Source organism: Streptomyces sp. NPDC091272, assembly GCF_044757485.1.
Classification (GTDB): Bacteria; Actinomycetota; Actinomycetes; order Streptomycetales; family Streptomycetaceae; genus Streptomyces.
In genome coordinates this window covers 1-57,671 of record NZ_JBIVVC010000001.1, presented here as the reverse complement: position 1 = coordinate 57,671, position 57,671 = coordinate 1, and the positions used below count along the sequence as shown (strand labels likewise).

Annotated in this window: 42 protein-coding genes, 1 tRNA gene, 2 rRNA genes and 1 pseudogene; 16 read left to right on the top strand and 30 right to left on the bottom strand. The window is 70.8% G+C overall.

Annotation, left to right across the window (positions count from 1 at the left end):
• Nucleotides 1-12: 12 nt before the first annotated feature.
• The 6 genes from hflX to miaA all read right to left on the bottom strand — a co-directional run bounded on the left by hflX (nucleotide 13) and on the right by miaA (nucleotide 8,346).
• On the bottom strand, nucleotides 13-1,491 hold the full coding sequence (gene hflX, locus ACIQM4_RS00230) for a GTPase HflX (protein ID WP_401583809.1): 1,479 nt from the start codon (nucleotides 1,489-1,491) through the stop codon (nucleotides 13-15).
• A 256-nt stretch (nucleotides 1,492-1,747) separates the two neighbouring features.
• On the bottom strand, nucleotides 1,748-3,226 hold the full coding sequence (locus tag ACIQM4_RS00225) for a M1 family metallopeptidase (RefSeq protein WP_401583806.1): 1,479 nt from the start codon (nucleotides 3,224-3,226) through the stop codon (nucleotides 1,748-1,750).
• Between the two features lie 152 nt (nucleotides 3,227-3,378).
• A complete protein-coding gene (locus ACIQM4_RS00220) occupies nucleotides 3,379-5,580 on the bottom strand; it encodes a RelA/SpoT family protein (RefSeq protein ID WP_401583803.1) in 2,202 nt (733 codons plus the stop codon).
• Nucleotides 5,581-5,744: 164 nt separating this feature from the next.
• The gene (gene dapF / locus ACIQM4_RS00215; protein WP_401583800.1) at nucleotides 5,745-6,641 is read right to left on the bottom strand and encodes a diaminopimelate epimerase; all 897 of its coding nucleotides are present in this window, start codon (nucleotides 6,639-6,641) and stop codon (nucleotides 5,745-5,747) included.
• Between the two features lie 179 nt (nucleotides 6,642-6,820).
• Entirely contained in the window at nucleotides 6,821-7,300 is a 480-nt protein-coding gene (locus ACIQM4_RS00210; RefSeq protein ID WP_401585971.1) for a hypothetical protein, read from the bottom strand.
• A gap of 107 nt (nucleotides 7,301-7,407) precedes the next feature.
• On the bottom strand, nucleotides 7,408-8,346 hold the full coding sequence (miaA, locus tag ACIQM4_RS00205) for a tRNA (adenosine(37)-N6)-dimethylallyltransferase MiaA (RefSeq protein ID WP_401583798.1): 939 nt from the start codon (nucleotides 8,344-8,346) through the stop codon (nucleotides 7,408-7,410).
• A gap of 230 nt (nucleotides 8,347-8,576) precedes the next feature.
• On the opposite strand from miaA, the gene ACIQM4_RS00200 reads away from it, so the two are divergent.
• Together ACIQM4_RS00200 and ACIQM4_RS00195 are read left to right on the top strand one after the other, a co-directional pair.
• Nucleotides 8,577-8,900 carry a hypothetical protein gene (locus ACIQM4_RS00200; protein ID WP_401583796.1) on the top strand — a complete coding sequence of 108 codons (324 nt, stop codon included), beginning with the start codon at nucleotides 8,577-8,579 and terminating at the stop codon, nucleotides 8,898-8,900.
• A 53-nt stretch (nucleotides 8,901-8,953) separates the two neighbouring features.
• Nucleotides 8,954-9,286 carry an Rv0909 family putative TA system antitoxin gene (locus ACIQM4_RS00195; RefSeq protein ID WP_401583793.1) on the top strand — a complete coding sequence of 111 codons (333 nt, stop codon included), beginning with the start codon at nucleotides 8,954-8,956 and terminating at the stop codon, nucleotides 9,284-9,286.
• Between the two features lie 182 nt (nucleotides 9,287-9,468).
• Here the strand turns inward: ACIQM4_RS00195 and ACIQM4_RS00190 are convergent, their stop codons facing one another.
• Together ACIQM4_RS00190 and miaB are read right to left on the bottom strand one after the other, a co-directional pair.
• On the bottom strand, nucleotides 9,469-10,206 hold the full coding sequence (locus ACIQM4_RS00190) for a class III extradiol dioxygenase subunit B-like domain-containing protein (RefSeq protein WP_401583789.1): 738 nt from the start codon (nucleotides 10,204-10,206) through the stop codon (nucleotides 9,469-9,471).
• A gap of 215 nt (nucleotides 10,207-10,421) precedes the next feature.
• Nucleotides 10,422-11,906: a tRNA (N6-isopentenyl adenosine(37)-C2)-methylthiotransferase MiaB gene (miaB, locus tag ACIQM4_RS00185; RefSeq protein ID WP_401583786.1), complete on the bottom strand. Its 1,485-nt coding sequence runs from the start codon at nucleotides 11,904-11,906 to the stop codon at nucleotides 10,422-10,424.
• A 104-nt stretch (nucleotides 11,907-12,010) separates the two neighbouring features.
• Between miaB and ACIQM4_RS00180 the strand changes: the two genes are divergently transcribed.
• A complete protein-coding gene (locus ACIQM4_RS00180; RefSeq protein ID WP_401583783.1) occupies nucleotides 12,011-13,009 on the top strand; it encodes a TAXI family TRAP transporter solute-binding subunit in 999 nt (332 codons plus the stop codon).
• A gap of 204 nt (nucleotides 13,010-13,213) precedes the next feature.
• Here the strand turns inward: ACIQM4_RS00180 and ACIQM4_RS00175 are convergent, their stop codons facing one another.
• Both ACIQM4_RS00175 and ACIQM4_RS00170 read right to left on the bottom strand, forming a co-directional pair.
• Nucleotides 13,214-14,605, bottom strand: a complete 1,392-nt coding sequence (locus tag ACIQM4_RS00175) for an ATP-binding protein (protein ID WP_401583780.1) — start codon at nucleotides 14,603-14,605, stop codon at nucleotides 13,214-13,216.
• Between the two features lie 183 nt (nucleotides 14,606-14,788).
• Nucleotides 14,789-15,487 (bottom strand): annotated as a pseudogene (locus ACIQM4_RS00170) (response regulator transcription factor); the annotation flags it as partial.
• Between the two features lie 300 nt (nucleotides 15,488-15,787).
• Between ACIQM4_RS00170 and ACIQM4_RS00165 the strand changes: the two are divergent.
• The 8 genes from ACIQM4_RS00165 (at nucleotide 15,788) to ACIQM4_RS00130 (ending at nucleotide 22,410) form a co-directional block, all read left to right on the top strand.
• The gene (locus ACIQM4_RS00165) at nucleotides 15,788-16,573 is read left to right on the top strand and encodes an amino acid ABC transporter ATP-binding protein (protein WP_401583777.1); all 786 of its coding nucleotides are present in this window, start codon (nucleotides 15,788-15,790) and stop codon (nucleotides 16,571-16,573) included.
• A gap of 79 nt (nucleotides 16,574-16,652) precedes the next feature.
• Nucleotides 16,653-17,576, top strand: coding sequence for a glutamate ABC transporter substrate-binding protein (locus tag ACIQM4_RS00160; protein WP_401583774.1), 924 nt, complete (start codon nucleotides 16,653-16,655; stop codon nucleotides 17,574-17,576).
• Between the two features lie 164 nt (nucleotides 17,577-17,740).
• On the top strand, nucleotides 17,741-18,388 hold the full coding sequence (locus ACIQM4_RS00155; protein WP_401583771.1) for an amino acid ABC transporter permease: 648 nt from the start codon (nucleotides 17,741-17,743) through the stop codon (nucleotides 18,386-18,388).
• Nucleotides 18,385-19,236 carry an amino acid ABC transporter permease gene (locus ACIQM4_RS00150; protein WP_401583768.1) on the top strand — a complete coding sequence of 284 codons (852 nt, stop codon included), beginning with the start codon at nucleotides 18,385-18,387 and terminating at the stop codon, nucleotides 19,234-19,236. Before ACIQM4_RS00155 ends, ACIQM4_RS00150 begins: the two co-directional genes overlap by 4 nt.
• 269 nt (nucleotides 19,237-19,505) lie before the next feature.
• Entirely contained in the window at nucleotides 19,506-21,140 is a 1,635-nt protein-coding gene (locus ACIQM4_RS00145) for an FAD-dependent monooxygenase (RefSeq protein WP_401583765.1), read from the top strand.
• 71 nt (nucleotides 21,141-21,211) lie between these two features.
• The gene (locus tag ACIQM4_RS00140) at nucleotides 21,212-21,259 is read left to right on the top strand and encodes a hypothetical protein (RefSeq protein WP_309506048.1); all 48 of its coding nucleotides are present in this window, start codon (nucleotides 21,212-21,214) and stop codon (nucleotides 21,257-21,259) included.
• Between the two features lie 165 nt (nucleotides 21,260-21,424).
• Nucleotides 21,425-21,985 carry a cysteine dioxygenase gene (locus ACIQM4_RS00135; RefSeq protein ID WP_401583762.1) on the top strand — a complete coding sequence of 187 codons (561 nt, stop codon included), beginning with the start codon at nucleotides 21,425-21,427 and terminating at the stop codon, nucleotides 21,983-21,985.
• Nucleotides 21,986-21,999: 14 nt separating this feature from the next.
• A complete protein-coding gene (locus ACIQM4_RS00130; protein WP_401583759.1) occupies nucleotides 22,000-22,410 on the top strand; it encodes a rhodanese-like domain-containing protein in 411 nt (136 codons plus the stop codon).
• 656 nt (nucleotides 22,411-23,066) lie between these two features.
• Here the strand turns inward: ACIQM4_RS00130 and recX are convergent.
• The 4 genes from recX to ACIQM4_RS00110 form a co-directional block, all read right to left on the bottom strand.
• Nucleotides 23,067-23,903, bottom strand: coding sequence for a recombination regulator RecX (gene recX / locus ACIQM4_RS00125; protein WP_401583756.1), 837 nt, complete (start codon nucleotides 23,901-23,903; stop codon nucleotides 23,067-23,069).
• 3 nt (nucleotides 23,904-23,906) lie between these two features.
• Nucleotides 23,907-25,037, bottom strand: a complete 1,131-nt coding sequence (gene recA, locus ACIQM4_RS00120; RefSeq protein WP_401583753.1) for a recombinase RecA — start codon at nucleotides 25,035-25,037, stop codon at nucleotides 23,907-23,909.
• A gap of 164 nt (nucleotides 25,038-25,201) precedes the next feature.
• Nucleotides 25,202-26,374, bottom strand: a complete 1,173-nt coding sequence (locus tag ACIQM4_RS00115) for an AI-2E family transporter (protein ID WP_401585968.1) — start codon at nucleotides 26,372-26,374, stop codon at nucleotides 25,202-25,204.
• Between the two features lie 275 nt (nucleotides 26,375-26,649).
• Nucleotides 26,650-26,844 carry a DUF3046 domain-containing protein gene (locus tag ACIQM4_RS00110; protein ID WP_401583750.1) on the bottom strand — a complete coding sequence of 65 codons (195 nt, stop codon included), beginning with the start codon at nucleotides 26,842-26,844 and terminating at the stop codon, nucleotides 26,650-26,652.
• Between the two features lie 79 nt (nucleotides 26,845-26,923).
• On the opposite strand from ACIQM4_RS00110, the gene ACIQM4_RS00105 reads away from it, so the two are divergent.
• Nucleotides 26,924-27,871, top strand: a complete 948-nt coding sequence (locus tag ACIQM4_RS00105; protein WP_401583747.1) for a hypothetical protein — start codon at nucleotides 26,924-26,926, stop codon at nucleotides 27,869-27,871.
• Nucleotides 27,872-27,889: 18 nt separating this feature from the next.
• Here ACIQM4_RS00105 and ACIQM4_RS00100 read toward each other — a convergent pair whose 3' ends face one another.
• The 3 genes from ACIQM4_RS00100 to ACIQM4_RS00090 are packed head-to-tail and all read right to left on the bottom strand — an operon-like array spanning nucleotide 27,890 to nucleotide 29,860.
• Nucleotides 27,890-28,198, bottom strand: a complete 309-nt coding sequence (locus tag ACIQM4_RS00100; protein WP_401583744.1) for an AzlD domain-containing protein — start codon at nucleotides 28,196-28,198, stop codon at nucleotides 27,890-27,892.
• Entirely contained in the window at nucleotides 28,195-28,974 is a 780-nt protein-coding gene (locus ACIQM4_RS00095; protein WP_401583741.1) for an AzlC family ABC transporter permease, read from the bottom strand. Before ACIQM4_RS00095 ends, ACIQM4_RS00100 begins: the two co-directional genes overlap by 4 nt.
• Nucleotides 28,975-28,984: 10 nt before the next feature.
• The gene (locus ACIQM4_RS00090; protein WP_401583738.1) at nucleotides 28,985-29,860 is read right to left on the bottom strand and encodes a helix-turn-helix domain-containing protein; all 876 of its coding nucleotides are present in this window, start codon (nucleotides 29,858-29,860) and stop codon (nucleotides 28,985-28,987) included.
• Nucleotides 29,861-29,951: 91 nt separating this feature from the next.
• Between ACIQM4_RS00090 and ACIQM4_RS00085 the strand changes: the two genes are divergently transcribed.
• The 3 genes from ACIQM4_RS00085 (at nucleotide 29,952) to ACIQM4_RS00075 (ending at nucleotide 36,956) form a co-directional block, all read left to right on the top strand.
• Nucleotides 29,952-34,685 carry a DEAD/DEAH box helicase gene (locus tag ACIQM4_RS00085; RefSeq protein WP_401583735.1) on the top strand — a complete coding sequence of 1,578 codons (4,734 nt, stop codon included), beginning with the start codon at nucleotides 29,952-29,954 and terminating at the stop codon, nucleotides 34,683-34,685.
• A gap of 436 nt (nucleotides 34,686-35,121) precedes the next feature.
• On the top strand, nucleotides 35,122-35,967 hold the full coding sequence (locus ACIQM4_RS00080) for an Fpg/Nei family DNA glycosylase (RefSeq protein WP_401583733.1): 846 nt from the start codon (nucleotides 35,122-35,124) through the stop codon (nucleotides 35,965-35,967).
• 32 nt (nucleotides 35,968-35,999) lie between these two features.
• Nucleotides 36,000-36,956 carry an SDR family NAD(P)-dependent oxidoreductase gene (locus ACIQM4_RS00075; RefSeq protein WP_401583730.1) on the top strand — a complete coding sequence of 319 codons (957 nt, stop codon included), beginning with the start codon at nucleotides 36,000-36,002 and terminating at the stop codon, nucleotides 36,954-36,956.
• On the opposite strand, the gene ACIQM4_RS00070 is transcribed toward ACIQM4_RS00075, so the two are convergent.
• The 10 genes from ACIQM4_RS00070 to ACIQM4_RS00025 form a co-directional block, all read right to left on the bottom strand.
• Complete coding sequence (locus ACIQM4_RS00070) at nucleotides 36,904-37,284, bottom strand: hypothetical protein (protein WP_401583727.1); 381 nt, start codon at nucleotides 37,282-37,284, stop codon at nucleotides 36,904-36,906. The two genes, ACIQM4_RS00075 and ACIQM4_RS00070, sit on opposite strands and share 53 nt — an antisense overlap.
• A gap of 145 nt (nucleotides 37,285-37,429) precedes the next feature.
• On the bottom strand, nucleotides 37,430-37,903 hold the full coding sequence (locus ACIQM4_RS00065) for a Dps family protein (RefSeq protein WP_401583725.1): 474 nt from the start codon (nucleotides 37,901-37,903) through the stop codon (nucleotides 37,430-37,432).
• Nucleotides 37,904-38,094: 191 nt separating this feature from the next.
• A complete protein-coding gene (locus tag ACIQM4_RS00060; RefSeq protein WP_401583722.1) occupies nucleotides 38,095-38,490 on the bottom strand; it encodes a helix-turn-helix domain-containing protein in 396 nt (131 codons plus the stop codon).
• Nucleotides 38,491-38,599: 109 nt separating this feature from the next.
• Entirely contained in the window at nucleotides 38,600-39,136 is a 537-nt protein-coding gene (locus tag ACIQM4_RS00055; protein ID WP_401585966.1) for a CinA family protein, read from the bottom strand.
• Between the two features lie 92 nt (nucleotides 39,137-39,228).
• Nucleotides 39,229-39,888 (bottom strand): CDP-diacylglycerol--glycerol-3-phosphate 3-phosphatidyltransferase, encoded by a 660-nt coding sequence (gene pgsA / locus ACIQM4_RS00050; RefSeq protein ID WP_401583719.1) that lies wholly within the window; start codon nucleotides 39,886-39,888, stop codon nucleotides 39,229-39,231.
• Complete coding sequence (gene rimO / locus ACIQM4_RS00045; RefSeq protein WP_401583716.1) at nucleotides 39,885-41,399, bottom strand: 30S ribosomal protein S12 methylthiotransferase RimO; 1,515 nt, start codon at nucleotides 41,397-41,399, stop codon at nucleotides 39,885-39,887. The genes pgsA and rimO overlap by 4 nt, the downstream gene beginning before the upstream one ends.
• Before the next feature lie 208 nt (nucleotides 41,400-41,607).
• Nucleotides 41,608-42,444 carry a helix-turn-helix domain-containing protein gene (locus tag ACIQM4_RS00040; RefSeq protein ID WP_401583714.1) on the bottom strand — a complete coding sequence of 279 codons (837 nt, stop codon included), beginning with the start codon at nucleotides 42,442-42,444 and terminating at the stop codon, nucleotides 41,608-41,610.
• Nucleotides 42,445-42,776: 332 nt separating this feature from the next.
• Nucleotides 42,777-45,650: a DNA translocase FtsK gene (locus ACIQM4_RS00035; RefSeq protein WP_401583711.1), complete on the bottom strand. Its 2,874-nt coding sequence runs from the start codon at nucleotides 45,648-45,650 to the stop codon at nucleotides 42,777-42,779.
• 163 nt (nucleotides 45,651-45,813) lie between these two features.
• Nucleotides 45,814-46,497: a two-component system response regulator gene (locus ACIQM4_RS00030; protein ID WP_401583708.1), complete on the bottom strand. Its 684-nt coding sequence runs from the start codon at nucleotides 46,495-46,497 to the stop codon at nucleotides 45,814-45,816.
• Between the two features lie 286 nt (nucleotides 46,498-46,783).
• Nucleotides 46,784-52,183: a HAMP domain-containing protein gene (locus ACIQM4_RS00025; RefSeq protein ID WP_401583705.1), complete on the bottom strand. Its 5,400-nt coding sequence runs from the start codon at nucleotides 52,181-52,183 to the stop codon at nucleotides 46,784-46,786.
• A gap of 397 nt (nucleotides 52,184-52,580) precedes the next feature.
• On the opposite strand from ACIQM4_RS00025, the gene ACIQM4_RS00020 reads away from it, so the two are divergent.
• Nucleotides 52,581-55,220 carry a SpoIIE family protein phosphatase gene (locus ACIQM4_RS00020; RefSeq protein WP_401583703.1) on the top strand — a complete coding sequence of 880 codons (2,640 nt, stop codon included), beginning with the start codon at nucleotides 52,581-52,583 and terminating at the stop codon, nucleotides 55,218-55,220.
• Between the two features lie 88 nt (nucleotides 55,221-55,308).
• Here the strand turns inward: ACIQM4_RS00020 and ACIQM4_RS00015 are convergent.
• The 3 genes from ACIQM4_RS00015 to ACIQM4_RS00005 form a co-directional block, all read right to left on the bottom strand.
• A tRNA-Thr gene (locus ACIQM4_RS00015) sits at nucleotides 55,309-55,381 on the bottom strand.
• 267 nt (nucleotides 55,382-55,648) lie between these two features.
• Nucleotides 55,649-55,765, bottom strand: a 5S ribosomal RNA gene (gene rrf, locus ACIQM4_RS00010).
• 79 nt (nucleotides 55,766-55,844) lie between these two features.
• Nucleotides 55,845-57,671, bottom strand: a 23S ribosomal RNA gene (locus ACIQM4_RS00005); the annotation flags it as partial.

Genomic DNA, 57,671 nt, shown 5'->3' with positions numbered 1-57,671 from the left:
GTACGGACCGGCTCAGTGCGCGGTCGGGACGAACGAGGCGAACTCCGCCGCCAGTTCCCCGTGCACCCGGGCCTTGAGCAGCGTGCCCTCCTCGGTGTGCTCCTCGGAGATCACCTCGCCCTCGGCGTGGGCACGCGACACCAGCGCACCCTGGATGTAGGGCACCAGGACCTCGATCTCGACCGAGGGGCGCGGCAGTTCACGGTCGATGAGCTCCAGGAGCTCCGCGATTCCCTGGCCCGAACGCGCCGAGACCGCGATGGCGTGCTTCTCGATGCGCAACAGCCGCTGCAGGACGACCGGATCGGCCGCGTCCGCCTTGTTGATCACGACGATCTCCGGCACGTCGAGCGCGCCGACGTCACGGATCACCTCGCGCACGGCGGCCAGCTGCTCCTCCGGCGCCGGGTGCGAGCCGTCCACCACGTGCAGGATCAGGTCGGAGTCACCGACCTCCTCCATGGTGGAGCGGAACGCCTCGACGATGTGGTGCGGCAGGTGCCGGACGAATCCGACGGTGTCCGCCAGCGTGTAGAGCCGCCCGCTGGGCGTCTCGGCCCGGCGCACGGTCGGGTCGAGGGTGGCGAAGAGCGAGTTCTCCACCAGCACGCCCGCGCCCGTGAGGCGGTTCAGCAGCGAGGACTTGCCCGCGTTGGTGTACCCGGCGATGGCGACCGAGGGCACCTTGTTGCGCCTGCGTTCCTGCCGCTTGAGCTCGCGGCCGGTCTTCATCTCCGTGATCTCCCGGCGCATCTTCGCCATCTTCTCGCGGATCCGACGGCGGTCCGTCTCGATCTTGGTCTCACCGGGTCCGCGGGTGGCCATGCCGCCACCGCCGCCGCCACCCATCTGCCGGGACAGCGACTGACCCCAGCCGCGCAGCCGCGGCAGCATGTACTGCATCTGCGCGAGCGCGACCTGCGCCTTGCCCTCACGGGACTTGGCGTGCTGGGCGAAGATGTCGAGGATCAGCGCGGTCCGGTCGACCACCTTAACCTTGACGACGTCTTCGAGGTGGATGAGCTGGCCGGGGCTGAGCTCACCGTCACAGACCACGGTGTCGGCGCCGGTCTCCAGGACGATGTCCCGCAGTTCCAGGGCCTTGCCCGAGCCGATGTACGTGGCCGGGTCCGGCTTGTCGCGCCGCTGCACCACGCCGTCGAGCACCAGGGCTCCGGCCGTCTCGGCGAGCGCCGCCAGCTCCGCGAGGGAGTTGTCCGCGTCCTGCGCGGTCCCCGACGTCCAGACACCCACCAGCACCACGCGCTCCAGGCGCAGCTGCCGGTACTCGACCTCGGTGACGTCCTCAAGCTCGGTGGAGAGGCCGGCCACACGTCGCAGCGCGGCCCGCTCGGAGCGGTCGAACTGGTCGCCGTCCCGGTCTCCGTCGATCTCGTGACTCCAGGCGACGTCCTCTTCCATCAGGGCATCGGCCCGCAGGCTGTCTGTGATGTTGTCGTTCGTGGAAGGGGAAGAAGTGGAGGGGGTCATTGGATCCTTAGGTCGCGTGTGGGTGGACTGGGGTGTCCCTGCCGGAAGCCGGAAAGCTCCCGTCGACAGTCACAACGTGTGACGTTCCCGGATGATTCCCGGGGGCTCCCGAGAAGTTTCCGGGAAAACGCCTGATTTCCGTGAAATCGCGACGTTTCCGCGAAGATCGCGCCGTCTCGCCGTGCCGCCGACCCATAGATGGTCGCACGGCACGGCCCGGTCTTCCCAGTGGTTTACGTACCTGTGGAGCCGCTGCTCAACGAGGGTTCCCCGAGCCCCGGGGTGCCGCGCTGCGCCAGTCCGGGTGCCCCGGCATCGGCGGGGTCCGCTGTCCGTACAGCCACTCCTGGAAGAAGCCGGAGAGGTCACGTCCGGCGACGTCCGAGGCGAGTTCCACGAAGTCCGCGGTGGTCGCCACCGAGTCCCGGTGGGTCTGCACCCAGCGACGCTCGATCCTGTCGAACGCGCTCTCACCGATCTCCTGGCGCAGCGCGTAGAGGACCAGGGCACTGCCGTCGTAGACGACCGGCCGGAAGATGCTGATCTTCTGTCCTGGCTCGGACGGCTTCGGGGCGGCCGGGGCGCCGCCCTCCTGCCGCCACGCGTCGGAGCTGCTGTAGGCGGCCTTCATACGCGCCTCAAGGGGCCGCTGCTTCGCCGCGTACAGGGCTTCGTACCAGGTGGCGTGTCCCTCGTTCAGCCACAGGTCGGACCAGGAGCGCGGTGAGACGCTGTTGCCGAACCAGTGGTGCGCCAGTTCGTGGACCATGATCGAGTCCACGTACCACTCCGGGTAGCCCCCGGCCGTGAACAGCGACCGCTCGAACAGGGACAGTGTCTGCGTCTCCAGCTCGAAGCCCGTGTTCGCATCGGCGACGAGCACCCCGTACGTCTCGAAGGGGTAGCGCCCGACCCGGTCCTCCATCCACTTCAGGTGCGCGGGGGTCTTCCGCAGCCAGGGCTCCAGCCGCTGCGCGTCGGCGGCCGGCACCACGTCCCTGACGGGCAGGCCGTGCGGGCCGGTCCTGCGCGGGACCGCGGACCTGCCGATCGACACCTGCGCGAGCTCGGTCGCCATGGGGTGTCCGCTGCGGTACGTCCAGGACACGGTGTCCTGGGCTCCCTTGCGGCCCTTGATCTGCCGCGGCGCGGCGGACGGCAGCCCGTTGGCGACGACCGTGCGGTCCTTGGGCGCGGTCACCCGGAAGGTGAAGAGCGCTTTGTCGGAGGGGTGGTCGTTGCACGGGAAGACCCGGTGGGCGGCGTCCGCCTGTGCGGCCAGGGCGAGCCCGTCCGTGGTGCGCACCCAGCCGCCGTCGGAGGTGTCGCCGACCGGGTTGCTGGTGTGCCGGACGGTGATGACCGTACGCGCGCCCTCGCGGACGCTACTTTCGGGCGTGACGACCAGGTCCTCTCCGGTACGGGCGAACTCGGCGCGCGCGCCGTCCATGTCGACGGATTTCACGGTGCCGTGCGCGAAGTCGAGGTTGAGGTGCTCCAGCGGCGCCGTGGCCCGCGCCTCGATCGTGGTGACGGCGTCCAGCGGCTTGGTGTTGTCGCCGCTGTAGGTGAACCCGATGTCGTACGAGAGGACGTCGTACCCGGGGTTGCCCAGATGGGGGAAGAGCGGGTCCCCGATGCCGAGGGGCACGGGGGCGGGCAGGACCGCCCCGACGAGGGAGACGGAGGCGGCGGCCAGTACTACGGCTCGCAGGCGCGGGGAGGTGGGCAGCATGAGCTACCGCTATCAGCGGCCGGGGCCGACCTGGGGGACGGCACGCACCGCACCACCCGAACGAGGGGCGGTCGGGCGGTGCGCCTGGCGCGCTGGCTGTCTTGTTACGTGCGGGACGGTCGGCGGACGCGGCCCGGGTGCTCTGCCGGTGGTCAGGTGGATGCCGGGTGCTGGGCCCGGCTGACGTCGTACACGCCTGGCACCTCCCGCATCGAGCGCATCAGTGCGGGCAGCTCCGCGGCGTCCGGCAGCTGGAGGGTGTAGGTGTGTCTGACGCGCTGTTCGGTCGGCGGCTCGACGGTGGCGGAGACGACCTCCACCCCGGCGGTCGCGATGGCTTCCGTCAGGTCGGCCAGCAGGTGCGGGCGGCCGAAGGACTCGGCGACCAGGGTGACCCGGCAGTCCGCGGTGTCCTGCCAGCGCACGGCGACCGGTTCCCTGCCGAGAGACCGCATCCGGGTGACGGCGGAGCAGCCCTCGCGGTGCACCGTGACGACACCGCCGCGTACCGCGAAGCCCAACACCCGGTCGGGCGGCACGGGAGTGCAGCAGCCGGCCAGGCGCACGCTCACGTCGGGCAGATCGGTCACGGCGTTCTCCACAAGGGGGCGCGGAGCCTCCTGGGCGGCCTCAGGAGCCGCGACGGGCGCAGGGGTGGACTCCTCCTGCCGGCCCGACGCCTCCGCGCCTTCCGGCCCGGCGTCCTTCTGGGGGCCCGCGTCGTGCGCCGTGTCCGGGTCCGGGTCCGCGAGCCAGCCCGCGATGGCGATCCGGGCGGCGGGGGTACGGGCGTGGTCGAGCCAGTCGGGCGAGGGCCCGGAGGCCGCGTCGTGGGCGAGCAGCAGCTGCACGCTGTCGCCGTCGCGCAGCACCGTGCTGAGGGTGGCCAGGCGCCCGTTCACACGGGCGCCGATACACGCGTGGGCGGCCTCGCCGTACTGCGCGTAGGCGGCGTCCACACAGCTCGCGCCCGCGGGCAGGCCGAGCGTGCCGCCGTCGGAGCGGAACACCGTGATCTCCCGGTCCTGCGCGAGGTCGGCCCGCAGCGAGGACCAGAAGGCGTCCGGGTCGGGCGTGGACTCCTGCCACTCCAGGAGCCTGGACAGCCACCCAGGCCTGGTCGGGTCGACCCGTTCGCCCTCGGTCACCGACTCGGCCGCGTCGGGCTGGGCGTAGGGGTTGCCGAGCGCGACGACGCCCGCCTCGGCCACCTTGTGCATCTGGTGCGTACGGATGAGCACCTCGGCGACGGCGCCGTCGCCGCCCGCGACGGCGGTGTGCAGGGACTGGTAGAGGTTGAACTTGGGCGAGGCGATGAAGTCCTTGAACTCGGAGATCACCGGGGTGAAGCAGGTGTGCAGTTCGCCGAGGACGGCGTAGCAGTCGGCGTCCTCGGCCACCAGCACCAGGAGCCGCCCGAAGTCCGTGCCCCGCAGGTCGTCGCGCTTGCGGGAGATGCGGTGCACGGAGACCGAGTGCCGCGGCCTGATGACGACCTCCGCGGTGATCCCCGCGTCCTTCAGGACACCGCGGACGCTGTCGGCGATCGGCGCGAGGGGGTCCCCCTGGGCCCCGTTGTCGTCGATCAGCGCTCGGGTACGGGCGTAGTCGTCGGGCTGGAGGATCGCGAAGACGAGGTCCTCCAGCTCGGTCTTGAGCGCCTGCACACCGAGCCGTTCGGCGAGCGGGATGAGGACGTCGTGGGTGACCTTGGCGATGCGGACCTGTTTCTCGGGACGCATCACACCCAGGGTGCGCATGTTGTGCAGCCGGTCGGCCAGCTTGATCGACATCACGCGTACGTCGTTGCCGGTGGCGACCAGCATCTTGCGGAAGGTCTCGGGCTCGGCCGCCGCCCCGTAGTCGACCTTCTCCAGCTTGGTGACGCCGTCGACGAGGAAGCACACCTCGTCGCCGAACTGCTCGCGCACCTGGTCGAGGGTGACGTCGGTGTCCTCCACGGTGTCGTGCAGGAGCGAGGCGGTCAGGGTGGTGGTCTCGGCGCCGAGTTCGGCGAGGATCAGCGTGACGGCCAGCGGGTGGGTGATGTACGGCTCGCCGCTCTTGCGCATCTGTCCGCGGTGGGAGGACTCGGCGAGGACGTAGGCCCGGCTGAGGATCGTGAGGTCGGCCTCCGGATGGTGCGCGCGGTGGGCCTCCGCCACGTGGGCGATCGCGTCGGGGGTGCGGCCACGCGTGGTGGACCCGAGCAGGGCCGCCTTGCCGAGCCGGCGCAGGTCGATCCTGGGCCGACCGCGTCTGCGGACCTGCGCGTTGCGCTGGAGCGCCGCCGGCTGGACCGGCTGGCGAAGCTCTGGCGACACACCGTTGGGATTGGTGGCCTCTGCACTCATGGGCACCTCCGGCAGCCTCGACCGGCGGTGGGCGGGTGGCGACTCCCCCCTGCCTTCGTACGGGAGTGTCCCGTCGGGGCCGGTGCTTGATGCTACCGAGCCCACCACGCGGTGTTGACCGGGTCCCGCCCAGCGTGAACCGGATCACTCGTTCGAGGGAACGTTCAGGCAGCGGGATTTTCGATCTCGGCGAGCCAGGACGGCTCGATGTGCCCCTCCGCGACGATCACGGCGGGGCCGGTCATCTCGACCGTCCCGTCCGGTCGCTCGGTGATCATGAGACGTCCGCCGAGCACGTCCACGGTGTACGTCACGGGGACGCCGGTGACGGTGGGGTCCGCGCCGTCGCGGCGGGCCGCGGCCACGGCGACGGCGCACGCGCCGGTACCGCAGGAGCGTGTCTCGGCCGCGCCGCGTTCGTGGACGCGCATCGCGACGTGCCGCGGACCGCGGTCGACGACGAATTCGACGTTCACACCCTGCGGGTAGGCGGTCGCCGGGCTGAACGGCGGCGGGGTGAAAAGGCTCCCCGCGTGCGTCAGGTCCTTGACGAAGGCGACGGCGTGCGGGTTGCCCATGTTGACGTTACGGGCGGGCCAGCTGCGGTCTCCGACGGAGACGGTGACGTCGCCCTCGGGGAGCACCGCCCGGCCCATCGAGACGGTGACGTCGCCGTTCTTGTCGAGGTGGACGCGCTTCACGCCGCCGCGGGTGGCGATGTCGAGCTCGCCCTCGCTCACGAGCCCGGCGTGCTGGAGGTAGCGGGCGAAGACGCGTACGCCGTTGCCGCACATCTCGGCGACGGAACCGTCGGCGTTGCGGTAGTCCATGAACCACTCGGCCGCACCGGCCATGGTCCGCGCGTCCGGGTGCGCGGCGGAGCGCACCACGTGCAGCAGCCCGTCGCCACCGATGCCGGCCCGCCGGTCGCACAGCCGGGCGACGACGGGGGCGGGCAGGTCGAGGGCGTTGTCCGGGTCCGGAACGATCACGAAGTCGTTCTCGGTGCCGTGGCCCTTGAGGAAGGCGGTCGGCGCGGGGGCGGCGGATGCGGTGGTCACGGAACCCATCGTAAAGGGAGGGCCCGACAACGGATCTTCGGGCGTGCACGCCCGAGGGCGGCCGCAGGCGCGTGGGCCGTTCCGTGCCTCTCAACGGACGCGTGGGCCGTTCCTCGGGGGGCGGGCTCAGCGAAGTCTTGCGACGCGCCAGACGGCCGTTCCGCGGGGGGGGGGCGGGCTCAGCGAAGTCTGGCGACCCGCCAGACGGCGAGGGCGACCAGCACCACGCACACCACCGCGTAGAGGGTGGCGATCCGCCAGTCCGCACGGTCGCCGGAACCCCGGGCGGGGAGACCGGGCCAGGTGTGGCCGACCCGGCGGGCGGCCATCATGCCCCAGCCGGCGGCGCAACCGCTGATCAGCAGGCCCAGCATGGCGACCACCGCTCCCCCGTCGCCGATCTCGAAGGCGAGCGGGAAGGCGAACATCAGCGAACCGAGGGCGGCGAGCACCACGATCGGGGCGAGCTGCCAGATCCGCAGGCGCCGTTGCGGTCGCAGCTCCACCTCGACCTCGGCCTCGGGGTCGGGCAGGCCGGGGAGCTCGGGGTCCTCCGGCACTCCGGCGAGGCCCTCGGGCGTCCCGGACCGCTCGTCGGGCCCGTCCGGGCTCAACCGCTCGGGTTCTTCCTGCGCTCTGTCACGAGGGCCGGCCTCCATCGCCACGCGCCCTCCCCACTCGGACTCCAACGGTCGATCGAAGCTCGATGATGGCACGCGTGCGGGCGCCGGAATGACGGGCGGGGCGTCCCGATGCCATCACGTGATCAGGCTGTGACCGCCCGTTCGAGCAACGCCAGCGCCCGGTGCGGGAGTTCCGCACGGTGCTCGGCCGCGCCGCTCAGCCAGTGCACCCGGGGGTCACGGCGGAACCACGAGTCCTGACGACGGGCGAACCGCTTGGTGGTGCGGACGGTCTCGGCGCGCGCCTCGGCGTCCGTGCAGTCCCCCGCGAGAGCGGAAAGCACCTGCTGGTAGCCCAGGGCCCGGGAGGCGGTGAGGCCGTCCCGCAACCCCCGCTCCTCCAGCCTGCGCACCTCTTCCACCAGGCCGGCCTCCCACATGCGGTCCACGCGCGTGGTGATGCGCTCGTCGAGCTCCGGGCGGGCGACGTCGACACCGATCTGCACCGTGTCGTACACGGACTCGTGGCCCGGCAGATTGGCGGTGAAGGGGCGGCCGGTGATCTCGATCACTTCGAGTGCGCGGACGATACGGCGGCCGTTGCCGGGGAGGATCGCGGCGGCCGCGGCGGGGTCGGCGGCCGCGAGGCGCAGATGGAGAGCGCCGGGGCCCTGCTCGGCGAGTTCGGCCTCCAGCCGGGCGCGCACCTCGGGGTCGGTGCCGGGGAACTCCATGACGTCGATGGCGCCCTTGACGTACAGCCCCGAGCCTCCGACGAGGACGGGGGTGCGGCCTTCGGAGAGAAGCCGGTCGATCTCCTTGCGGGCGAGCCGCTGGTACTCGGCGACGTTCGCCGTGACGGTGACCTCCCAGATGTCCAGCAGGTGGTGCGGGACGCCCCCGCGCTCCTGCGGCGTCAGCTTGGCGGTACCGATGTCCATCCCCCGGTAGAGCTGCATGGAGTCGGCGTTGACGACCTCGCCCCCGAAATGCTGGGCCAGGGCCACGCCAAGATCGGACTTTCCGGCCGCGGTCGGTCCGACGACGGCGATGACCCGCGGTGCGGGAGCTGCACTTCTCACCGCCACAGTCTCGCAAACCTCGCGACCGTTCCCCGAACGAGCGACGTGACGGCACGCGCACAGGGTCGTTTCCTGTTGCGAGGTTCCGCACGCCGGTTTGCGCACCGGCCTCCCGGGGTGGCGCCATGAGACGCACCGGAAGCCGCGGGATTTCGCCCACACACGTATGGTATGGAGTAAACATGGGCGTTTTTGCACTGTTTCGTCGGAAGTCCAAGGACGCTGTCGAGGTGTCAACCGAGGAGGCCCGGGAGGCCACCCCGACGGCCGAGAGCGCCACGGAGAGCGTGACTGCCGAGGAGGCAGTGGTCCCGGCGGACCCGGCCGCCCAAGCTGCCTCCGACGACGCGGTCTCCGACAGCACCACCTCTGACGAAACCACCTCATCCTCCTCCGACGGGGCCTCCGCCGAGGCCGCCGCGGCGGAAGTCACGGCTCGCCGAGTCGCGGCCGAGGATGCCGAAGCTTCCGCCACGGACAATGTGGAGATCCCCAAGCAGCAGTCCGCGGAGGAAGCAGCGGACAATGAGGTCGGCGAAAGCGTCCGGAAGTAGATCCTCCGGGTTCGGCGAAATTGGAACACGTCCCCACGAAGGAAAGTGACCCCATGGGCTTCCTGGACAATTTGAAGGCCAAGCTGGCCCCGGCCAAGGACAAGGCCGCGGACCTCGCACAACAGCACGGGGGCAAGATCGAGCAGGGCCTCGACAAGGCGGCCCAGGCGGTCGACTCCAAGACCAAGGGCAAGTACAGCAGTCAGATCCAGTCGGGGACGGGCAAGGCGAAGGGTGCCTTGGACCGTCTCTCGACGAAGGACGACGGCACCACGCCTCCGCCGGCGGGCGGCGGCACCACGCCGCCTCCCCCCGCGGGCGGTGGTACGACCCCGCCTCCGCCGGCGGGTGGCGGTACGACTCCGCCCGCGCCGCCGGCTTCCTGAAGCCCCGGCACGGCATGGGAACGGCCGCGGAACCATTTCGGTTCCGCGGCCGTTCCCATGACACCAACGCACCTTGGCAACTCAACAAGGCAGCAGTTCCGGCCCTTCAGCGACCGGTGATTCCGGCCTCCCGCAGGGCCGTTCGCGCCGTGACGCGGACGGACATCCCCTCCCCGGAACCTTCAGGACCAGGCAGCGACGAAGTACCCCACGCCGTACGGGGCGTCCTCGTACAGCAGTTGCCCGCTCAGACCCGCCCCCTCGCCCGCACCGGCGAGCACCTGCCAGGGGGCGCGGCCGGCGGCCTTCAACGCGTACGCCAGGTCCTCGTTCATCGCGAGCAGGGCCGCAGTGTCGGCGGTGCCCAGTGCGCGGGCGGCGGCAGCGTCGAAGCCCTCCGCGCGGGCGTCGAGATAACCGGGGGCCTTGAGCGTGCGGCAGGCGCTGCCGTCACCCATCACCAGCAGAGCCACCCGGTCCGCCCGCGCGGCCACTTCCCGGCCCGCTTCCGCACAGCGGGCCGCGGCCAGGGGCTCTCCCACGCCGAGACCCTCGACGGGGGCGGCGGCCCAGTTCGCGCGGTCCAGGAGCCAGGCAGCCACGGAGAGGGACGGCGGAAGCGGGCGCTCCGGGGCCGGGTCCCTGGTTCCGGGGGCTGAGCCGCCCGCACCGGCTCCGAGTCGCACTTCCAGGTCGACGCCGAACGCCGCGAAGCTGCCCCTGGTGCCCTGCTGGTACGGCCGCCTGGCCTGCGGCCCTGCGGGGCCGAGCACGACCAGCAGGTCGGGCCGTGACGCGGCGAGCACACCCAGCGCGTCGGCGCAGGCGTCCCGTGCGGCGTCGAGTTCGGCCGCGGCACCCGCGGCGACCTCGGGGACGAGCAACGGCGGACAGGGGCATACAGCGGCGGCTACGAGCATGACCGGCAGCCTAACGCGGGGCGCCCGCCGGGCCCTGAGGTGAGGTGCCGGGCTCCCCCGGGCCCTGAGGTGAGGTGCCGGGCTCCCCCGGGCCCTGAGGTGAGGTGCCGAGCTCCCGGCCTACCGGGTGTCCGTCCGCCGGCAGCTGGGCGCTGAACAACTCCCGGCCGGCGGGCGCTCGTCCGTCCACAGCTGGGGCGCTGCGCTAGCGGCGGTCAGCCGACGCCGCAGCCGCCCGTGGCCACCGGCAGCGGTTCCGGAACGCCGATCTTCGGCAGGCCCAACATGACGCCGGGGCCCTGCTGCGGCTCGGCGTTGCGCTTCTCCCACGCGTCACCGGCGCGGGTTCGGCGTACGGCCTGCGTATCGCCCTCGGCGAGGAGGTGGTGGGGCGCGGCATAGGTGATCTCGACGGTCACCACGTCACCGGGGCGTACGTCCTGGTCCGGCTTGGTGAAGTGGACGAGGCGGTTGTCCGCGGCGCGGCCGGACAGCCGGAGCGTCGCTCCGTCCTTACGGCCCTCACCCTCGGCGACCATGACGTCCAGGGTGCGGCCGACCTGCTTCTTGTTCTCCTCCCACGAGATCTCCTCCTGGAGGGCGACCAGCCGCATGTAGCGCTCCTGGACGACTTCCTTGGGGATCTGGTTCTCCATGGTGGCCGCGGGGGTGCCGGGCCGGATGGAGTACTGGAAGGTGAAGGCATTGGCGAAGCGGGCCTCGCGGACCGTGTGCATCGTCTGCTCGAAGTCCTCCTCGGTCTCGCCGGGGAAGCCCACGATGATGTCGGTGGAGATGGCGGCGTCCGGCATCGCGGCGCGCACCTTCTCGATGATCCCGAGGAAGCGCTCCTGCCGGTAGGAGCGGCGCATGGCCTTCAGGATCGTGTCGGAGCCGGACTGCAGGGGCATGTGCAGCTGCGGCATCACGTTCGGGGTCTCGGCCATCGCGGCGATCACGTCGTCGGTGAAGTCGCGGGGATGCGGCGAGGTGAAGCGGACCCGCTCCAGGCCTTCGATCTTCCCGCAGGCGCGCAGCAGCTTGCTGAAGGCCTCGCGGTCGCCGATGTCGGAGCCGTAGGCGTTGACGTTCTGCCCGAGCAGGGTGATCTCGGAGACGCCCTCGTCGACCAGGGCCTCGATCTCGGCGAGGATGTCGCCGGTCCTGCGGTCCTTCTCCTTGCCGCGCAGCGCGGGCACGATACAGAAGGTGCAGGTGTTGTTGCAGCCCACCGAGATGGAGACCCAGGCGGCGTAGGCACTCTCGCGGCGGGTGGGCAGCGTCGAGGGGAACGCCTCCAGCGACTCGGCGATCTCGACCTGTGCCTCTTCCTGGACACGGGCACGCTCCAGCAGCACCGGCAGCTTGCCGATGTTGTGGGTGCCGAAGACCACGTCGACCCAGGGGGCCCGCTTGGTGATGGTGTCGCGGTCCTTCTGCGCCAGGCAGCCACCGACGGCGATCTGCATGCCGGGCCGCTTCGTCTTCATCGGCGCGAGCCGTCCGAGATTGCCGTACAGCTTGTTGTCGGCGTTCTCCCGGACCGCGCACGTGTTGAAGACGACGACGTCGGCGTCACCGTCGGCCCCTTCGGGCGCACGGACGTATCCCGCGCCCTCCAGGAGGCCGGACAGGCGCTCGGAGTCGTGGACGTTCATCTGGCACCCGTAAGTGCGCACCTCGTAGGTCTTCTCGCTCATCTCGCCCACCAGGGTACGGGGCCCCGGGCGTCCGGGGCGTCGCGCGGGGGCCGCTGCGGGATTCCTCTGGTCCGCGGGGCGGGTGAGCTGGCAGGATCGCGGGCATGCCCACCCTCATCGCCCGCATCGGACGCCGTCGTGCCCTCCAGGGGGCGGTCGCCGCCCTGGCGGTGTGCGGGCTGCTGCTGTGGTGGCTGCTGCCGTCCGGGGCGCCGTCCCCGTCCGGGCAGGTGACGTTCAGCACGGGGGTGCGGACCGGGGTGTACCAGCGGTACGGAGTGCTGCTCGAAGAGGCGCTGCGCCGGGACATGCCGCAGGTCGGCGTCACGCTCCGTACCAGCGAGGGCTCGCAGCAGAACCTGGCGCGGGTCGCCACCGGGGAGGCCGACTTCACCATCGCGACCGCCGACGCCGTCGCGAAGTACCAGCGGGACCGCCGGGAGGGCGCGGACCGGCTGCGCGGCTGCGCGCGGCTGTACGACGACTACGTGCAGCTGGTGGTGCCGGACGACTCGAAGATCCGTACCGTCGCCGATCTGCGCGGCAAGGAGGTCGCCGTCGGCCAGGAGGGGTCCGGGGTACGCCTGGTGTCGAACCGCCTGCTGGCGGCGGCCGGTCTCGATCCCGAGCGGGACGTGCGGCCGGTGTCGATAGGGATCGACACGATGCCGGAGCAGCTGGAGTCCCGGAGCGTCGACGCGTTCTTCTGGTCGGGCGGGCTGCCGACCAGCGCGGTGCGCGACCTGTCGGAGCGGATGGCGGTACGGCTGGTGCCGCTCGGCCCCGAGCTGGTGGAAGCGTTGCAGAAGCCCGGCGACATCACGCGCTACTACCGGTCGGCCGTGATGCCCGCCGACGCCTACGGGAAAGTACGCAACCAGGCGGCCGTCCCGACGGTGGCGGTGGCCAACCTGCTGGTGACCACGGACCGTACGGACCCGGAGCTGACGGACCGGTTCACCCGGACGGTGATCGCCAGCCGGGACGGCATCGGCCGGCAGGTGCACGCCGCGCAGCTGGTGGACCTGCGGACCGCGATCTACACGGACCCACTGCCGCTGCACGAAGGCGCGGCGCGCTACTACCGGTCGGCGAAGCCGTGACGGGCGCGGCGGCCACCGCGTGGCCAGGCCGTGCGGTCACTGGGCACCGGTCGCCGGACCGCGCAGCGGCAACGGTCACCGGTCGGCCAGGCCGGGTGGTCCCCGGCCGCCGGTCGCCAGTCCGTGCAGGGGCGGCGGCCATCGGTCGGTCAGGCATGTGGGGACGACGGCCACCGCTCAGCCGGGCCGTGGCGCCGGTGGTGCTCATGGCTCGGTGCGCGGAACGGTGACCGTCACGCGCAGCCCGTGGGGTTCGTTCGCCTCGTAGGCGATCGTGCCGCGGCCCGCGAGGAGCAGCGCGCGGGAGATGGACAGGCCGAGACCGGAGCCCTTGACGTTCTGGTGACGGTTGCTGCGCCAGAACCGGTCGCCGACGCGCGCCAGTTCGTCCTCGGCGAGGCCGGGTCCGCCGTCCGCCACCACGACCGTGCAGGTGTCCCCCTGGGACTCGACCGTGACCGTGACCTGCTCGTCGGCGGGCGTGAACTTCAGCGCGTTGTCGACCACCGCGTCGAGCGCGCTGGACAGGGCCACCGGATCGGCCCAGGCGGTGACGGCCGCCGGCCCGCTGCGCAGCAGACGTACACCCTTGCTGCTCGCGAGCGGGGACCAGGCGGCCACCCGTTCCGTCGCCATCTCTCCGAGGTCGATCAGCCGGAGGTCCGCGGGGGCGTGTTCGGCCTGCGCCAGGTCGAGAAGGTCGTCCAGCACCCTGGCCAGGCGCTTGCCCTCGGTGCGTACCGAGGCGATCTCCTCGTTGCCTTCGGGCAGCTCCAGGGCGAGCAGTTCGATGCGCAGGAGCAGTGCGGAGAGCGGGTTGCGCAGTTGGTGCGAGGCGTCGGCGACGAAGGCGCGCTGCTGCTCCAGTACGTCCTCGACGTTGTCCGCCATCTCGTTGAACGAGCGCGCGAGGCGTCGGAGTTCGGGCGGTCCGCCGGAGGGGGCGACCCGTGAGTTCATCCGGCCCGTCGCGATGTCGTGCGTGGCGGCGTCCAGCACCCGCACCGGCCGGAGCACCCACCCGGTGAGCCGGAACGCGGCGCCGATCGCCACGAACAGGGCCGCAAACTCCCCCGCGGCGATCAGCAGCCAGTCGTGCAGGATGCGGGAACGGAGCTGTCCGGTCGGCGAGTCGGTGACCACCACGGCGACCACGTCACCGTCCCGTACGACGGGCGATGCCACCACAAGGGTGTGGTCCTGCCAGGGCCACACCTGGGGCGGGTCGTGGCTGCGCCGTCCGGCGAGGGCCTCCTGGAAGGCCTCCTTGCCCAGGTCACCTGCTGCCTGCACGGTCCAGTCGGCCGGGGCGGCCGCCATCGCGTCACCGTCGCGGTAGAAGACTCCGACCCGGATGCTGTAGACCGCCTGGTAGCGGTCGAGTTCGGCCTCCAGGGTGTTCCTGCGCTCGTCCTCGGCCGCGGTGCGCACGGTGACGTACTGGGCGAGGGCGGCGAAGCGCGCGGTGTCGTCGATCCTGTCGACCACGACCTGCTGCTGCTGGGCGGCTGCCATGCGGACGGCGAGCGGGAAGCCGAAGGCGATCAGCATGCCGGCGAGCAGGATGATGAGGAGCGGGAGGAGGCGGGTACGCACGAGGGGTTACGTACCGAGGGCCCCGCCGGCAGCCCCGGCGTCACCGGGCCCGTCGGGGGCGTCAGAGGCACCGGGCGCACCGGCCACGTCGGGGGTGTCAGGGGTGGCAGGGTCGCCGGAAACACCAGAAACGCCAGAAACGTCGGAAGCACCCGAAGCACCCGAAGCACCCGGTGAAGGTTCTGGGGCGACCAGTCGGTAGCCGACGCCCCGGACCGTTTCGATCAGGGCCGGCATTCCCAGCTTCGAGCGCAGGGACGCCACGTGGACCTCCAGCGTTCGCCCCGTCCCCTCCCAACTCGTGCGCCACACCTCGCTGATGATCTGCTCCCGGCGGAAGACCACGCCCGGACGCTGGGCGAGGAGCGCGAGCAGGTCGAACTCCTTGCGGGTCAGCTGGACGGCGGCGCTGTCGACGCTGACCCTGCGGGTGGGGAGTTCGATACGCACCGGGCCGAGCAGCACGGCGGTGTCGCCGGACGCCGAGGGCGCCTCCCCGGTGACCGTGCGTCTGCTCACCGCGTGGATACGGGCCAGGAGTTCGCCCGTGTCGTACGGCTTGGTGACGTAGTCGTCGGCGCCGAGGTTCAGTCCGTGGATGCGGGAGCGGACGTCCGCCCGCGCCGTCACCATGATCACCGGTGTGCTGGTGCGCTTGCGGATCTTGCCGCAGACCTCGTACCCGTCCTGGTCGGGCAGGCCGAGGTCGAGCAGCACGACACCGAAGGGCTCCTGCTCCTGGGGGGCGCGGTCGTCAGGGAGGAACGCCTGGAGCGCCTCCTCCCCGTTGCGTGCGTGGACGACCTGGAAGCCGTGCCGGGCGAGGACAGCGGACAGAGCGGCGGCGACGTGGTTGTCGTCCTCGACGAGCAGCAGTCTCATGGTCCTCCTCCTTCCGTGCGCGGCTTTCGTGCGGTCGGATACGGGTGCGCGGGTGGTCGGGCCGGGACGGGTGGTGTGGGGCCCCCAAGGCATCCACGCCGATCCGGACACTCTGCGTCAAGACCCTTCTCATCACGGGCTTGTTCCGTTATGGAGCCGGTATCCCCCTCCCGTGCCCCGTTCACGCAGAGTGTCCGGTTGCGGCCGGATCGTTATGCTCAATTTCCGCTCAGATGTAATGACGCTGGTCGCACTGGGTGACTAGGGTCCTCCCAACCGAGGAGGACGGAGCAAAAGCCGATGAGCGGAGTTTCAGTGACCAAGGGCGCCGAGGACGCAGTACCCGCGTCGGGCGAACTGGTCGTGCTGAGCAACGTCAACAAGCACTTCGGCGCGCTGCATGTGCTCCAGGACATCGACCTGACCATCGCCCGTGGCGAGGTCGTCGTCGTCATCGGACCCTCCGGGTCCGGGAAGTCCACGCTGTGCCGCACGATCAACCGCCTGGAGACGATCGACTCGGGCGCCATTCGCATCGACGGGAAGCCCCTGCCCCAGGAGGGCAAGGAGCTGGCGCGGCTGCGCTCCGACGTCGGCATGGTGTTCCAGTCGTTCAACCTCTTCGCCCACAAGACGATCCTGGAGAACGTCACGCTGGGCCAGATCAAGGTCCGCAGAACGGACAAGAAGACCGCGGAGGAGAAGGCCCGCACCCTGCTGGACCGGGTGGGTGTCGGCGCCCAGGCGGACAAGTACCCGGCGCAGCTCTCCGGCGGTCAGCAGCAACGCGTCGCCATCGCACGGGCGTTGGCCATGGAACCGAAGGTCATGCTCTTCGACGAGCCCACGTCGGCGCTCGACCCGGAGATGATCAACGAGGTCCTGGAGGTCATGCAGCAGCTGGCCCGCGACGGCATGACCATGGTGGTCGTCACCCACGAGATGGGGTTCGCGCGTTCGGCCGCGAACCGGGTCGTCTTCATGGCGGACGGAAAGATCGTCGAAGAGGCCACGCCGGACCAGTTCTTCAGCAACCCTCGTAGCGACCGGGCCAAGGACTTCCTGTCGAAGATCCTTCACCACTGACGGTTCGTCGGCCGCTCGCCGATTCCCCGTCCGCCGGCGAATCCCGGCCAACGACACACCGACGTAGAGGATGTTCACCATGAAGCTCCGCAAGACAGCCGCAGTGGCAGCCATGGCCGCCGCGCTCGCCCTGACCGCGACCGCGTGTGGCGGCAAGGAGGGCTCGGCCGGTGACGGTGCGAAGGCCCCCGGCGGCGCCGACGCCCCCAAGGCCCCGAAGTACGCGGTCGCCAAGGACGTGAAGCTCGACGGCTCCCCCGCCTTCAAGGCTGCCAAGACGCGCGGCAAGCTGGTCATCGGCGCCAAGGCCGACCAGCCCTACCTCGGCTTCGAGGACCAGTCGACCAAGGTCCGCTCCGGCTTCGACATCGAGATCGCCACGATGGTCGCCGCCGACCTGGGCTTCTCCGCCGACCAGATCGAGTGGAAGACGGTCAACTCCGACCTCCGCGAGACGACCATCGCGCAGGGTCAGGTCGACTACTACGTCGGTACGTACTCGATCAACGACAAGCGCAAGAAGCAGGTCGGCTTCGCGGGCCCCTACTACAAGGCCGGCGCCGACCTGCTGATCCGCAAGGACGAGACGGGGATCAAGGACAAGACCACCGTCAAGGGCAAGAAGGTCTGCTCCATCAAGGGCTCGACCCCGCTCCAGGAGATCAAGAAGCCCGAGTACGGCGCCTCGGTCGTCGAGCTCGGCAAGTACTCGGACTGCGTGCAGCAGCTGTTGACCAAGCAGGTCGACGCGGTCACCACGGACGACGCCATCCTCAAGGGTTACGCCGCGCAGAACCCGACCAAGCTCAAGGTCACCGGCCAGCCCTTCACCACCGAGCTGTACGGCATCGGCCTGAACAAGGACGACAAGGCGCTGCGCGACGCGATCAACGAGTCGATCACCAAGCACGTCCAGGACGGCACGTACAAGAAGATCTACGACGCCACGCTGGGCCTGTCCGGCTCGACGTTCGCCGAGCCGCCGGCCGTCGAGAAGTACTGATCTTGGTTGTCGTCCGCCGCTGACGCCGGTTCCGGCCGCCGCTGACCCGGTCAGCCCGGCCTCGGCCCCAGCCGGTCGACCGACGTGCCCCGTACGGCCACTGGTTCCGTACGGGGCACCGCTCCCCCTGCCCTCCAGCCGCTGACCGCCGACGCGGAGACCTCATGAACGTACTGACCGACCATCTGCCTTTGTTCTGGGAAGGCTTCATAGGCACCGTCTTCATCACCGCGGTCAGCAGCGTGATCGCCCTGGTCCTGGGGCTGATCATCGCGGGCTTCCGGGTCTCGCCCGTGCCCCCCTTGAGGTTCTTCGGAACCGCCTGGGTCACGATCTTGCGCAACACCCCGTTGACCCTGCTGTTCCTGGTCTCCACGTTCGTCGTGCCGGAGATCTTCTTCCCCGGGATGAGCCCGTTCCTCCTCGGGGCGCTCGCACTCGGCTTCTACACCTCCTCGTTCATCTGCGAGGCGGTCCGTTCCGGCATCAACACGGTGCCGGTCGGCCAGGCCGAAGCTGCTCGCTCGCTTGGCATGACCTTCGGCCAGACCCTGCGGATGATCATCCTGCCGCAGGCCACCCGGACCGTCCTGCCCCCGCTGAGCAGCATTTTCATCGCCCTCACCAAGAACTCGGCGATCGCGGGAGCGTTCGCCGTCGTCGACCTGTTCGGCGTTCAGAAGACGCTGAGCGAGGACGGCTACGCGATTCTGCCGATCTTCGTCTTCGTCGCCCTCGGGTACCTGATCATCACCTTCGCCATCAGCGGCCTCTTCCGCTTCTTTGAGCACCGCATGGAGGTCGCACGATGAGTGCCAGCGTTCTCTACGACGCTCCCGGCCCCAAGGCCGTCGTACGCAACCGGATCTACACGGTCGTCGGTTCGGTGGCCGTCCTGGCCCTGGTCGTCGTCGCCGTCGTCCGGCTCGCGGACAAGGGGCACCTCGCCCCGGAGATGTGGGACATCTTCAACTACGCGGGCATCCGGCAGAACATCGCGGAGAGCCTGCTCGCCACCCTCAAGGCCTTCGGGCTCGCGGCGGTCGGCTCCCTGGTCCTCGGCGTGCTCCTGGCCGTCGCCCGGCTCTCCGACCACAAGCCGGTCAGCTGGCTGGCCACCGGCTTCATCGAGCTCTTCCGCTCGATCCCGCTGCTGATCACCATCTACGCGGTGTGGGCCGGATTCCTCTCCGACGTACCGCTGTGGGCGCTGGCCATCGGGCTGTCGATCTACAACGGCTGTGTGCAGGCCGAGGTGCTGCGCGCGGGCATCAACTCGGTGCCCCGCGGCCAGGCCGAGGCCGCGTACGCGCTCGGCATGAGCAAGACGCAGGTCATGGTCAGCGTGCTGATGCCGCAGGCGGTGCGGGCGATGCTCCCGACGATCATCAGCCAGCTGGTGGTGACCCTCAAGGACACCTCACTCGGCTTCATGATCCTCTACCCGGAGCTGCTGAACACCGCGCGTCTGATCGCGAGCAACACGATGGTGAACGGCATGTACCCGTACGTCTCGACGATCGTCGTGATCGGTCTGCTCTACATCGTGCTGTGTCTGCTGCTGTCCGCGCTCGCCACCTGGATCGAGAAGCGGGGACGGCGTGCGAAGACGGGGATCACGCCGACCAAGGAGGAACCGGTCCCCGCGTCGATCGGTTGAGGCGCGAGCCTCCAGCAGGAACCGCGGCCCTGGTGCCGGAGAGTCCGCGAAAGCAGCACCGCACGCCGGAGAGCCTGCGAAAACCGCACCGCACAGGGCAAACTGACGATTAATGAGGCAGCGGCCCCGCGCCGCTGCCTCCGTCACTTGACGCAAGCACCCGCAGTGGGTTGCATACGTTCTGTGATCGAGCACCGTGTTCCCACTGCCGCCCAGGTGGCTTCTCGTACACCGTTCCGCCTGTCCGTACGGGGCGGAGGCGTGCCGTCGTGGACCCGGTGATCGTCGTGGGTGCGGGTCCGGTCGGGCTCGCGCTCGCTCTGTCCCTCGCCGCGCAGCAAGTACCGTCCGTCGTCCTGGACGAGGGCGACGGCACGCAGGAGCCGCGCACGGCCAGGACCGTGGTGCTGCGGCCGGACACCGCGGCCCTGGTCGAGCGGCTGGGCTGCGCCACCTCCGGGGACGAGGGGGCGCTCTGGTCCGGCTGGCGGTCGATGCAGCGCAAGCAGCTGGTACGAGAGCTAACGCTCGGTAACGACAGCGAGTTCCCCGCTCCCCTGCACCTTCCGCAACACGCCCTCGTCCAGGGGCTGTACACGGCCGCCGCCGCACACCCCTTGATCGAGCTGGCGACGCTCGCGCGCGTGGACACGATCGAGCAGGACGCCAAGGGCGTCACCGTGCACACCCGTGAGCCCGGTTACCTGTACTGGCGAGGCAGTTTCCTGGTCGGCTGCGACGGCGCCCGCTCCACGGTCCGCAAACTGCTCGGCATCCGTTTCGCCGGCCGTACCGCCGTCGAACGGCACGCGGTCGCCGCGCTGCGCGCCGAACTCCCCTGGCCCGACACCGCTTTGCTGCACCGCAGGCCGCCGTGGCGGGTCGGTGGGCCCGAGGTGACGGCCCGCCCTCTCCCCGACGGCGTATGGCGTCTCGACTGGCTGCTGCCGCCGCGCGGCGACCTGGTCACGCCCGACGCGCTGGTGTCGCGGATCCGCGAAACCCTGGCCGGCTGGTGCGGCGGGACCCCGCCCTACGAACTCATCGACACCGGCGTGTACACCCTGCACCACCGGCTCGCCCAACGCTGGCGCGAGGGGCGGTCGTTCCTCGCGGGGGACGCCGCGCACCTGCTCGGGGCGCTCGGCACCCAGGGCGTCGACGAGGGGCTGCGGGACGTCGAGAACCTGGCGTGGAAACTGGCGCACGCCTTCCACCACGACGCCTCCCAGGTGCTCCTGGACAGCTACGAGGACGAGCGGCGCACCGCGGTCGCCGCCCGGCTGCGCGCCGCGGACCAGGTACTGCCGGTCCTGCGGGGCGGCGGCGGCCTGCGCGCCGTCCTGCCGGGTTCCGCACGCAGCCACGACACCCTGCTCACCCACGGGCACCTGGGCGGCGGCGCGCTGGGCGCGCCGCCCGTGTACACGCACTCGCCGCTCGCTTCCCCGCGGGACGAGGACACCGGCGCCGACGTCGGTACCGCGTGCGGCGCGCCCGTCGAGGACGTACGGGTGACGGCTCCCGACGGCACCGCCGTGCGGCTGTGGGACCGGCTGGGGCAGGGCCATCTACTGGTGGTCCTCGTCGCACCCGGGACCGGTGTGTGGGACCGGCGGCACTGGATGTCGGCCGGTGTGATGCCCCGGCTGGCCGCCGCGGTGACCGCCCTGCCCGTACCGGCGGAACTCCTCGTGGCCGAGGGGTACCCGGGCGCGACCGCGCACACCGTGCTGCTCGTGCGCCCGGACGGGCACCTCGTCGCGGCCTTCGACGGAGTGCATCCGGCGGAGCTGCACGCGGCGGCGGACGCGGCACGCGGGGGCGCCCCGGAGGCCGAGGAGTCGCCCGAGGGCGCGTCCGGTGCTCCGGCGCACACCGATCGGACCGTGGACATCAATTGACCGGCGCAGGTGCGCATGGTGTACTCCGGAACGTGAGCGACACCGATGTGTGCCTGTGGCGGAGGGTCCATATGGACCTGGTCCGCTACGCGGGCTGCGTCTGTCGCCCGTCCTGCTGATTCGCCCCCTTTCCTTTCGCGCGCGGCCTGCTGCCGCCTCGGCCTCTGCCAGACGCCCTTCGGGTGCCTGTCCCAGAGGTCCTGGGCTTCCTGTTCGAGGGTCCTGGTTCCCCGGGCCCGGGGCATGACCGCGCGTACCCGCGAACCTCTCAGGACGGTCTCCCCGTGTCTCTTCCCACGCCCGTACGCACCCCTGCCCCCACCTCCACCCATGCCCCCGCGCCTCCTCGGGCGGCCCCCACAGCCGCCGAACTCCTCGACTTCGTACGGCGCACCGCCGCCGACGCCGCTCTGGTGGCGTCCCTCCCGCTCGATCCGCAGGGGCGTACGTGGGTACGCCTGGAAGGGCCGGGCGGCAGCGAGGCGTGGCTGATCGGCTGGCCGCCCGGGACCGGCACCGGTTGGCACGACCACGGCGGCTCGCACGGCGCGTTCGCGACGGCGGCGGGCGGGCTGACGGAACAGTCCCTGGCCGCCCGGCTGCCCACCGAGGGCTGGAAGACCCTGGAGCTGGCCGAAGGAGTGGACAGGCAACGCAAGTTGACTACCGGTCAGGGCCGTGCCTTCGGGGAACACCATGTGCACCAGGTGCTCAACGAGTCGGACGAGACCCACGCGATCTCGGTGCACGCGTACTATCCGCCGCTGCCCCTGATGCGGCGGTACAGCCGGACGGGCGCGGTGCTGCGTCTGGAGCAGGTGGAGCGTCCCGAGGAGTGGCAGTGAGCGAGCCTGATCAGGTGAATGAAAGTCAGGCCCCGGTGGGCATCGACGAGTTGCTCGCCCGGGTACGGAAGGGGCTCGACCGGGTCGGCCCGCGCGAGGCGTACGAGGCCGCCGAATCGGGCGCGCTGCTGGTCGACATCCGGTACGCGGCGCTGCGCGAGCGGGACGGGCTGATTCCGGGCGCGCTGGTGGTGGAGCGCAACGAGCTGGAGTGGCGGCTCGACCCCCAGGGCAGCCACCGGGCAGCAGAGGCCACCGGACACGATCTGCGTGTCGTGGTGATCTGCAACGAGGGCTACGCGTCGAGCCTCGCGGCAGTCTCGCTGCAACAACTGGGCCTGCACCGCGCGACCGACCTGGACGGCGGCTTCCAGGCATGGCGCACGGCGGGCCTGCCTGTACTGCCGGCACGGGGCGGGCGGTAGCGGTACCGGGGGCGGGAGCATGCGCCACCCGTTCCCGTACGGGGACGGGTGGCGGACCGGGCCGGGGGCGGTACGGGGGGCGGGCGGACCCACGTCGGCACGGGGGCCGGGCGGGGCATGCGGGGGCCGGGTCCGTAACGGGGCGGGGAGCGAGCCGGACCAGCGGCGCACGGGGCGCGCAACGGGGCCGGCCGGACCCGCGTCGGGACGGAGGCTAGGCGGTACCGGACAGGGCATGCGGCGGCGGGTCCGCCCGGGACGACGGGCGGACCGGACCGGCGCCGGCACGGGGGGCGCCACGGGGGCGGGCCGGGCCCACGTCGGCACGGCGCGCAGTCGCGAGACAGGGACCGATGCGCTCCGTGCGGGCCGGCCCCCGCGTCGGCCGCCCCCCCCCGGTGCCAGGTTCCCGGCTGACGACAGCCAGGTGTTGGCGGTCGTCGGGCGGACAGCCAGGTGGCCGCGGTCGTCGGGCGACAGCCAGGTGATCGCGGTCGTCGGACGACAGCCAGGTGATCGCGGTCGGCGGACGACAGCCAAGTGGCCGCGGCCGGCGGACGACAGCCAAGTGGCCGCGGCCGGCGGACGACAGCCAAGTGGCCGCGGCCGGCGGACGACAGCCAAGTGGCCGCGGCCGGCGGGCGAGGCCTCGGTGGTCAGAACGTCTCGTGGTCCAAGCCGTCCGTGTCCTCGCCCTCTTCCTCCAGGGCCGCTCTGACCACCCGCAGGGCCAGTCCCTCCGGGTAGCCCTTCCGGGCCAGCATCCCCGCGAGACGGCGCAGGCGCTTGTCCCGTTCCAGTCCCCGGGTGGAGCGGAGTTTCCGGGCGACGAGCTCCCGGGCGGTCGCCTCCTCCTGTTCGGAGTCGAGCTGTCCGACGGCCTCGTCGATCAGGCTCGGCTCCACCCCCTTGGTCCGCAGCTCACGGGCGAGCGCCCGCCTGGCCAGCCCCTTGCTGTGGTGGCGGGACTCGACCCAGGCGTCGGCGAACACCGCGTCGTTGATCAGGCCCACTTCCTCGAAGCGGGACAGCACCTCGTCCGAGACGTCCTCGGGAATGTCCCGCTTGTGCAGGGCGTCCGCGAGCTGCTTGCGGGTGCGGGGGGTGCCGGTGAGCAGGCGCAGACAGATCGACCTCGCCCGCTCCGCCGGGTCCTGGGGCGGCTTCTCCCCGCCGTCCCCGGAAGTGCGGGAACCCCAAGACCCTCCGGCGCCCCCGGGCCCACCGGCGCCCTGGGACCCACGCGAAGACCGGGAGCCCCGGGCACCTCTGCGGCCTCTCCCGGCCTTCCCGAACCCCTCGGGCTCCTCCCCTGGCCCCTCGGTGTCCGCCGAGGACCAGGGAAGCCGAGGAGGCCCGTCGGCCGCCCCGGCGTCCCCCGCGGGCCCGGCTGCGTACTCACCTTGCCCGCCGGGACCGCCGCGTCCACCGTGCCCGCCGGGTCCGCCGTGCTCGTCGTCCGTGCTGCCCGGCCAGTCCGTTCTCCGGGTCACGGACTAGCTCTTGGCCGCTGCGGTCTTGGCCGCCTTGGCCTTGGCCGCCGGAGCCGGTACGGACTTCGCGTCGGCGGCCGGTGCGGCCCCCGTCGCGTCCGCGCCGGGCTCCGCCACGGGAGCCTCCGTCTTGGGCTTGACGCCGACGCCGAGCTTCTCCTTGATCTTCTTCTCGATCTCGTCGGCGAGATCGGGGTTGTCCTTCAGGAAGTTACGGGCGTTCTCCTTGCCCTGGCCGAGCTGGTCGCCCTCGTACGTGTACCAGGCGCCTGCCTTGCGGACGAAGCCGTGCTCCACGCCCATGTCGATCAGACCGCCCTCGCGGCTGATGCCCTGGCCGTAGAGGATGTCGAACTCGGCCTGCTTGAAGGGCGGGGCGACCTTGTTCTTGACGACCTTGACGCGGGTGCGGTTGCCGACCGCGTCCGTGCCGTCCTTGAGGGTCTCGATGCGGCGGATGTCGAGACGCACCGAGGCGTAGAACTTGAGCGCGCGGCCACCGGTCGTGGTCTCCGGCGAGCCGAACATCACACCGATCTTCTCGCGGAGCTGGTTGATGAAGATCGCGGTGGTGCCGGACTGGTGCAGCGCACCAGTGATCTTCCGGAGCGCCTGGCTCATCAGCCGGGCCTGGAGACCGACGTGCGAGTCACCCATCTCGCCCTCGATCTCCGCACGCGGCACGAGGGCCGCCACGGAGTCGATGACGATCAGGTCGATGGCGCCGGAGCGGACCAGCATGTCCACGATTTCCAGCGCCTGCTCGCCGGTGTCCGGCTGGGAGAGGATCAGGTTGTCCGTGTCGACGCCGAGTGCCTTGGCGTACTCGGGGTCGAGCGCGTGCTCGGCGTCCACGAAGGCCACGGTGCCGCCGGCCTTCTGCGCGTTCGCCACGGCGTGCAGCGTCAGGGTCGTCTTGCCGGAGGACTCCGGCCCGTACACCTCCACCACACGGCCGCGCGGCAGTCCGCCGACGCCCAGCGCGATGTCCAGGGCTGTCGACCCGGTGGAGATGACCTCGATGGGGTCGTTGGGCCGGTCGCCGAGGCGCATCACCGCACCCTTGCCGAATTGTCGTTCAATCTGCGCGAGCGCGGCGTCCAGCGCCTTCTCGCGGTCGGTGCCTGCTGCCATGGGTTCCACCCGATTTGCTTGAGTCGATCGCTTCACGTCAATGACGCTAACGCCTGCCACTGACAATCGGCCTCGGCGTCGCCCCGGCCTGTGGATAACCCGGGAGGGGTCCCCTGGAGATACAGGGCCGGAACACCAATAAGAATGGATGTTCGATTTTGCTGTCAAGCGGAACCCGAGGCGGACGGAGGCTGCGGCGGAGACGGAGGAGGAGGTGACGGATCCTCGTTGCGTCCCCGGTGCAGCGCGCCCCGCATCCGTGCCAGCATCGACGCCCGCCTGCTCCGGTGACCGTGCACCCGGGGATCGTCGGTCACGTCGTACCGCTTCACATAAGCCCCCAGGAACGCCTGGAGCGTGGCGACGGCCGGGATCGCGATGAGTGCGCCGACCGCGCCCATCAGCGCCGTACCCGCGACGACCGAGCCGAAGGCCACCGCCGGGTGGATGTCGACCGTCTTGGCGGTCAGCTTGGGCTGCAGCAGATAGTTCTCGAACTGCTGGTAGACGACCACGAAGCAGAGCACCCACAGCGCGTACCAGGGGTTCACGGTGAAGGCGATCAGCATCGGCAGCGCACCCGCCAGATACGTGCCGATGGTCGGGATGAACTGCGAGATCAGGCCCACCCACACCGCGAGCGCGGGCGCGTACGGCACGCCGAGGATCAGCAGCAGGATGTAGTGCGCGACGCCCGAGACGAGGGCCATCAGCCCGCGCGAGTACAGATACCCGCCGGTCTTGTCGACGGCGATCTCCCAGGCGCGCAGCACCTCCGTCTGGCGGGTGGGCGGCAGCACGGAGCACAGCGCGCGCCGCAGCCGGGGCCCGTCGGCGGCGAAGTAGAACGAGAACAGAAAGATCGTCAGAAGTTTGAACAGGCCGCCCAGTACGGTCGTGGAGACGTCCAGCACGCCGCTCGCGCTGTTCTGCACGTACTTCTGCAGCCAGTCGGACCGCAGCAGGCTGTCCTGCACCTCGACCCTGGACAGCTGGGTGTGGAAGGTGTGGTTGACCCAGCTGATGACCGAGTCGAGGTACTTGGGGAACTCCTCGACCATGTCCACGATCTGGCCGGCCAGCATCGACCCCAGCATCACGACGAAGCCGATGCCCACGATCATCACGCCGAAGAAGACCAGGAAGGTGGCGAGGCCGCGGCGCATCCCGCGGGCCGCCATCCGGCCGACCGCGGGCTCCACGGCCAGCGCGAGGAAGAAGGCGATCACGATGTTCAGCAGCAGCGCGATGAGCTGGTGGAAGGCCCAGTCGCCGAGCTGGAAGCAGGCGTAGAGGGCCAGGGCTAGCACCATGGCCCTCGGCAGCCAACGCGGCATGCGCGCGGGGCCGGTGGGCGCCCCGGGGGGCGCGGTGCCCGGCCGGTCGGGTGCCTGGGCCGGCGCGGGGTCCTGGGCCTGCGCGGGGCTTCGGGCTTGCTCGGGGTCCGGGGCTTGCGCCTGGTCCTTGGCGCTCTCATCAGTCGGGGCCACGGGGCCAAGTGTCACTCATGAGTACGCCTGTACCGCACCCGTGCCGCTCCGTGGAGGCAGCTCGTGTGCCCTCGGCCCCGGACGCCTCACGGAGGCGGGTGACACATCGCGCGAGGACAGACTCAGCGCCTGTCCTGGGGGACGTCCATCGCGCGGCACACCGCGTGCCACACGGACTTCGCGTCCCAGCCCGCGTCGAGGGCCTCGTGCACCGTGCGCCCGCCCAGTTCGGACATCACGTGGTCGCGGGCGAAGGAGTCGGCGTAGCTCTCGCCGAAGTGCGCCGCCATCCGCTCCCAGAAAATCGTCAACCGCATGACACCAGTATCGCGCCCCTGAGAGTGCACAGCGGTCCGCACCCCTTGCCTCCCGCCGCATCCGCCCTACCGTCGGCTCATGGCTGGAACTGGAGCATCCCCCCTCGCCCGCGCCGAGCACTTCGTCTGGCTGACCGCGCGGGTCCTGGAGCAGCGGCGTTTCGCGTACCACTTCCTCGGCGGCGGCGCGGACCAGGTCGAGACCGCGCTCACCGCCTACCTGGGCGACGACGGCGGATTCGGCCACGCGCTGGAACCCGATCTGCGGGGCCCGGTGAGCCAGCCGCTGCACACGGCGCACGCCCTGCGCGTGCTGGAGTCGATCGGCCGGTGCGGGGGCACGCGCGTGGAGCGCGCCTGCCGCTACCTGACAGGGGTGTCGGCGAAGGACGGCGCGCTGCCCGTCGTGCACCCGTCGCAGCGCGGCTATCCGGCCGCGCCCTACGCCCCCGTACTGGACGACCCGCCGAGCGAGCTGCTGGCGACGGGCCCGGTGGTGGGGCTGTTGCACCGCAACGCGGTGTGGCACGCGTGGCTGTTCCGGGCCACGGACTTCTGCTGGGCCGCCGTGGAGTCGCTGAGCACGGCGCACCCGTGCGAGATCGAAGCCGCTGTCGCGTTCCTGGACGGCGTCCCCGACCGCCCCCGCGCCCAGGCCGCCGCGGACCGCCTCGGCCGGCTGGTGCGGGAGCGGGGCCTGGTGGTGCTGGATCCGGCCGGGCGTGCCGGGCCGCCGGTGCCGCCCGGCCACACCTTCGACGAGCACCACGGCTCCTACGACCACGCCCCGGACGGGCAGTACTTCGCGTACGACTACGCGCGCGTGCCTGACTCGCTGGCACGCGGCTGGTTCACCGACGAGGAGATGGCACGGTCCCTGGACTTCCTGGCGGCCCGGCAGCAGCAGGACGGTGGCTGGCCGCTCCGGCGCCCGGCGTGGGCCCCCGTGACGGAACTGGAGGCGCGCCCGCTCGTGACCGTCGAGGCGTTGCTGACCCTGCGCGCGTACGGCCGGGAGATCGGCTGACGGCGCACCTCCCGCCGGTCAGCCGCCCAGCGCGCGCACCCCCGCGGTGACGGCGACCGCCGCGCCCACGACGACCAGGAAGGGCGCGCGCAGCAGCAGCGCGAGTGCTGCCGCCGCCAGCCCCGCGCCCCGTGCGTCCAGCACCAGCTGCTGCCCGGTGGCGAAGGTCTGCTGGGCGGTGAGCGCAGCCAGCAGGGCGACCGGGAGGAGCGCGGCGAGCTTGCGGACGAGCGGTCGCTCCAGCGCGCTCGCGGGAACCAGCAGCCCGAGCAGCTTGACGAGGTAGCAGCCCGCGGCGGTCGCGAGGATGGCGATCCAGACACTCAACGGTCGTCACCCCTCGAAGCGTCGCCGCGGCGTTCACGACGCCCGTTGAGGAAGAGCACCAGTGGAGCTGCGAGCGCGGCCACCAGCACGGGCACCCCGCCCGGCAGTACCGGCAGCAGTCCGAGCCCCAGCAGGACCGCGAGGCCCGCGACGGCTCGCTCCGCGCCCGTCCGCAGCATGGGTGCGAGCAGGGCGAGGAAGACGGCGGGGCCCGCCGCGTCCAGCCCCCACGTGTTGGTGTCCCCGATGGATTCGGCGCCCAGTGCCCCCAGCAGCGTGGTCAGGTTCCACAGCGCGTACAGCGTGAGCGCCGTGACGGTGAAGCCCAGGCGCGCGCCGCGCCGGGTGGGCTGGGCGAGTGCGACGGCGGTCGTCTCGTCGATGACCGCCTGTGCGGCGAAGGGGCGGACGAAGCGGGGCAGGGCGAGCAGCTGAGACAGCCGCAGCCCGTAGAACGTGTTGCGCACGCCGAGGAAGAAGGCGCCCGCAGCGGCGGTGAGCGGGCTGCCCCCGGCCGCGAGAGCGCCGACGAGTGCGAACTGCGACGCCCCTGTGAACACCAGCAGGCTCAGTGCACAGGTCTGCGCAAGGGTGAGTCCGGCGCCCGCCGAGGTCACTCCGAAGGCGAAGCCGGAGAGTCCCACGGCGACACCGACGCCCAGTGCGTCCCGCACGACGGCTCTGTCGGGCTTGGCTCCGGCCGCGGGCGTGACGCCGGCCGCCGCCTCTGCTGTACGTATGTCCGGGTCCTGCGCGGACGCTGTCTGTTCTGCCACACCGGGGACGCTACGAGGGAGCCGCGCCATCCGTCTTGTACGTTCTTGCACGCTCGCGGCGGTACGCCCCCGGCGGCACCCCGACGATGCGGGTGAAGTGCCGGTTGAGGTGGGGCTGGTCGGTGAAGCCGACCGCCAGGGCTGCTTCGGCGGGGGTCGTCCCGGCGTTCAGGAGGTGCTGGGCGCGGCGCACGCGCGCGTTGGTGAGCCAGGTGTGCGGGGGCATCCCGTAGGCCGCCTTGAAGGCGCGCAGCAGCGAGAAGGGGCTGCTGCCCAGTTCGTGGGCGAGGCTCTCCAGCGACGGTGGCTGCGTCATCCGGTCGGCCAGGATCTCCTTGGCGAGCGCCGCGGACCTGGGAGCGGCGGCGAGGGCCCCGCGCGCGGGCAGCGAGTGGCCGTGGCGCCGCAGCATCCGGGCGATGGCGATGCGGAACACAGTGTCCGCGGCGAGCGCGTTGCCCGCCTCGGCGGCGAGGTGGACCTCGTGGATGAGCGCCGCGGTGTCGGGGTCGTGGATGATCGTCTCGGCGAATCCGGCGGTGCCGCGCAGCGTGGTGGCCTCGGCCGCGACGTCGGCAACCAGCTGCTTCGACGGGTAGAGGGTGGCGTACGACCAGCCCTCGGGCACTCCGGCGCGGGCCGCGTGCGGCACCTCGGGGTTGATCATGACGACGCTGCCGGGCACCGCGCTGATGGTGCCGTCGGGCATGCGGACGTCCTCGATGCCACGGCGCACGGCGCCGAGGACGAACCCCTCGTGGCTGTGGCGCGGGAAGGAGTGCCGGACGTACCTGGCCCGCAGCAGGTCGAGGCCCGGGACACCGGCGTAGTGCCAGTGCCGCGCCCACTCGTCCGGCCGTTCGGTGGCCGTCGATCGCTGCTCCATACGCCCATTCTGCGCCTGCCCGCCAGGCCGCTGACCTGCGTGTCCACCGTGCGGACCGGGCATTGTCAGTGGTGGGGTGCACGATGGGGCCATGGTGAGGAACGCGCTCGAATCGTTCTCCCCCGCGACCAGCAGCTGGTTCACGGGGGCCTTCCGTAAGCCCACGGCGGCCCAGGAGGGCGCCTGGCGTGCCATCGGCGAGGGATCGGACGTGCTGGTCGTCGCCCCGACCGGCTCGGGCAAGACGCTCGCCGCGTTCCTGGCCTCGCTCGACAGCCTCGCGTCCACGCCTCCGCCGGCGGACGCGAAGAAGCGCTGCCGGGTGCTGTACATCTCACCGCTGAAGGCCCTCGCCGTCGACGTCGAGCGCAACCTCCGCAGCCCGCTGACCGGGATCCGTCAGGAGTCCGTGCGGCTGGGGCTGCCCGAGCCCGACATCCGGGTGGGTATCCGCTCGGGCGACACCCCGCCCGCCGAGCGGCGGTCGATCGCGACCAAGCCGCCGGACATCCTGATCACCACCCCCGAGTCGCTCTTCCTGATGCTCACCTCCTCCGCACGTGACGCCCTGGAGGGCGTGGAGACGGTGATCCTGGACGAGGTGCACGCGGTGGCGGGCACCAAGCGCGGGGCGCACCTCGCGCTGTCGCTGGAGCGGCTGGACGAGTTGCTGCCCCGGCCGGCCCGCCGGATCGGCCTGTCCGCGACGGTCCGACCGGTCGACGAGGTGGCCCGCTTCCTGTCCCCGCAGCGCCGGGTCGAGATCGTCCAGCCGCCGTCCGGCAAGGTCTTCGACCTGTCGGTGGTCGTTCCCGTGGAGGACATGGGCGAGCTGGGCGGCGCCCCGGCAAAGGACGACGACCAGGGCGACAAGCCGTCGATCTGGCCGCAGGTGGAGGAGCGGATCGCCGACCTCGTCCAGGCCCACCGTTCGACGATCGTCTTCGTCAACTCCCGCCGCCTCGCCGAGCGCCTCTGCAACCGGCTGAACGAGATCGCGTACGAGAGAGCGACCGGCGAGTCCCTCCCCGAGGGCGGGTCCCCCGCCGAGCTGATGGGGCAGGCGGGGGCCGCCCAGGGCGCCCCGCCGCTGCTGGCCCGCGCCCACCACGGCTCCGTCTCCAAGGAGCAGCGCGCGCTCGTCGAGGAGGACCTGAAGGCGGGCCGGCTGCCGGCCGTCGTCGCCACCTCCAGCCTCGAACTGGGCATCGACATGGGCGCGGTGGACCTGGTGATCCAGGTCGAGTCACCCCCGTCCGTCGCCTCCGGCCTGCAGCGGGTGGGCCGGGCCGGCCACCAGGTCGGCGCGGTCTCGACCGGAGTGGTCTTCCCCAAGTACCGGGGCGACCTGGTCCAGGCTGCCGTGGTCACCGAACGGATGCGCAGCGGCTCCATCGAGTCGCTGCGCATTCCCGCCAACCCCCTCGACGTCCTGGCCCAGCAGCTCGTGGCGGTGGTCGCCATGGACACCTGGCAGGCCGACGACCTCCTCGCGCTCGCCCGTCGCGCGGCTCCCTTCGCCTCCTTGCCCGAGTCGGCGTTCACCGCCGTCCTGGACATGCTCGCCGGACGTTATCCGTCCGACGCCTTCGCCGAGCTGCGCCCGCGCGTCGTCTGGGACCGCATCGCCGGTACGGTCACTGGCCGGCCGGGAGCGCAGCGGCTCGCCGTCACCTCGGGCGGCACCATCCCCGACCGCGGCCTCTTCGGTGTCTTCCTGGCCGGGTCCGACCCGAAGAAGGGCGGCGGCCGGGTCGGCGAGCTCGACGAGGAGATGGTCTACGAGTCCCGCGCGGGCGACGTCTTCACCCTCGGCACGACGTCCTGGCGCATCGAGGACATCACCCGCGACCGGGTCCTGGTCTCCCCGGCCCCCGGCGTGCCGGGCCGGCTCCCCTTCTGGAAGGGCGACCAGCTGGGCCGCCCGCTCGAACTGGGCCGGGCGCTCGGCGCTTTCCTCCGGGAGATCGGCGCGCTCCCCCCGGACCAGGCCCGCGCCCGGCTGGGCGCCGCCGGCCTGGACGACTGGGCCACCGACAACGTCCTGTCCTACCTCGACGAGCAGCGCCGCGCGGCGGGCCATGTCCCGGACGACCGCACGATCGTCGTCGAGCGGTTCCGCGACGAGCTGGGCGACTGGCGGGTCGTCGTCCACTCCCCCTTCGGCGCGCAGGTGCACGCCCCGTGGGCGCTGGCGCTCGGCGCCCGGCTCTCCGAGAAGTACGGCATGGACGCCCAGGTGATGCACGCCGACGACGGCATCGTGCTGCGGCTGCCGGACGCGGACCTGATGGGGCTCGACCTGATGGGCCTGGATCCGCTCGACGACGATCCGCAGAAGCCGCCCGCGCCGGTCGCCCCGCTCGGCCCGCTCGGCACGGAGTACGACAGCGACCAGGCTCCGATCGGCGCCGCGGACACCCTCTTCGACAAGGGCGAGGTCGCACAGATCGTCACCGACCAGGTCGGCGGCTCCGCCCTGTTCGCCGCCCGGTTCCGGGAATGCGCGGCCCGCGCCCTGCTGCTGCCGCGCCGCACCCCCGGCAAGCGCACCCCGCTGTGGCAACAACGCCAGCGCGCCTCCCAGCTCCTCCAGGTGGCCAGCGAGTTCGGCTCCTTCCCGATCGTCCTCGAAGCGGTCCGCGAATGCCTCCAGGACGTCTTCGACGTGCCCGGCCTCACCGAGCTGATGGGCGACATCGAGGCCCGCCGCGTCCGGCTCGTCGAGGTCACCACTCCCGAGCCGTCCCCCTTCGCCCGCTCGCTCCTCTTCGGTTACGTCGCGCAGTTCCTGTACGAGGGCGACTCGCCCCTCGCGGAGCGGCGCGCCGCAGCGCTGTCCCTGGACTCCCGCCTACTCGCCGAGCTGCTCGGCCAGGCGGAGCTGCGCGAGCTGCTCGACCCGGAAGTCCTGACCCAGCTGGAGCAGGAACTCCAGTGGCTCACCGAGGACCGGCGCATCAAGGACATCGAGGGCGTCGCCGACCTGCTGCGTGTCCTGGGCCCGCTCACCGGGGCCGAGCTGACGGAGCGCGGGGCGGACCCCGCCTGGCCCGCCCAGCTGGCCGAGGCCCGCCGAGTCATCCAGGTCCGCGTCGGAGGGGCGGACCACTGGGCCGCGATCGAGGACGCGGGCCGCCTGCGTGACGCGCTCGGCACCGCGCTCCCGGTGGGCGTCCCCGAGGCGTTCACCGAACCCGTCAAGGACCCTCTCGGCGACCTCCTCGCCCGGTTCGCGCGTACGCACGGCCCCTTCACCTCCACCGCCGCCGCCAACCGCTTCGGTCTCGGCATCGCGGTCACGGACGGCGCGCTGCACCGCCTGGCCGCGGGCGGCCGGGTCGTCCAGGGCGAGTTCCACCCCTCCGGCATCGGCCAGGAGTGGTGCGACGCCACGGTCCTGCGCCGGTTGCGCAGGCGCTCGCTGGCCGCGCTGCGCCAGGAGCTCGAACCGGTGGCCCCCGCCGCCCTCGCGACCTTCCTCCCCCAGTGGCAGCACTACGGCAGCAACGGCCTGCGCGGCATCGACGGCCTGGTCCGCGCCGTGGAACAGCTCCAGGGCGCGGCCGTCCCGGCCTCCGCCCTGGAAAAGCTCGTCCTCCCCTCCCGCGTCACGGGCTACACGCCGGCACTGCTCGACGAACTCACCACCACCGGCGAGGTGTTGTGGGCCGGTGCGGGCGCCCTGCCCGGCAAGGACGGCTGGGTCTCCCTCCACCTGGCCGACACCGCCCCCCTCCTTCTCCCGCCGCCGCACCCCCTCGAACTCTCCGCGCTCCACGAGTCCGTCCTCACCTCCCTGTCCGGCGGCTACGGCCTGTTCTTCCGCCAGATCGCCGACCAGGTGCGCGCCACCACGCATCCCGGCGCCTCCGACCCCCAGCTGGCCGACGCCCTCTGGGACCTGGCCTGGTCCGGCCGGCTCACCAACGACACCGTCGCGCCGCTGCGGGCCGTCCTGGGTTCGGGGCGTACGGCCGGCGCCACCGCACACCGCTCGAAACGCTCGGTGCCGCGCGGCCGGTACGGCTCGCTGACCGGCGCGTCCCGTCCCGTCTCCCGCACCGGCCCGCCCACGGTCGCCGGCCGCTGGTCGCTGCTCCCTGCGCCCGAACCGGACCCCACCCACCGCGCCCATGCCCTGGCGCGCAGCCTCCTCGACCGGCACGGCGTCGTCACCCGGGGCGCGGTCGCCGCCGAAGGGGTGGAGGGCGGCTTCTCCGCGATCTACCGCATCCTCGCCGCGTTCGAGGACAGCGGGCAGGCCCGGCGGGGGTACGTCGTCGAAGGTCTGGGTGCCGCCCAGTTCGCGATGGACGGGGCGGTCGACCGGCTCCGTGCGGCGGCCACGGCCCGTGACCGCGCCGAGGGCGACGCGCCGAACCGTGCCGTCGTCCTGGCCGCCGCCGACCCCGCCAACGCGTACGGCGCGGCCCTCCCCTGGCCCGAGCCACCTGCCGGTGTCAGCCACAAGCCGGGCCGCAAGGCCGGTTCCCTGGTCGTCCTGGTCGACGGCGAACTGACCCTCTACATGGAGCGCGGCGGCAAGACCATCCTGGCCTGGCCGTCCCACCACGGCCCACCGGGCTCCGCGGACGCCGAGAGCGGCGCGGCCTCACCGACCGCCGTGGATCCCTCGGAAGGCCCGGACGACCGGCTGCGCGCCGCAGCCGACGCCCTCACCGCGTCGGCACGCGCCGGAGCCCTCGGCACGGTCACCGTCGAGCGCATCAACAACTCCCCCGCCCTCACCTCCCCCCTGGGCCGCACCCTGGAGTCCGCAGGCTTCCACGCCACCCCCAAAGGCCTCCGCATGCGCCCCTGAACCCCTCCTCCCACGCCCCGCCCCCCCGGACGCGCTCCCTCACCCCGCACCCCCGGACGCGCTCCCTCACCCCGCACCCGCGCCCGCGGACTGTCCTCCCACACCCCCGCGCCCGCGGACTGTCGTCCCACGCCCCCGCTCTCCCGAAGTCCAACACCGCGCCCCGCCCCCGCACTCCCGGACTCGCGCCCACGGCCCCGCGCCTCCGCTGGCGCGGGATTCACCTCCCGCGCCTCCGTGCTCCCCCGCCCCCGTACTCCCGAAGTCGCACGCCGCGCCCCCCGCCCCCGTGCCCCCGAAGCCACACGCCCCCCGCACCTCCAGACTTCCCTCCCGCACCCCAGCACCCCAGCACCCCCGCACCCCAGCACCCCCGCTCCCCCCTCCCGCCGCCCCGGACCCCCCTCTCGCGCCCCCGTTGCCCCATCATGGGCACATGCCCGAAGGAGACACCGTCCTGCACGCGGCCCACCGGCTGCACGCCGCGCTCGCCGGCCGCGCCCTGACCCACGCCGACCTGCGTGTCCCCCGCTTCGCCACGGCCGACCTGGCCGGCCGCACGGTCCTCGACGTCACCTCGCGCGGCAAGCACCTCCTGACCCGGATCGAGGGCGGACTCACCCTGCACTCGCACCTCCGCATGGACGGTTCGTGGAGGATCTTCGCCCCCGGCGAGCCCTGGCGCGGCGGGCCCTCCCACCAGATCCGCGCGGTCCTCCAGAACGCCGAGGCCACAGCCGTCGGCTACCGTCTGCCCGTCCTCGAACTCCTCCGTACCGCGGACGAGGCCGACGCCGTCGGCCACCTGGGACCGGACCTGCTCTCCCCCGCCTGGGGCGCCGAACTCCAGGACCAGGCCGTGGCCAACCTCCTCGCCGCCCCCGAGCGCCCGCTCGGCGAAGCCCTCCTCGACCAGCGCAATCTCGCCGGTATCGGCAACGTCTACAAGTCCGAGCTGTGCTTCCTCGCCCGCGTCACCCCCTGGTCCCCGGTCGGCGTCCTCGACGCGCAGCTGCTCGCCCGCCTGGTCGCCACCTCCCACCGCCTTCTCGACGCGAACACGGAACGCCCCGACCGCCGCACGACCACCCTCGCGCACACCTCCACCGCCGGCCGCCCCACCCGCACCACCCGCGCTCCCGACCGCCTCTACGTGTACGGGCGCGAGGCCCGGCCCTGTCTCCGCTGCGCGACACCGGTCCGCAAGGCCGACCAGGGCGACGGTTCCCGCGAGCGCCCGACCTACTGGTGCCCGAACTGCCAGACCGGTCCCACTAATTGACGCCTCGTCAGTTCTGCTCGTACGGTCGCCACATGGCTCTTTCGGTACGACTCCCGGCGTACGACCTCACCGGCCGCACCGCGTTCGTCACCGGCGCCGCGAGCGGCATCGGCCGCGCCTGCGCCGAACTGCTCGCCGAAGCGGGCGCCACGGTTCACTGCGCGGACCGTGACGAGCCGGGCCTGGCCGAGACCGCCCGGCGGATCGCGAAGACGGGTGGCGCGGTGACAAGCCACACCCTCGACGTGACGGACCGCTCCCGCCTGCGGGAGGCGATCACGTCCGCCGGCCGCCTCGACATCCTCGTCGCCTCGGCGGGGATCATGCATTCGAGCAGCGTCCTGGACACCACGGACGAGGATCTCGACCGGGTCCTCGCCGTCAACTTCAAGGGAGTGCTGCACACCTGCCAGGAAGCGGCCCGCACGATGCTCGCCACCGCCGCAGGCACAGCAACCGGCCCCGAAACCGGCACGGGCACCGCGACCGGCCCCGAAACTGGCACGGGCACCGCGACCGACCCCGAGACCGGCACGGGCACCTCCACCGACCCCAGCACCGTCACCGACACCGACACCGGAACCGGCTCACCCCAAGGTGACGCACACGGAAAAGCTCCCAGGCCTGCCGGCAGCATCGTCACCGTCGCCTCGGGCGCCGTCGACTCCGCCGGCGCCGGTCTGCTCTGCTACAGCGCCTCCAAGGCCGCCGTCGTCCAGCTGACGAAGACCCTGGCGACAGAGATGGGCCCGCACGGCATCCGCGTCAACGCGGTCGCCCCCGGCTGGATCCGCACCCCGATGACCGATCGCCACGACGCCTCGTTGCAGCACAGCGCAGAAGCCGTGATGCGCCGGATCACCCCGCTCGGCCGCGTCGGCGAACCCGAGGACGTGGCCCATGCCGTGCTGCACCTCGTCTCCGATGCCGCCGCCTTCACCACCGGCCAGATCCTCCGCCCCAACGGCGGCGTCGCCATGCCGTGGTGAGCAGCCCCCGCAGCCGAGGCCCCGCTCCGGCAGCACCCGCCACCCACGGACCGGAAACATCCGCCGCTTCCGCTTGAGGCCCACGCCGGGCGCCCCTCGCCGCACCTCGCGTCCGCACCGGGGCCCGGGCCACGTGCACCGGCAGCAGACTCAGCCCCCACCCCCCGGCCGCCACGGTTCCCTCCACCAGCCCCGCACTCTCGGGCACCAGCAGCAACCGCAGTACCGCCCACCACCACGCCCCGCCGAGCACCAGCCCCAGCGCCCCCAGCAGCAGCACAGGACGCCCGCGCGGTTCACGGCCTGCCCAGAACTCGCGCCGTGTCATCGCTGCCTCCTCGGGCCGACGCTAGACGCGGGCCTTCTCGTACGGCAGGGCGCACCGGAGGCGCCGGGAGCGCGCAGAGCACTCATCGCGCACCCGGCGCACACCCTGCCCCGCTGGGCTCACGGCCCGGCCCACCGCCGCACACCTACGCGGCGCTCTCCGCCTGGAACATCCACGCGTGCTTCTCCAGGTCGGCCGTCAGCCCGATGATCAGATCCTGGGTCACCGGGTCCGGCTCACCGGTGACCTCGATGCGCTGACGCATCCCGACGATGACCGCGCCGAGCGCGTCCACCAGGGTCCGTACCGCGTCGGTGTCCTTGATCCAGCCCGTCGGTGTCTCCTTGATGGCGCTCGACGCGGAGACCGTACCGGCCCGGCCGTCCGGGTTGATGCCGAGTGCGGACGCCCGTTCGGCGACCGAGTCGGAGTGCAGCCGCGCCGAGGCCACCACGTCGTCGAGCTGGAGGTGTACGGAACGGAAACGCGGTCCCACCACGTTCCAGTGGACCTGCTTGGCGACCAGCGACAGGTCGACCAGGTCCACCAGGGCGCCCTGCAGCGCCTCGCCGACCACCTTGAGGTCGGCCTCGGGCAGGGTGCTCTTCACGACAGACATGGAGTGTCCTCCTCAGACATCACAAAATCCTGCATCAGCACCCCCAACCCTGCCACAACCGATCCAAAACGGTCATTCAGGGTACAAAAACGACCGAAGCCCCCGCCGACCCGAAGAACGGGATCGGCCGGGGCTCCGGCCAAGCACACTGCGCAGGGCACTCACGCACCGCTGCGCGCGCTGTTCGTCCGCTAGGCGGCGACGACGTCCACCGCTTCCGCGGGGGCCTTGATCGTCACTCGCTCGGTCGGCACACCGGACACACCGGTCACCGACGTCACGGAGATCGAATTGAGCATGGGTCGTACTGGCGCACGTACCGGCGTCTCGCCGGCCGCAGCCGACGCAGCCAGTTCTGCCAGGGAGAGTTCGTCGCTCACTTCCCGCATGAGCTCGGACATCCGTACATCAAGCGCGTCGCAGATAGCGGAAAGCAGCTCGGAGGATGCCTCCTTCTGCCCCCGCTCCACCTCGGAGAGATAGCCGAGCGAAACCCGGGCGGACGAGGAGACTTCGCGCAGAGTACGGCCCTGGCGCTGGCGCTGCCGACGCAGCACGTCACCCAACAGGCGACGGAGCAGAATCATCGGTGGCTCCCTCCTCGGACCGCGTAGCCGCATCCTTCACGCCCCACCGTACCGCTTCGCGGTGCGGCCGTGCGGGGAGCGATGTCGTGTTCACTCTGGGCTGCAAACATCAAGTTCCCCCGTCGTGTTCCGTATCCTGTGCCCGCTCATTTTCGAGCGGTTCACCGGGCGGCTTCCCGACGGGCCCCTCGGCGGGCTCCGCCAGTTCACCTGCGAGCAGCTCAAAAACTCTCCGCACACTCTCTCTACGAATGTCCGAACGGCTGCCGTTCAACCACAGTGCTGCGACTTTCCCGGTTCCGTGGGGTCCTGCGACCGCCACGAAAACGGTGCCGACAGCCTGCCCGTCCTGGGGCTCGGGCCCCGCGACGCCGGTCGTGGAGATCCCCCAGTCGGCCCCGAGCACCCGCCGCACACCCTCCGCCATCTGCCGTGCGACCCCGGCGTCCACCGCGCCACGCTCCCGCAGGAGCTCCGGCGCGACACCGAGGACGTCCCGCTTCAGTTCGGTCGCGTACGCGGTCACGGACCCGCGGAACACCTTGGAGGCCCCTGGCACACCCGTGAGCTCCCCCGCCACCAGGCCACCGGTCAGCGACTCCGCGACGGCGAGCGTCTCGCCGCGCCCGCCGAGCACCCCCAGCACCCGGGCCGCGAGCTCCGCGCCCGTACCCGGAGAAGAACCCGTACCCGAAGAAGTACCTGCAACAGAAGAAGAACCCGCCGAGGGCGCCGAAGTCACCGAGCCGCCCGCTCCGCCGCCAGCCCCGCCCGCCGCAGCATGACGGCCTGCCGTACGTAGTCCAGACCGGTCAGCACGGTCAGCAGCACGGCCACGGCCATCACCCACCACCGGAAGGTGGCGAGCGGTCCGGTCAGCACCAGCACGTACATGCCGACCGCCGTGCCCTGCGCGAGCGTCTTCATCTTGCCGCCGCGACTGGCCGGGATCACCCCGTGTCTGATCACCCAGAACCGCATCAGCGTGATCCCGAGCTCGCGGAAGAGGATCACCCCGGTCACCCACCAGGGCAGATCGCCGAGGCTCGACAGACAGATCAGCCCCGCGGCCATGATCGCCTTGTCCGCGATCGGGTCGGCGATCTTCCCGAAGTCCGTGACCAGGTTGTACGTACGGGCCAGATGCCCGTCGAAGACGTCCGTGATCATGGCGACCGCGAACGCCGCCCAGGCCCATGCCCGCCAGATCGGGTCGTACCCGCCGTCGGCCAGCAGCAGCATCACGAAACCCGGCACGAGGACCAGCCGCAGCATCGTCAGGATGTTGGCGATGTTCCACAGACTGACCTGGCTCACGGCCCCAGCTCCCAGCTTTCCGCCGGTCACCGGCGTCGTCCTGCCGGTACCGCCCGCCGCGGACGCCGGGATTCCGCTCATCTGGCCGCCTCCTCAGGGACCTCGCTCGTGCCGCCGGCCCCGTCGCCGGCACCGGGCAGCGGCTCGGCGACGAGGTCCACGCCCTCGGTACCGACCACCTTTGCCACGACCATACGACCGGGCGTCAAGCCGTGGCCGGTCGTGAAGACCACCTGGCCGTCCGTCTCCGGTGCCTGGTGCGCGGCCCGGCCGGTCGCCGGCTCGTCCTCGTCGTCGGGGTTCACCGTCTCGACGAGCACTTCCAGCGTCTCACCGAGCCGCTCCTCCGCCCGCTGTGCGGTCAGCTCCTCCGCGAGCCGGGAGATGTGCGCGAGCCGGGCGGCGATCGTGTCCTCGTCCAGCTTCTTCTCGTAGGTCAGCGCCTCGGTGCCCTCCTCGTCCGAGTAGCCGAAGACCCCGATGGCGTCCAGTCGCGCGCCGGTGAGGAATCGCTCCAGCTCCGCGAAGTTCTCCTCGCTCTCGCCGGGGAAGCCCACGATGAAGTTGGAGCGCACACCCGCCTGCGGCGCCTTGCCCCGGATGGTCTCCAGCAGGCCCCAGAACTGCTCGGTGGACCCGAAGCGGCGCATCGCACGCAGCACGCCGGGGGCCGAGTGCTGGAAGGACAGGTCGAAGTACGGCGCGACCTTCGGCGTCGACGTCAGTACGTCGATGAGACCGGGCCGCATCTCGGCGGGCTGGAGGTAGCTGACGCGCACCCGCTCGATGCCGTCGACCTCGGCCAGCTCGGGCAGCAGGGTCTCCAGGAGCCGGATGTCACCGAGGTCCTTGCCGTACGAGGTGTTGTTCTCGGAGACCAGCATGACCTCCTTGACGCCCTGCTCGGCCAGCCAGCGCGTCTCCTGGAGCACATCACTGGGGCGCCGCGAGATGAAGGAGCCGCGGAAGGACGGGATGGCGCAGAACGAGCAGCGCCGGTCGCAGCCGGACGCCAGCTTGACCGAGGCGACCGGGCTGCTGCCCAGCCGGCGGCGGAGCGGCGCGCGCGGACCCGACACGGGCGCGACGCCCTCGGGCAGGTCGGCGGGGGCCGGGGCGGCCTCCTGCGCGTGACCGGGCAGCGAGACCTCGGCGGACTGGCGCTCGGCGGGGCTGATCGGCAGCAGCTTGCGACGGTCGCGCGGGGTGTGCGCCTCGACGCTGCCGCCCGCGAGGATCGTCCGCAGGCGGTCCGAGATGTCGGCGTAGTCGTCGAAACCGAGCACACCGTCTGCTTCCGGCAGTGCCTCGGCGAGGTCCTTGCCGTACCGCTCGGCCATGCAGCCCACGGCGACGACGGCCTGGGTCCTGCCGTGGTCCTTCAGGTCGTTGGCTTCGAGCAGGGCGTCGACGGAGTCCTTCTTGGCGGCCTCGACGAATCCGCAGGTGTTGACGACTGCGACGTCCGCGTCCGAGGCGTCCTCGACGAGGTCCCAGCCGTCCGCTGCCAAGCGGCCTGCCAGCTCCTCCGAGTCCACCTCGTTACGGGCGCAGCCAAGAGTGACAAGGGCGACGGTACGGCGTTCGGGCATGGACTCAAGACTACTTTGTCCCGGCGCGCACCCGCCCCGCGAGGGGCAGGGCGGGAACCACTGACCGGCCCACCCCTTCCGACCTGCGACGACACCGGGGCGACCGGCCGGCAGAGGGGAGGCGGCCGGGTGGACCGGTCACGGTGACACCCGCCCGGTCCCGGACCGGGCCGGCCGCATCGGCCGACCCGCCCCACAGACCCCGGGCTCAGCCCGCCGCCGGGTCGCCCTTCGTGTACGTCAGGCGCTCGACCTGGCCCGGCTGGAAGTCGTCCTGGACCTCCTTGCCGTTCACGAACAGCTGGATCGCGTCGGCGTCGCCGAGCACCACGTCGAGCTTCTTCGGGTCGGTGAAGGTCTTCGACTCGCCCCGCTTGAGGAATCCGTCGAAGAGCAGTCGGCCGTTGTACGCCCTGGCGGAGATCCAGCTCTTGTTGCCGGTCGCCACCATCTTGACCGTCACCCGGTCCTTGGGGGCAGCCGCGATGGCGCTGTCCGTGGGATCGGGCTTGGGGTCGGCGGGCCTGGCCGGGGTCTTGCCGGCCGACGGCTTCGCGGTGGGCGCGGTGGCCGCCGCGCCTTCCGCGACACTCTGGGTGCCGCCCGGCTTGCTGTCGTTGCCGCTGAACATCGAGAAACCGACGAACCCGATGACCGCGACGATCGCGGCGACCATCGCCGCGGTCCAGTTGGGCCGACGCGGCTCGGGCCTGATCCGCTCCGCCTCGAACAGCGGTGCGGCCGGTGTCGGCGCCGGCCGTCCGCCGTGCTCGCCGTCGTACTGTGCGACGAGCGCGGAGGCGTCGAGTCCGACCGCGCTCGCGAGCGTACGGATGTGGCCGCGGGCGTAGACGTCGCCGCCGCAGCGGGAGAAGTCGTCCGCCTCGATGGCGTGGACGATGGGAATGCGCACCCGGGTCGACGCACTGACTTCATCGACCGTCAGACCTGCGGCGATCCGGGCCTGCTGGAGTACACGACCGATCGAAGGGCGGTCGTCTTCAGGTGAGTTGCCGGGAGAGTCCGGAGAGTTGCCGATGGACACGGGGGCGCCTTTCGAGCGTGAGCCACCTGCTGGAGGTTCAGTCTAGGGGGGTGACGAAAGGGTGGGGCAAGCGGAGAGCCGTCTTTGTACGCCATCGGAACGGCCCGGCACCCCGAAGGCACCACAGCGCCGCCCGCGGTAGCACCGTTGACGGACCATGACGCCTCCCTCCCCTCAACTGGACGTACGTGCAAGGGAAACGGTTGCCTGCGATTTCTTACGGGTGAGACTCGTTGGGCCGAATGAACGCGAGGTGGCGCGGCAGGGCCCCGGGCCCCGAGGATCCGGGGCGGCCCCGGCGCCCCCGGGGGCGGGGAAGCCGGAGCAGGGTCCTACGAAGGAGCCTCTCCCCGGATCACCTCCAGTACGCCATCCAGTTCGTCCGGCTTCACGGACACGTCCCGCGCCTTGGACCCCTCACTCGGTCCCACGATCCCCCTGGACTCCATCAGGTCCATGAGCCGGCCCGCCTTCGCGAAGCCGACCCGCAGCTTGCGCTGGAGCATCGAGGTGGATCCGAACTGGGTGGAGACGACCAGCTCGGCGGCCTGGCAGAGCAGATCGAGGTCGTCGCCGATGTCCTCGTCGATCTCCTTCTTCTGCTTCGTTCCGACCACCACGTCGTCCCGGAAGACCGGGGCCATCTGGTCCTTGCAGTGCTGGACGACGGCAGCGACCTCGTCCTCGGTGACGAAGGCGCCCTGCATACGGGTCGGCTTGTTCGCGCCCATCGGCAGGAAGAGTCCGTCGCCCTTGCCGATCAGCTTCTCGGCGCCCGGCTGGTCCAGGATGACCCGGCTGTCGGCGAGCGAGGAGGTGGCGAAGGCGAGCCTGGACGGCACGTTCGCCTTGATCAGACCGGTGACGACGTCCACCGACGGCCGCTGGGTGGCGAGCACCAGGTGGATGCCCGCGGCACGGGCCAACTGGGTGATGCGGACGATCGAGTCCTCCACGTCGCGCGGCGCGACCATCATCAGGTCCGCGAGCTCGTCGACGATCACCAGGAGGTACGGGTAGGCCTGGAGCTCCCGCTCGCTGCCCTCGGGGGTCTTGAGCTTGCCGCTGCGGACGGCCGCGTTGAAGTCGTCGATGTGCCGGTAGCCGAAGGCCGCCAGGTCGTCGTAGCGCAGGTCCATCTCCCGTACGACCCACTGGAGCGCCTCGGCGGCCCGCTTGGGGTTGGTGATGATCGGCGTGATCAGGTGCGGGATGCCCTCGTAGGCGGTCAGCTCGACCCGCTTGGGGTCGACGAGCACCATGCGCACGTCCTCCGGGGTCGCCCGCACCATGATCGAGGTGATCAGGCAGTTGATGCAGGACGACTTTCCGGAACCGGTGGCTCCGGCGACCAGGACGTGCGGCATCTTCGCCAGGTTGGCCATTTCGTAGCCGCCCTCGACGTTCTTGCCGAGCGCCACCAGCATCGGGTGGTCGTCCTCGGCCGCGTCCGCGAGGCGGAGCACGTCGCCGAGGTTGACCATCTCCCGGTCGCTGTTGGGGATCTCGATGCCCACGGCTGACTTGCCGGGGATCGGCGAGATGATCCGAACGTCCGGGGAGGCGACCGCGTACGCGATGTTCTTGGTCAGCGCGGTGATCTTCTCGACCTTGACGGCCGGGCCGAGCTCCACCTCGTAGCGGGTGACGGTCGGGCCGCGGGTGAAGCCGGTGACGGCCGCGTCGACCTTGAACTCGGTGAAGACGGTGGAGAGCGAGTCGACCACCGCGTCGTTGGCGGCGCTGCGCGTCTTGCCAGGCCCGCCGCGCTCCAGCAGGTCCAGGGAGGGCAGGGAGTAGGTGATGTCGCCGGAGAGCTGCAGCTGCTCGGCGCGCGACGGCAGGGACTGCGGCTCCTTCGGCGGCGCCTTGGTGAGGTCAGCGGCGCGCGACTTCGTGAGGTCCGCGGCGCGCGGCGGCGGACTGTCCAGCCTGGCACCGACCGGACGCGCCCGCTCCGGCCTGGCCGGCGCCTCGGCGGGCGCGGCGGCCTCGGGCGCGGCCGGCGACGTTGACGGGACGGCCTCGCGCGCGGACGGCACGGAGGACGTCCGCTCCTGCTCCGGGGAGACTCCCTGGGTGAGGTCGGCGACGACCGGGGAGGGCGGCAGCCCGTTCATCACCGCACCGTCGAGCGCGGCTGCGGCCGCCGCGGCCACGTCCACCGCGTCCAGCGGCCTGGTGTACTGCGAGGGCTGTACGGACGGCGCCCTGCGGGGCCTGCGCCGCCGCCCCAGGGCTTCCTCCTCCGCCTGCTCCTGGTCGTACTCCGGTACCTCGCCCCGGCGCGCGGAGGACCGCTGCGCGCCTGCCGGAAGGGCCTCGCGCCACTGGTCGTCGTACCGCTCGTCGTCCTCGTGACGCGCGGCGACCTCCTCGGGCCTCGGCTCGATGACCCCGAGCCGGATGCCCGCCTGCCGCAGCCGTTGCGGGATCGCGTTGACCGGCGTCGCCGTGACCACCAGCAGCCCGAACACGGTGACCAGCAGCAGCAGCGGTACGGCCAGCACCTCGCCCATGGTGAAGGTCAGCGGGACCGAGGCGGCCCAGCCGATCAGCCCGCCCGCGTCCTGCATCGCCTCGCTGCCGTCGCCGCGGCCGGGCGATCCGCAGGCGATGTGCACCTGTCCGAGCACGCCGATCACCAGCGCGGAGAGGCCGATGACGATCCGTCCGTTGGCCTCGGGCCGCTCCGGATGCAGGATCAGCCGCACGCCCATCGAACCGAGCAGCAGCGGTACGAGCAGGTCCAGCCGTCCGAACGCGCCGGTGATCAGCATCTCCACCAGATCGCCCACAGGCCCGCGCAGATGCGCCCAGGTACCGGCCGCGACGATCAGCGCGAGGCCGAGCAGCAGCAGCGCGAGGCCGTCCTTGCGGTGCGCCGGGTCGAGGCCCTTCGCGCCCCGCCCTATGCCGCGGAACATCGCACCGACCCCGTGCGCGACACCCAGGTAGGCGCCGCGCGCCAGCCGGTAGACACCCCCGGTCGGGGACGGCGCGGGTTTGGGTGCCGGCCGGACCGCCTTCCTGGCGGGAGCCTTCTTCGCCGGGGCGGACTTCTTCGCCGCGGTCTTCTTCACGGGAGGTTTCGCGACGGCCTTGGCGGGCGCCGCCTTCTTCGCGGCGCCCGGCGCACGACCGGCGCGCGGCTTGGCGGTGCCCGTCGTGCCCTGGGAACCCTTGCCGGACGTACGTGAGGCCATGGGGCTAGAGGTTACCGGTGGAGACGCCAACCGACACGTGTGCCTCCTGCTTCACCCGCACGTGTCGCCCGGCACCCGGCCGGAAATTGACGCTCCGGAACATACTGCCGGCAGCACGAAGTCCCGCAGCCGACGTGTCGTCGACCACGGGACTGCCGCACCGTCAGTTCTGGGACGGGAGTGTTCCCGTGCCCCCGCCCGTGCCCGGCTCCAGCGCGTCGAGTGCCCGTCGCAGGCCGGTGAGTTTGCGCTCCAGGTGCGCGGCGGTGGCGACGGCCGCGGCGTCCGCCGAGTCGTCGTCGAGCTGCTTGGAGAGCGCCTCCGCCTGCTCCTCGACCGCCGCGAGCCGTGCGGACAGCTCGGCGAGGAGACCCACGGGCTCCTTGATCACTCCGGCGTCCACCCGGTTCGTACCCTCCAACTGGAGGCGCAGCAGAGCTGCTTGCTCCCGCAGCTGACAGTTCTTCATGTACAGCTCGACGAACACCGACACCTTGGCGCGAAGCACCCACGGGTCGAACGGCTTCGAGATGTAGTCCACCGCGCCGGCCGCATAACCCCGGAAGGTGTGGTGCGGACCGTGGTTGATCGCGGTGAGGAAGATGATCGGGATGTCCCGCGTCCGCTCCCGCCGCTTGATGTGCGCAGCGGTCTCGAATCCGTCCATGCCCGGCATCTGCACGTCCAGCAGGATGACCGCAAAGTCATCAGTAAGCAGTGCTTTGAGCGCTTCCTCCCCTGACGATGCCCTCACCAGTGTCTGATCGAGCGCGGAGAGAATGGCCTCCAGCGCCAACAGATTCTCCGGCCGGTCATCGACCAGGAGGATCTTGGCCTTCTGCACCATGGCCCGTCCTCCTCGCCCCGGCAGTGCACCGGGCGCCGCCCCGGAGGACGACTCCCTTGCGTCGCCCGTCCTTGTGCCGGTCATGGTAGCCGTACCCACCCGGTCGCCACACCCTGTCACCGCGATGTCACTGTGCACATAGCAGAAACGCATCGGGAGACCGATAGGTTCCCCGAATCCCGTGCTCTCACACGCCGTCGGCCACAGTCAGTCAACACGACTGCCCGCGGCCGACGTCCGTACTCCCCCACCGTACGGTCCCCCCGGGCCCGTACGGCGGCCGGGCTCACCCCTCGCCGCGCATCCACTGCTCCATCACGCCGAGCAGATGGTCCGGGTCCACCGGCTTGGTCACGTAGTCGGAGGCACCGGAGTCGATCGCCTTCTCCCGGTCGCCCTTCATCGCCTTGGCGGTGAGCGCGATGATCGGCAGTCCGGCGAACTGCGGCATCCTGCGGATCGCCGTCGTCGTCGCGTAGCCGTCCATCTCCGGCATCATGATGTCCATCAAGACGACGGTCACGTCGTCGTGCTGTTCCAGGACCTCGATGCCCTCCCGCCCGTTCTCCGCGTAGAGCACCGAAAGGCCGTGCTGTTCCAGGACGCTGGTGAGGGCGAAGACGTTGCGGATGTCGTCGTCGACGATCAGCACCTTCTCGCCGCCGAAGCCGAAGCTGCGCCGTTCCTCGGGCGCCGCCTCCTGGCCCTGCTGACCCGCCCACGGGTCCTGCGGCGCACTGCTGGCCGGGGCCGTCGGCTGGCCGGACAGCGCGGGCCGCCGCTCGGCCGTCCCGATCGCCTTGCGCCGGCGCCGGAACAGCCCGGCGGGCCCGGTCTGCGGGTCGTTGCGTACGACGCCCAGGTGGTACGACGGGCTGCCGGCGGGCTCCCCGGTCTCCTGCGCGGCCTCCCGGCGCGGCAGTTCGAGTCCGCCCGGAGCGAGCTGCGGGTAGCCCTGCGGCGGCAGTTCGCTGGGGTGCAGCGGCAGGTACAGCGTGAACGTCGAGCCACGGCCCGGCTCGCTCGCCGCGTGGATCTCACCGCCGAGCAGCCGCGCGATCTCCCGGCTGATGGACAGGCCGAGGCCCGTACCGCCGTACTTCCTGCTGGTCGTGCCGTCGGCCTGCTTGAACGCCTCGAAGATCACCCGCATCTTGCTGGCCGCGATGCCGATGCCCGTGTCGGTGACCGAGAACGCGATCAGGTCGCCGTCGACGTCCCGCAGCGAACCGGCTTCGAGCAGCTGCTCGCGGATCTCGTGCGGCACGTCGGAGTTGGCGGGCCTGATCACCAGCTCGACGGCGCCGGTGTCGGTGAACTTCACCGCGTTGGACAGCAGGTTGCGCAGCACCTGAAGGAGCCGCTGCTCGTCGGTGTGCAGGGTGGCGGGCAGCTCCGGGGAGACCCGTACCGAGAAGTCGAGGCCCTTCTCCGCGGTGAGCGGGCGGAAGGTGGCCTCCACGTAGTCGACGAGCTGGACCAGGGCGATCCGGGTCGGCGAGACGTCCATCTTGCCCGCCTCCACCTTGGAGAGGTCGAGGATGTCGTTGATCAGCTGGAGCAGGTCGGAACCCGCACCGTGGATCGTCTCGGCGAACTCCACCTGCTTCGGGGAGAGGTTCCCGTCGGCGTTGTCCGCGAGCAACTTGGCGAGGATGAGCAGCGAGTTGAGCGGCGTGCGCAGTTCGTGCGACATGTTCGCCAGGAACTCCGACTTGTAGCGCATGGAGACGGCCAGCTGTTCGGCGCGCTCCTCCAGGACCTGCCTGGCCTCCTCGATCTCGGTGTTCTTCACCTCGATGTCGCGGTTCTGCCGGGCCAACTGTTCGGCCTTCTCCTCCAGTTCCGCGTTGGACTCCTGGAGGGCCTTCTGCCGGTTCTCCAACTCCTCGGAGCGCTCGCGCAGTTGCTCGGTCAGCTCCTGCGACTGTTCGAGCAGCACCTCGGTCTTGGTATTGACGCTGATGGTGTTGACGCTGGTCGCGATCATTTCCGCGATCTGGTTCAGGAAGTCCTTCTGGATGTGCGTGAACGGCTGGAACGACGCCAGCTCGATCACCCCGAGCACCTGCCCCTCGAAGAGCACCGGCAGCACGATCACATGCGCGGGCGGCGCCTCGCCGAGCCCCGAGGAGATCCGCAGGTACCCCGGCGGCACCTTGACCTGGATGGTCCGCTTCTCCTCGGCCGCCGTCCCGATGAGGGTCTCCCCCGGCCGGAACACCGTGGGCATCGCGCCCGTCGAGTAGCCGTAACTGCCGCGCATCCGCAGCTGGTAGGGGCTGTCCACGTCCGCGCTGACCTCGGCGCTCTTGGCCGCCGACGACCCCGAGGGCAGCGCCAGGAAGAACGCGCCCTGCTGCGCCGAGACCACCGGCGTCAGCTCGCTCATGATCAGCGAGGCCACGTCGTCGAGGTCCCGGCGGCCCTGCATCAGGCCGGAGATGCGGGCCAGGTTGCCCTTGAGCCAGTCCTGCTCCTCGTTGGCGAGGGTGGTGTCGCGCAGGTTGGCGATCATGGTGTTGATGTTGTCCTGGAGCTCCTGGATCTCGCCGCGGGCGTCCACGTCGATCTTCAGACTGAGGTCGCCTCGCGTGACCGCGGTGGCGACGGCCGCGATGGCGCGCACCTGACGGGTCAGGTTCCCGGCCATCTCGTTCACCGACTCGGTGAGGTCGCGCCACGTGCCGTCGACGTCCCGCACCCGCGCCTGACCGCCCAGCTGTCCGTCGGTACCCACCTCGCGGGCCACCCTGGTGACCTGGTCGGCGAACGAGGACAGCTGGTCGACCATCGTGTTGATGGTGTCCTTGAGGTCCTGGATCTCACCGCGGGCATCGATGTCGATCTTCTTGGTGAGATCGCCCTTGGCGATGGCGGTGGTGACCGTCGCGATCTGCCGCACCTGCCCGGTCAGGTTGGAGGCCATCGAGTTCACCGACTCGGTGAGGTCCTTCCAGGTGCCCGAGACACCCGGCACCCGCGCCTGGCCGCCCAGCTCTCCCTGGGTGCCCACCTCGCGGGCCACCCGGGTCACCTCGTCGGCGAACGACGACAGCGTCGTCACCATGGTGTTCACCGTGTCCGCCAGCTCGGCGACCTCGCCGCGCGCCTCGACGGTGACCTTCTTCGTCAGGTCGCCGTTGGCGACGGCCGAGGAGACCCGGGAGATGTTCCGCACCTGCGAGGTCAGGTTGTTGGCCATCGTGTTGACGTTGTCGCTGAGGTCCTTCCAGATGCCGGTGACCCCCCGCACCCTGGCCTGACCGCCGAGGATGCCCTCCGTACCCACCTCACGGGCCACCCTGGTGACCTCGTCCGCGAAGTTGGAGAGCTGGTCGACCATCGTGTTCACGGTCGTCACGAGGTCGAGGATCTCGCCCCTCGCATCGACGGTGATCTTCTTCGACAGGTCGCCCTTCGCCACGGCCGTCGTGACCTCGGCGATGTTGCGGACCTGCGAAGTCAGGTTGTTGGCCATGAAGTTGACCGACTGGGTGAGGTCCTTCCAGGTGCCGCTGACGCCCTGCACCTCTGCCTGGCCGCCGAGCATTCCCTCGGTGCCCACCTCCCGGGCCACCCGGGTCACCTGCTCCGCGAAGTTCGAGAGCTGGTCGACCATCGTGTTGAGGGTGTTCTTCAGCTCCAGGATCTCGCCGCGCGCGTCCACGTCGATCTTCTGCGACAGGTCACCGCGCGCCACCGCCGTGGCGACCTGCGCGATGTTGCGCACCTGGGCGGTCAGGTTCCCGGCCATGCCGTTCACCGAGTCCGTCAGGTCCCGCCACACCCCCGCGACGCCCGGCACCTGGGCCTGCCCGCCGAGCCGCCCCTCCGTGCCCACCTCGCGGGCCACCCGCGTGACCTGGTCGGCGAACGCGGACAGCTGGTCGACCATCGTGTTGATGGTGTTCTTCAGCTCCAGGATCTCGCCGCGCGCGTCCACGTCGATCTTCTGCGACAGGTCACCGCGCGCCACCGCCGTCGTGACCTGGGCGATCTGGCGTACCTGCGAGGTCAGGTTGCCGGCCATGAAGTTGACGGAGTCGGTGAGTTCCTTCCACGTACCGCTGACGCCGTCGACCCGCGCCTGACCGCCGAGGCGCCCCTCCGTACCCACGTCCCGCGCCATCCGCGTGACCTGGTCGGCGAAGGACGACAGCTGGTCGACCATCGTGTTCACGGTGTTCTTGAGTTCCAGCATCTCGCCGGAGACGTCGACGGTGACCTTCTGCGACAGATCGCCGTTGGCGACCGCGGTCGTCACCTGGGCGATGTTGCGCACCTGGCCGGTGAGGTTGCGGAAGGCCGTGTTCACCGAGTCGGTCAGGTCCTTCCAGGTCCCCGCCGCACCCGGCACCTGCGCCTGCCCGCCCAGCTGCCCCTCGACACCGACCTCACGCGCGACCCTCGTCACCTCGGAGCCGAAGGACTGGAGCTGCTCCACCATCGTGTTGACGGTGTTCTTCAGCTCCAGCATCTCGCCGGCCACGTCGACGGTGACCTTCTGCGACATGTCGCCGTTGGCGACCGCCGTCGTCACCTGCGCGATGTTGCGCACCTGGTCCGTCAGGTTGCGGAAGGCCGTGTTCACCGAGTCGGTCAGGTCCTTCCAGGTCCCCGCCGCCCCCGGCACCTGCGCCTGACCGCCGAGCAGCCCCTCGCCGCCGACCTCGCTCGCGACCCGGGTCACCTCGTCCGCGAAGGTGCGCAGCGTCTCGGTCATCTGGTTGATCGTCTCGGCCAGCTGCGCGACCTCGCCGCGCGCGCTCACCGTCACCTTCCGGGACAGATCACCGCTCGCGACGGCCGTCGTCACCTCGGCGATCCCCCGCACCTGGGCGGTCAGGTTCCCCGCCATAAGATTTACGGAATCGGTGAGGTCCTTCCACACTCCGGCCACACCCGGGACCTGCGCCTGCCCGCCGAGCTCGCCCTCGGTGCCCACCTCGCGGGCCACCCGGGTCACCTCGGAGGAGAACGAGGACAGCTGGTCGACCATGGTGTTCACGGTGTTCTTCAGCTGGAGCATCTCGCCGGCCACGTGCACCGTGACCTTGCGCGACAGATCGCCCTTGGCGACCGCCGTGGTCACCAGCGCGATGTCGCGGACCTGTGCGGTCAGCCGGTAGGCCATCGTGTTGACCGAGTCGGTGAGGTCCTTCCAGGACCCGGACATGCCGCGCACCTGCGCCTGCCCGCCCAACTTGCCCTCGGTACCGACCTCCAGGGCGACCCGCGTCACCTCGTCGGTGAACGCGGACAGCTGGTCGACGAGGTTGTTGACCGTACGGCCGACCTTCAGGAACTCCCCGCGCAGCGGGTGCCCGTTGCCCTCCCCCGACTGCGACCGCAGCTCCATCCGCTGTTCGAGGTCGCCCTCCGCCACCGCGGACAGCACCCTGCCGACCTCGGAGACCGGGCGGACCAGGTCCTCGACGAGGGCGTTCGAGGCGTCGATGGCCGCGGCCCACGAGCCCTCGCAGGCCCCGGTCTCCAGCCGCTCGGCCAGCTTCCCCTCCCGGCCCACCATGCGCCGTACCCGAGCCAGCTCTCCCGTCAGATGCAGATTCCGGTCGGCCACCTCGTTGAAAACCGCGGCGATCTCCGACATCACTCCGTCACCGGAGACCGTCAGCCGCTTCCTGAAATTGCCGTCCCGCATCGACACCAAGGCGGACAGCATGCGGTTCAGTGCCGCCGTGTCCACCTCGGTTGTCCCATTGTTCCGGGACCGTCCGCCTTTTGTGCGCGTGCTCTTGCCCCGCGCCGCCACGCCAGACTCCACCGTGTCCCTCCCGCAGGGATCGACCGTAAATTCCCAGGTCTTCGCTAGAAGCTTTCCCAGTCTTCCACCTTGCCGCACCGCCTTGTCCGACAGTCGGTGCGTGACGCCCCGGACGTCAAATCGTTGAAGCCTACAGCGACCGCGCGGCCGCACCTCCCCCGTTCGCCTCCGCGGCCCCTCCTGGACACCCAGTCAGGACGCAGTGGCACACCGCGGCGACCGACGGTCTAGCCTGACAGGGCGTATCGAAGCCGCGAGAAACGGGCACAGGACTCGGGGAAGCGACGAACACCACATGGGGAGTGCTGTGATCACGGCGCGGGCGGCTGCCACTTTCGACCCTGTCGGGCGGTCGGTAGCGACTGCCCGTGCGTTCGTACGGGACACACTCCAGGGCTGGGGGCACTCCGAACTCGTCGACGACGCGGTGGTCCTCACCAGCGAACTCGTCACCAACGCCGTCGTCCACGCGGGCACCCAGGCCGACGTCCTGTGCCTGCGCACCGAGGAAGGCATCCGCGTCGAGGTCGGCGACCGCTACCCCGAGCGCGAGGTCCCCCTCCAGGGCACCGGCCTCTCCCTCGGCGGCCCGGACCGCGAGGGCGGCCGCGGGCTCCTCCTGTGCGCGGCCCTCGCCTCCCGGTGGGGCGTCGAGTACACCCCCACCCAGAAGCACGTCTGGTTCCAACTCGACCTGCCCCAGCGCCCGGTGGGCACCAGGCTCGCAGGCCCCGTCCTCCCGGAGGCGCTGCTCCCCGTCGCCGACGGCCGCATCCGCGTCGCCGTCGTACAGATAGACCGCACCGGCGCCATCGCCTCCTGGAACGAGGACGCCGAGGACCTCTTCGGCTACGCCCCCGAGCAGGTCACCGGCAAACCCCTCACCGACCTCGCCGCCTGGCCGCAGACGCCCGGCATCGGCACCGGCATCGCCGAGGCACTCCAGATGTCCCGCTGGGAAGGCAGCTACGGCATCCGCGGCGAGGACGGCCGCGTCGTCCCCGTCTACGCCTCCCACCTGCGCGTACGGGACAACGACGGCGAGCCCTCCACGGTCTGCCTGCTGGTGCGCGACGTCGAGCGGGCCGTCCTGCAGACCCCGCAGCGCGCGCCGTCCGTGGACGGCTCGGGCGGCAGCCACGCCGAGGGCCGGGCCACGGACCCCTTCGAGGTCTTCATCGGCTCCCCCGCCCCCGACGACCTGGACGGCCTCCTCCAGCGCACCGTCGAGCGCGCCCGCGACATGCTCGACGCGGACTCCGCCTTCCTCCTCCTGGCCACCGACGACGAGACGGAGCTGGAGGTACGTGCCACCACCGGCCTGCCCTCCGCCCGCCAGCGCTTCGCCCGCGTCCCCGTCGAGGCCGGCACCGGCAGATACGGCTCCGCCAGGATGCCCGCGGTCCACGAGGACCTCGCCGTGGTCCCCGGCGCCGTCCCGCTCCTCAACGGCACCGGGATGCGCTCCGTCGTGACCGTCCCCCTGAAGGTCGAGGGGCGCCTCACCGGGTCCCTCGGCGTCGCCGCCGAGGCATCCGGCCGGTACACCAACGAGGAGGCCCTGCGCCTCCAGTTCGCCGCCGACCGCATCGCCCTGGCCGTCGAGTCCGCCCGCCTCGGCGAACTCGAACGCCTCCGCCGCGGCTCCCTGTCCTTCCTCGTCGAGGCGTCCGACCTCCTCGCCGGCACCCTCGACCGCGACCAGACCCTCGCCCTCATGGCGCAGATGACCGTCCCCACCCTCGCCACCTGGTGCGCCGTCTACACGATCGCCGACCAGGCCTCCGAGCCTTACCTCTCGTACGTCCTGCACGAGGACGAGGAGCGCATCGACGGCCTCAAGGCACTGCTCGCCAAGATCAGCCCGCCCGACCCGGTCCCGACCCCCGGCGCCCGGATCTGGAACGCCCCTGGCGAGGCCGCCCACCAGGCCGCCCTGCGCACGTCGATGCGCAGCCTCGGCCTCGGTTCGACCCCGCAACTCGGCTCCGGCATCGGCACCACCCTCGCCACCGCCTCCGCGGTCGGCGGCGAGACGGTGGTCCTCCCCCTGGTCGCCCGCAACCGCGTCATCGGCATGCTGACCCTCGGCAAGCCCACCGACGACCACTTCCGCCAGGAGATCCTCGAACTCGCGGAGGACCTCTCGCGCCGCGCCGCCCTCGCCCTGGACAACGCCCGCCTGTACTCGGAGCGCATGGCCATCAGCCAGTCCCTCCAGCGCAGCCTGCTCCCCCCTGAGCTCCCGCACGTGCCCAACGTCGAGGTCGAGGTCATCTACCGCGCGGCGGGCGAGGGCAACGAGGTGGGCGGCGACTTCTACGACCTCTTCCCGATCCGCGACGGAGCGTACGGCTTCGCCATCGGCGACGTCTGCGGTACGGGCCCCCAGGCCGCGGCGGTCACCGGCCTCGCCCGACACGCCCTGCGCCTCCTCGCCCGCGAGGGTTTCAGCGGCCCGGCGGTACTGGAACGCCTCAACGCGGCCATCCTCGACGAGGGCGAACGCAGCCGCTTCCTCACCCTCCTCTACGGCGAGCTGTGGCCACAGGAGGACGGCAGCTCCATCCTCAAGATTGTCTGCGCCGGACACCCGCTGCCGCTGCGTCTGCGCCAGGACGGCACGGTCACCCCGGCCGCCGAACCGCAGCCGCTGCTCGGCGTGATGGAGGATCTGGAGCTCTACGAGGAGACCATCACCCTTGAGCCCGGCGACGTCCTCCTGTGCGTCACGGACGGCATCACCGAACGCCGAGAGGGCACCCGGATGCTCGGTGACGACGGCCTGGCCGAGGTTCTCGCCGGTTGCACGGGCCTGACGGCGGGCGCGGTCGCCGCACGCGTCCTGCGCGCCGTGGAACGCTTCGCCGCCGAACCTGCCTCCGACGACATGGCCATCCTCGCGATGCGCGTCCCGGAGCCCGTCCAGCAGTAACTCCCGGCAACCGGGCGCGCGTTCACCGCACCCGCCCCCGGACACAGGAAAGGCCCCCGCCAACCGGCGGGGGCCTTTCCCTCTACTGAGCCCCAATGCGGAATCGAACCGCAGACCTTCTCCTTACCATGGAGACGCTCTACCGACTGAGCTATTGGGGCCTCGCTGCCCTGCGGCAACGAGTTAGATCATACCCATAAAACTGCGAAACTCCGAACCACCCGCACGCCGGGCCCACGAGCGCTCCCGGCATCCCCGTCGAGGCCTCACCGCAGCAACGAAGCGCCGGTCTGAGGCCGCCATGTGCACCCCGGTCGGCGTCGCGCGGACGCCGACCAGGCCACTGAAGGCCAGGCCGCCTAAAAAACACCCGAACGCAAAAATGCCCCGTACCGGTTATCCCGGTACGGGGCACTCTCACAATAATTGTTCGGCGGCGTCCTACTCTCCCACAGGGTCCCCCCTGCAGTACCATCGGCGCGGAAAGGCTTAGCTTCCGGGTTCGGAATGTAACCGGGCGTTTCCCTAACGCTATGACCACCGAAACACTATGAAATTACAGAACACTGGATGACGACACAGCCGTTCGTTATTTCAGAACTAACACAGTGGACGCGAGCAACTGAGGACAAGCCCTCGGCCTATTAGTACCAGTCAGCTCCACCCGTTACCGGGCTTCCACATCTGGCCTATCAACCCAGTCGTCTACTGGGAGCCTTAACCCCTCAAAGGGGGTGGGAATACTCATCTCGAAGCAGGCTTCCCGCTTAGATGCTTTCAGCGGTTATCCTTTCCGAACGTAGCCAACCAGCCATGCCCTTGGCAGGACAACTGGCACACCAGAGGTTCGTCCGTCCCGGTCCTCTCGTACTAGGGACAGCCCTTCTCAATATTCCTACGCGCACAGAGGATAGGGACCGAACTGTCTCACGACGTTCTAAACCCAGCTCGCGTACCGCTTTAATGGGCGAACAGCCCAACCCTTGGGACCGACTCCAGCCCCAGGATGCGACGAGCCGACATCGAGGTGCCAAACCATCCCGTCGATATGGACTCTTGGGGAAGATCAGCCTGTTATCCCCGGGGTACCTTTTATCCGTTGAGCGACAGCGCTTCCACAAGCCACTGCCGGATCACTAGTCCCGACTTTCGTCCCTGCTCGACCCGTCGGTCTCACAGTCAAGCTCCCTTGTGCACTTACACTCAACACCTGATTGCCAACCAGGCTGAGGGAACCTTTGGGCGCCTCCGTTACTCTTTAGGAGGCAACCGCCCCAGTTAAACTACCCATCAGACACTGTCCCTGATCCGGATCACGGACCTAGGTTAGACATCCAGCACGACCAGAGTGGTATTTCAACGGCGACTCCACCATGACTGGCGTCACAGCTTCAAAGTCTCCCACCTATCCTACACAAGCCGAACCGAACACCAATATCAAACTGTAGTAAAGGTCCCGGGGTCTTTCCGTCCTTCTGCGCGAAACGAGCATCTTTACTCGTAGTGCAATTTCACCGGGCCTATGGTTGAGACAGTCGAGAAGTCGTTACGCCATTCGTGCAGGTCGGAACTTACCCGACAAGGAATTTCGCTACCTTAGGATGGTTATAGTTACCACCGCCGTTTACTGGCGCTTAAGTTCTCAGCTTCGCACACCCGAAAGTGCACTAACCGGTCCCCTTAACGTTCCAGCACCGGGCAGGCGTCAGTCCGTATACATCGCCTTACGGCTTCGCACGGACCTGTGTTTTTAGTAAACAGTCGCTTCTCGCTGGTCTCTGCGGCCACCCCCAGCTCATGAAGTAAATTCAATCACCAGTGATGGCCCCCCTTCTCCCGAAGTTACGGGGGCATTTTGCCGAGTTCCTTAACCATAGTTCACCCGAACGCCTCGGTATTCTCTACCTGACCACCTGAGTCGGTTTAGGGTACGGGCCGCCATGAAACTCGCTAGAGGCTTTTCTCGACAGCATAGGATCATCCACTTCACCACAATCGGCTCGGCATCAGGTCTCAGCCTTAATGTGTGACGGATTTGCCTATCACACGGCCTACACCCTTACCCCGGGACTACCACCGCCCGGGCTGGACTACCTTCCTGCGTCACCCCATCGCTTACCTAGTACAGATCTGGGTCGCCGGCTCCACCACTTTCCTTTCCCCGAAGGGTCCGGAACGGCTTCACGGGCTTAGCATCGTCTGATTCAGTATTGGGCGTTTCAAAGCGGGTACCGGAATATCAACCGGTTGTCCATCGACTACGCCTGTCGGCCTCGCCTTAGGTCCCGACTTACCCTGGGCAGATCAGCTTGACCCAGGAACCCTTAGTCAATCGGCGCACACGTTTCTCACGTGTGTATCGCTACTCATGCCTGCATTCTCACTCGTGAACCGTCCACAACTCGCTTCCGCGGCTGCTTCACCCGGCACACGACGCTCCCCTACCCATCC

Coding starts and splice junctions, on each gene's coding strand:
- ACIQM4_RS00160 (WP_401583774.1), top strand. CDS start 16,653: ATGAAGCTCCGCAAGACAGCCGCAGTGGCAGCCATGGCCGCCGCGCTC.
- ACIQM4_RS00090 (WP_401583738.1), bottom strand. CDS start 29,860: ATGGAGCAGCGATCGACGGCCACCGAACGGCCGGACGAGTGGGCGCGG.
- ACIQM4_RS00150 (WP_401583768.1), top strand. CDS start 18,385: ATGAGTGCCAGCGTTCTCTACGACGCTCCCGGCCCCAAGGCCGTCGTA.
- ACIQM4_RS00210 (WP_401585971.1), bottom strand. CDS start 7,300: ATGGAGGCCGGCCCTCGTGACAGAGCGCAGGAAGAACCCGAGCGGTTG.
- ACIQM4_RS00030 (WP_401583708.1), bottom strand. CDS start 46,497: ATGGTGCAGAAGGCCAAGATCCTCCTGGTCGATGACCGGCCGGAGAAT.
- ACIQM4_RS00070 (WP_401583727.1), bottom strand. CDS start 37,284: ATGACACGGCGCGAGTTCTGGGCAGGCCGTGAACCGCGCGGGCGTCCT.
- pgsA (WP_401583719.1), bottom strand. CDS start 39,888: ATGAGCGGAATCCCGGCGTCCGCGGCGGGCGGTACCGGCAGGACGACG.
- ACIQM4_RS00075 (WP_401583730.1), top strand. CDS start 36,000: ATGGCTCTTTCGGTACGACTCCCGGCGTACGACCTCACCGGCCGCACC.
- ACIQM4_RS00155 (WP_401583771.1), top strand. CDS start 17,741: ATGAACGTACTGACCGACCATCTGCCTTTGTTCTGGGAAGGCTTCATA.
- hflX (WP_401583809.1), bottom strand. CDS start 1,491: ATGACCCCCTCCACTTCTTCCCCTTCCACGAACGACAACATCACAGAC.
- ACIQM4_RS00165 (WP_401583777.1), top strand. CDS start 15,788: ATGAGCGGAGTTTCAGTGACCAAGGGCGCCGAGGACGCAGTACCCGCG.
- recA (WP_401583753.1), bottom strand. CDS start 25,037: ATGGCAGCAGGCACCGACCGCGAGAAGGCGCTGGACGCCGCGCTCGCG.
- ACIQM4_RS00225 (WP_401583806.1), bottom strand. CDS start 3,226: ATGCTGCCCACCTCCCCGCGCCTGCGAGCCGTAGTACTGGCCGCCGCC.
- ACIQM4_RS00220 (WP_401583803.1), bottom strand. CDS start 5,580: ATGAGTGCAGAGGCCACCAATCCCAACGGTGTGTCGCCAGAGCTTCGC.
- ACIQM4_RS00195 (WP_401583793.1), top strand. CDS start 8,954: ATGGGCTTCCTGGACAATTTGAAGGCCAAGCTGGCCCCGGCCAAGGAC.
- ACIQM4_RS00105 (WP_401583747.1), top strand. CDS start 26,924: ATGGCTGGAACTGGAGCATCCCCCCTCGCCCGCGCCGAGCACTTCGTC.
- ACIQM4_RS00020 (WP_401583703.1), top strand. CDS start 52,581: ATGGGGAGTGCTGTGATCACGGCGCGGGCGGCTGCCACTTTCGACCCT.
- ACIQM4_RS00115 (WP_401585968.1), bottom strand. CDS start 26,374: ATGCCGCGTTGGCTGCCGAGGGCCATGGTGCTAGCCCTGGCCCTCTAC.
- ACIQM4_RS00080 (WP_401583733.1), top strand. CDS start 35,122: ATGCCCGAAGGAGACACCGTCCTGCACGCGGCCCACCGGCTGCACGCC.
- ACIQM4_RS00065 (WP_401583725.1), bottom strand. CDS start 37,903: ATGTCTGTCGTGAAGAGCACCCTGCCCGAGGCCGACCTCAAGGTGGTC.
- miaB (WP_401583786.1), bottom strand. CDS start 11,906: ATGAGCGAGAAGACCTACGAGGTGCGCACTTACGGGTGCCAGATGAAC.
- rimO (WP_401583716.1), bottom strand. CDS start 41,399: ATGCCCGAACGCCGTACCGTCGCCCTTGTCACTCTTGGCTGCGCCCGT.
- ACIQM4_RS00110 (WP_401583750.1), bottom strand. CDS start 26,844: ATGCGGTTGACGATTTTCTGGGAGCGGATGGCGGCGCACTTCGGCGAG.
- ACIQM4_RS00180 (WP_401583783.1), top strand. CDS start 12,011: ATGCCCACCCTCATCGCCCGCATCGGACGCCGTCGTGCCCTCCAGGGG.
- ACIQM4_RS00025 (WP_401583705.1), bottom strand. CDS start 52,183: ATGCTGTCCGCCTTGGTGTCGATGCGGGACGGCAATTTCAGGAAGCGG.
- ACIQM4_RS00035 (WP_401583711.1), bottom strand. CDS start 45,650: ATGGCCTCACGTACGTCCGGCAAGGGTTCCCAGGGCACGACGGGCACC.
- ACIQM4_RS00085 (WP_401583735.1), top strand. CDS start 29,952: ATGGTGAGGAACGCGCTCGAATCGTTCTCCCCCGCGACCAGCAGCTGG.
- ACIQM4_RS00190 (WP_401583789.1), bottom strand. CDS start 10,206: ATGCTCGTAGCCGCCGCTGTATGCCCCTGTCCGCCGTTGCTCGTCCCC.
- ACIQM4_RS00060 (WP_401583722.1), bottom strand. CDS start 38,490: ATGATTCTGCTCCGTCGCCTGTTGGGTGACGTGCTGCGTCGGCAGCGC.